Raw genomic sequence first — 57,671 nt, forward strand, 5'->3', positions numbered from 1 at the left:
CCCGCTTTCTTCGGCCTCGAACAGGCTCGCGCCCTCGCGGCCGGTTGCCACACCCGCGCGCGCGCGGCGCTCGAGCGCGCCGGCTTGCTTGATTCCCGGCTGAGCGACATCGCCGGGTGGATCATCAAACGAGACAAGTGAGGGCTTGGGGCTTGGGACCTGGGGCTTGGTAAAGCGACAACGGCTCGACACGCTGCTGGTGGACAAGGGCCTGGTCGAGACCCGGGAGAAAGCCCGCGCGCTGATCATGGCCGGGCAGGTCGACGTGGATGGCCACGGCGCGGCCAAGGCCGGCACCATGGTCGCCGTCGACGCCGATGTCCGCGTCATCGGGCCCGAGCACCCGTGGGTCAGCCGCGGCGGGATCAAGCTGGCCCACGCGCTCGACACCTTCGGCATTACCGCGACCGGCCAGGTGGCGTTTGATGTCGGCGCCTCGACCGGCGGCTTTACCGATGTCTGGCTCGACCGCGGCGCCACCCGCGTCATTGCGCTCGACGTCGGCCACAGCCAGCTCCATTGGAAGATCCGCAGCGACCCGCGCGTCGCGGTGATCGAGCATGCCAACGCCCGGCACCTCAAGCCCGGCGACCTGCCCGACGTGGGTGCGCCGATCACGCGCGTCAGCATCGATGTATCGTTCATCTCGCTGCGCCACATTTTTCCCGTGTTGCCCGCGCTGGTCGCCCCGGGCACCGAGATCGTCGCCCTGGTCAAGCCGCAGTTCGAAGCCGGCCGCAAGGACGTGGGCAAGGGTGGGTTGGTCAAGGACCCCGCCGTGCACGCGCGGGTCGTGGCCGAGGTGACCGCCGCCGCGGCTGAAGTAGGATTGACTCGCGTGGGCCTGAGCGATTCCCCAATTACTGGAGCCCACGGCAACACGGAATTCCTGATGCACCTTCGATGCGCATAGGCATAGCGGTCAAACCGGGACTCGCCGAGGCGCGCGAGACGCTGATCGGCGTCGAGCAGTGGCTGCAGACCCATGCCGTCGACGCCGTGTGGACCGAGGAGGCGGCCGAGCTGCTGCCGCCCGCCACGCGCACCGTCGTCACCCGCGCCGCCCTGCCGGCCGACCTCACCTTGCTCCTGGTGCTCGGCGGGGATGGCACGCTGCTGGCGCTGGCCAAGGCCATCGCCGAAGCCGGTCTCGACATTCCGCTGCTCGCCGTGAACTTCGGCTCGCTGGGCTTTCTGACCGAGATCACGCGGCCCGAGATCTACGCGTCGCTCGACGCCGTGCTGAACGGCCGCGCCACGCACGACGAGCGCATGATGCTGAAGGCGGTCGCCACCCGCGCGGGTAGCATCACCACGCATCTCGCCCTCAACGACATCGTGTTCACGCGCACGGCGCTCTCGCGCATGATCGAGCTCGACGTCTCGGTCGGCGATCAGTTCGTGACATCGGTCAAGGCCGACGGCTTGATCGTCGCGAGCCCCACCGGCTCGACCGCCTACAACCTGGCCGCGGGCGGCCCCATCGTCCATCCGGCGATGGACGCGCTGGTGCTCACCCCGATCGCGCCACACTCGCTGACCAACCGCCCGATTGTGATCCCGTCCGAACGCGAGGTGCGGGTGAAGTCAACCGGCACCAACGCCGGCAACGTCTACGTCACCATTGATGGGCAAACCGGCTTTGAGATGGAACAGGGGGATGAGGTGGCCATTGCGCGTGCGGCGCGCCCCTTGCGCCTGGTCCGCGCCTCGGCACGCAGCTATTTTGAAGTGCTGCGCCAGAAGCTTAAATGGAATGAGAGGTAAACAGGAGGCAAGGAGATCAGGAGAAAATCCAACTTTCTCCTTATCTCTTTATCTCCTGTTTATCTTTCGTGCTCCGCCGGTCCCGGAAGTACTGCACCTGCCACGTCTGCACGTTGCGATTGTGATCCGCCAGGTTTGATGCGAAGACGTGCGTGCCGTCGTTACGGCTGACAAAATACAGGTAGTCGACGGCCGCCGGCTTCACCGTGGCCTCGAGCGACGCGCGGCCCGCGGCGGCAATGGGACCGGGCGGTAATCCGGCATAGCGATAGGTGTTGTACGGCGAATCGAACTGCAGGTTCGCCCGCGTCAAGTTGCCGTCGTATTGACCGGCTTTCTGCAACGCGTAGATGACGGTGGGATCGGCCTGCATGCCCATCCTGATCCTCATCCGATTCCGATAGACCGCCGCCACCAGCGGCCGCTCGTCACCACTGCCGGTTTCCTTCTCGACCAGTGACGCCAGCGTGACGACTTGCCGCACCGTCAGCCCGTCGGCAGCGGCGACGGCACGCAGATCCTCATCAAACGCCTTCTTGAAACCGGCCACCATCTGCGCCACCACCTCGGTGGCAGGGGTGTGGCGCGGCAGCGCGTAGGTCTCGGGAAACAGGTAGCCCTCGAGATCGGACGCGGCCGGGTCCAGGTCGTGGATCAGCGACGCGTTCTGCGCGGCCTTGGCGAAGTCGGCGGCCGTGCCGAAGCCGCGCTGCTCGAACACTGCCGCCATCTCCGCAATCGTGAGGCCTTCGCGAAACGTCAGCAGCCGCTTGTAGACGTCGCCGCGCGCGATCTTGTCGACGACGGCGAGGGCCGTCATCGGCGCCTCAAAGCGATACTCCCCCGCCTTCAGCTCACGAGCCCGGCCGCTGAGCAGCACGGCCACTCGAAAGGTCAGGGCATCCCGCACCACGCCGGCCTCGACGAGGCGCGCGCCGATCCCGACCGGACCCGTGCCCGAGGGAATGTCGACGAACGACTCCGCGCCGGTGGCGCCGCGGTACGGCTGCTGCACGCGGGCGTAGACCCACCACGCGCCGCCGGCCGCGAGCACGGCCAGCACCACCAACAGCAGCGCAATTCGTCCAATCCATCGCATCATGTGTTCAGAAACCGTCGGTAGCGGCGCGTGGCCGCGCGTCCAGAAAGTCCTGCAGGATGATCGCCGCGGCGGCGGCATCCAGCTTTGCCTTGCGCTTGCGCCAGTCCTTCTCGTCCACCGCCAGCCGCGATTCGGCCTCGACGCTGGAGAGCCGCTCGTCCTGGAGGACGACCGGCACCGCGACCTTCGACTCGAGCGCGCGCGCGAACGTCTCCACGATTGGGGTCTGCTTGTTGGCCGACCCATCGAGCCGGCGTGGCCATCCGACCACGACCGCCTCCAGCCCATCGTCATCCTGGATCAGCGCCGTGACCTCGGCGACGACCATGCGCAGGGTTTCCGCGTCAGACGGTGGCCGCTGCAGCAGCCGCCAGGGCGAGGCCAGCGTCGCGGTGGCGTCGCTCAACGCGAGGCCAATGCGCCGCGCGCCGTAGTCGATGCCCAGGACACGCACGGGGCCAGTATAATTCGCCAACGTGCGAAGACTGGCCGCTGTTCTCGTGCTCGTGTTGATAGGTCCGCCTGAAGGCGGACGCTACATGCACGACGGCGAGACGACAATGTGGCGTCCGGCTTTCTTGTCCGCCGTAGCCTTGGCCGAGGCGGAAGCCGGACTATTCGCGCAGTCGCCGGCCGATGAGGTGCGCGCGCGCGCGGCGGCGCGGATCCGATCGCTGCAGGCGGAGGCGGACCGGCTGGCGGCGCAGTCCCGCACCGTGTTCGGCGAGTTGCGGCGGCTCGAGCTCGAGCGCGAGATCGCGCGCGAGGAGGTCGCGCGCGCCGAGGCTGACCTGACCCGGGTGTCGGCCACCCACGCACAAGCCGCGGCGCGGTTGAAGGGCCTCGAGGCCACGCGCCTCGCGCAAACCCCCGGCGTCAGCGAACGGCTGATCGAAATTTCGAAACGCGGGCGCGGCGGCTACCTCCAGCTGTTGCTCGCCTCCGACGATCCTCGCGCCTTTGGCCGGCTGAGCCGCGGTGTCGCGGCGGTGGCCGAGCTCGACCGGGTCCGCCTCGAAACCCACCGCCGGACCGTCGTGGCTGAACGCGCGGCGCTGGCCACGGTCGAGAAGGAACGCGCCGCCGTCGAGCAGTCGCGGAGCGCGGCGCAGCGCACGCGCGCCACGCTCGATGCGGCGGTGGCGGCCCGCAACCGGCTGATCGACAGTCTCGATCAGCAGCGCGACCTGGCGGCGCAGTTCGTCGGCGAACTGCAGGCGGCGCAGCGGCAGATCGAACGGACGCTCGCCACGGCCGACGCCACCTCGGCCACTGCTGCCCTGCCGATTCGCCCGTTCCAGGGCGACCTGCCGTGGCCGGTGACCGGTCCCGTGGTGTCGCGGTTCGGACGGTCGACCTCCGGCCGTTTCGGGACGGCCATCGTCCGAAATGGTATCGACGTGGCCGCTCCGGAGGGCACCGTCGCCACCGCCGTCCACGAGGGCCGGGTGGCCTACGCGGCGCCGTTTGCCGGCTTTGGCGTGCTGGTCATCGTCGATCATGGCGGCTCGGCCTTCACGCTCTACGGTCACCTGTCCGAGGCCATGGTGTCCGAGGGAACCGTGCTGAAGGCCGGGGAGATAGTCGGCCGGGTCGGGCTCGCGCCGGCCGGAGCGGCGGCGCTGTACTTCGAAGTGCGGATCGACGGACGCCCGGTCGATCCCCTACAATGGCTGAGGAGATCTACTAGATGAAGATTCGCGGCCGGGTTCTCGTGCTGGCGGTGTCGGTGCCGGTGATCGCATTCGCCGTCGTCGGCGGCTTCCTGGGCAACAGCGCCCTGGCTCGCGAAGACAGCTATCAGTACCTGCGCACCTTCGAAGATGTGGTGTCGTTGATCGCCAACAACTACGTCGAGGAAGTGAACATCGACAAGGTGATGCACGGCGCCATGCACGGACTGGCCGATGGCCTGGATGCCGACAGCGCCTACCTCGACCCGGCGCAGGTGAAGGTGCTCGACCAGGGTGATGCGGGCGCCGCGGCTCACACCGGCCTCGAGATCACCCGGCAGTACTATCTCCGGGTCATCGCCTCCCGCGATGGCTCACCCGCGGCCCGGGCCGGCCTCATGACCGGCGACTACATCCGCGCCATCGACGGCCAGTCCACGCGCGACACCTCGGTGCACGAGGGCATGCGCCTGCTGCGCGGCAAGGCCGGCACCACGGTTCGCCTCACGGTGTTGCGCGGCAACGCCGCCGAGCCGCACGACGTGGAGTTGACGCGCGAGAACTTGCCGGCGGCGCCGGTGAAGTCCCGAATCGCCGCGCCGGGCGTCGGCTATCTTCGCGTCGCGGAGTTCGGCAAGGCCACCGTGGATCAAATGAAGACCGAGGTGGCATCGCTGACCAAGGCCGGCGCCAAGAGCCTGATCGTTGACCTGCGTGGCTCGGCGTTCGGCGACACCGACGCCGGCGTCGCGGCCGCGCGCTTGTTCGTCAAGACCGGCGTGCTCAGCTACCAACAGGATCGCGGCAAGGAAAAGGCCGCGGTGTCGGCGGCCACCGGCGATGGCGCGCTCGCGGTGACCACGGCGGTGTTGACCGACAACGGCACTTCGGGTGCGGCCGAAGTCTTCGCGGCGGCGCTCTCGGGTAACCAGCGCGCCACCCTGGTCGGCGAGCGCACCTTTGGCCGCGCGGCGCGGCAGAAGCTGGTACGGCTGCCCGACGGCGGCGCGCTGATGCTGACCCACCTCGTATATCTCACGCCCGCGAGCGTGGCCATTCACGAGAAGGGCCTCACGCCCGATGTGCCGGTCGAGCAGCCCGACATCGAGTTCGGCCAGGCGGCGCCGGCCACCGACGCCACGCTCGACAAGGCGATTGCATCGCTGACCGTCAAGGCCGCGGCCTGATGAACAAGCAGGACCTGATCGCGAAGATCGTCAAGGACACCGGCGCCACCAAGGCGCAGGCGGCACGCATCGTGACCGTGTTCTTGGCATCGGTCACGAAAGCGCTCAAGAAGGGCGAGGCGGTCACTTTTGTCGGGTTCGGCACTTTCAAGACCGCCGTCCGCAAGGCCCGAAAGGGCCGCAACCCCCTCACGGGCGGTGCCATCCGCATCCCCAAACGCAAGGCCGTTCGGTTCAGCGCCGGCAAGGCGCTGAAAAAAGCCGTCAACTGACAGCCGGCACTAAAGTGCCGGCCTTCTGACACCAAAGCTCTGTTATACTTTTTTGTCGGCTTTTGGCCCCTCGACTCAGAGAGTGTAGGTCGCTCGGGGCCACCCTGAGCGGAGTCGAAGGGTGGGCCGAAATTCGCACGAGATAGGCGCGTAGCTCAGTTGGTTAGAGCGCCTCCCTGACACGGAGGAGGTCGATAGTTCGAATCTATTCGCGCCTACCATTCGACTCACCTGCGTTCCGCCTACGGCGAACCGCAGGTTCGCTCATGGCGGGCCATTGATGGGTCGAATGTCCTGAGTGAGTGGCGGGCCGGCTGAAAGCCGGGTCGGCACGAATCGAAGGGCAACTCGCGCTCATGGCAGGCCATCTGGTGCGTCGAATGTCCTGAGCGAGCGGCGAACCGGCTGAAAGCCGGATCGACGCGAGTCGAAGGGCAACATCAATCCCATGAACCAAGTCACAGTCACACTTCCGGACGGGTCGACGAAACAAGTCGAGTCCGGCGCGCCGGTCAAGGCGGTCGCCGAGGCGATCTCGCCACGCCTGGCCGAAGCCGCCCTCGCGGCGTTTGTCGGCGACCGGATGGTGGACCTGACGTATCCGCTCACCGCCGATGCGCCGGTCCGGATCGTGACCAACAAGAGCCCGGAAGCGCTCGAACTCTATCGCCACTCCACGGCCCACCTGCTGGCGGCCGCGGTGACGGCCCTCTTCCCCAAGGTCCAGTGCGGCATCGGTCCGCCCATTGACGATGGGTTCTTCTACGACTTCGTGGTCGAAAAGCCGTTCGTCCAGGAAGACCTGGAAGCCATTGAAGCGAAGATGAAGGAGCTGGCGGCGCAGGACCTGGTCTACGAACGCCAGATCTGGCCACGACAAGAAGCCATCGACTTCTTCACCAGGCGCGGCGAGCCGCTCAAGGTGCAGCTGATCGACGAGAAGACCGCCGGCCAGCCCGACGTTTCGGTCTACACCATCAAGGACAAAGAGACGTTCCTGGACTTCTGCGTCGGTCCGCACGTCCCGTCGACGGGCCGCCTCAAGGCCTTCAAGCTGACCACGACCAGCAACGCCTACTGGAAGGGCGATGCGCAGAACCAGCCGATGCAGCGCGTCTACGGCACCGCCTTCTTCACGCAGAAGGAGCTCGACGAGCACCTGACCCGCATTGAGGAAGCGAAGAAACGCGACCATCGCAAGCTGGGCAAGGAACTCGGCCTGTTCGCCTTCCATCCGTTCGCGCCCGGCGCGGGCTTCTGGACCGGCAAGGGCGCCACGCTCTACAACACGCTCGCAGACTACATGCGCGGCAAGCTCTTCCCCGCCGGCTACCAGGAAGTGAAGACGCCGATCGTCTATAACAAGGCGTTGTGGGAACTGTCGGGGCACTGGTCGCACTACCGCGAGAACATGTTCCTGGTGAAGTCGGCCGACGACGAAGAGATGGGCCTGAAGGCGATGAACTGCCCCGGGCACTACTTGCTGTACTCGACCGAGAAGCACTCCTACAAGGAGATGCCCATCCGCTTCCACGAGCAGACGCCGCTGCACCGCAACGAAGCGTCCGGCGTGCTCGGCGGGCTGACGCGCGTCCGCCAGTTCTCGCAGGACGATGGGCACTGCTTCCTGATGGAGTCGCAGATCCCGTCCGAAGTGGAAGCGCTGCTGCGTCTGATCCAGGGCATCTACCAGGACTTCGGCCTGGCGTACACGGCGAAGCTGTCGACCCGTCCCGAGAAGTTCATCGGCGAAGTCGAGCTGTGGGATCGCGCCGAGGGCGCGCTCAAGGAAGCCCTGGACAAGGCCGGCCAGCCGTACACCATCAACGCCGGCGACGGTGCGTTCTACGGCCCCAAGATCGACTTCGACATCACGGATGCGATTGGCCGGAAGTGGCAGTGCGGTACGATCCAGCTCGACTACGTCGCGCCCGAACGGTTCGACCTGAAGTACACCGGCGCCGACAACAAGGATCACCGGCCGGTGGTGATTCACCGCGCCATTTTCGGCAGCTTCGAGCGGTTCATTGCCATCCTGATCGAGCACTTCGCGGGGGCCTTCCCGCTGTGGCTGGCGCCGCTCCAGGTCGTGGTCCTGCCGATTGCCGACCGTCACAACGACTTCGCCGACGAGGTGGTCGCCCTGCTCAGGGGCGCCGGCTTCCAGGTCTGGTGTGACGACCGGGTCGAAAAGCTGAACTACAAGATCCGCGAGGCCCAGCTCCAAAAAGTGCCGTATATGCTGGTAATTGGCGACCGGGAGGCCGCCGATCGGGCCGTTTCGGTGCGCAGTAAGGCCAAAGGGGACCTGGGCGCCCGTCCCGTGGACCAGTTTCTGACCGACGCGCTTGCCGAGGTCCGGTCTAAAGCGTTATCCTAGTAATCTTTGTCGCCTGGAGGAAAAGCTTATCGCCTTCGATAGATCTCGCCCGACCCGTCGTGACGACCGTCTCCGCATCAACGAGCGGATTCGCGTCCGTGAAATTCGCGTAATCGACGACGCGGGGCAGCAGCTGGGCATCATGCCGCCGCCCCAGGCCCTGATTCTTGCCCGGCAGAAGGGGCTCGACCTGGTGGAGATCTCCCCCACGGCCGTGCCGCCCGTCTGCCGGATCATGGACTACGGCAAGTATCAGTACCAGGAGCAGAAGCGCGCCCGCGAGGCGAAGCGGCACCAGAAGGTGATCGAGGTCAAGGAAATCAAGTTCCGTCCCAAGGTGGACGAGCATGATTACCAGTTCAAGAAGCACCACATCGAGCGCTTCATTGAAGACGGCGACAAGGTCAAGGCGACGATTTTCTTCCGTGGGCGCGAAATGGCGCACCCGGAGATCGGCCACCGGATCCTGATGCGTCTCATCAAGGACCTGGAAGACGTGGCGATGGCGGAAACCATGCCGCGGCAGGAGGGCAATCAAATGCACACCATCCTGACCGGCAAGAAGGGCGCGCCGAAGCCGGCCGTCAAGAAGACTGACGCGGCCGAGACGGCCGCCAATGTAGTCGCGGCCGAGACGGCCGCCAAGGTAGTAGTGGCCGAACCGGCCGCAAAAGAGTAGCGGAATGTAGTGTCCGGCTTTAGCCGGACCGGGAATAGGAATCATGGCGAAGAAGCAGAAGTTGAAGACCCACCGCGGCGCGGCCAAGCGGTTCAAGAAGACGGGCACGGGCAAGGTCGTGCGCAGTGCGGCGTTCAAGCGCCACATCCTGACGAGCAAGACGACGAAGTCGAAGCGTCACGCGCGCGGTTCGAAGGTGGTCACGCCGGGCGACGCCCGGAAGATCAACCTGATGCTGCCGTACAAGTAAGACGCCGGGTTGATTTTCGGCGCCGGATTGAGAAAATCAACCCGGCGTCCTCGGTTTGGGCGCGTCGCGGCAGCGGTTTGGGGCATTTTCGCTGCGACGTTTCAAGCGCCCGCCAGGGCATTTCGCTTCTGGCTCAAGTCCGGTCAACCACCGGCCCCCAAAGTCGCAGCAGGACAGTCATGCCTCGCGTCAAACGCGGTACCGTACGTCGTCAGAAGCGCAAGAAGCTCTCGAAGCTCACCAAGGGCTATTTCCAGAACAAGAGCAAGCTTTACAAGTTCATGAAGGAGGCGTCCGAAAAAGCGGGCGTCTACGCGTACACCGGTCGCAAGCTCAAGAAGCGGGATTACCGCGGCTTGTGGATCATCCGCATCAATGCGGCAGCGCGCGAGAACGGTCTTTCGTACAGCAAGTTCATGCAGGGCCTGAAGGCCGCTGGTATTGAACTCGACCGCAAGAGCCTCGCCGAACTGGCCGCGCGCGAACCGGCCGCCTTTACCAAGATCGTCGAACAGGTCAAGACAGCTACAACTGCTTAAGTAGCCGGTAGCCAGTAGCCAGTAGCCAGAAAGACCCGGGCAGCCTGGATACTGGCTTCTGGATACTGGCTACTTCCATGAGCACCATCGACACCTCCATCGGTCCAGATCGGGCGCGGGAACTTTTCCGCGCCGAGCTGGCCGATGTACGGACCGGCGCGGAACTGCAGGCCCTGCGCACGCGCTGGGTCGGCCGCAACCACAGTTGGAGTGCCGCCTTCATGGAGGCGCTCAAGACCGCGACCCCTGAACAGAAGAAGACGCTTGGCAAGGGCGCCAACGAGCTCAAGAAAGCGGTCGAGGCCGCGCTCGCCGAGCGCGAAGCCGCGCTCGCCGCGACCCGCCGTCCCGCCAACGCGGTCGACATCACGCTGCCCGGCCGCCGGCCCACCCTCGGCCATCGACATCCGCTCAGCCTGATCCGCGACGAAGTCGGCGGCATCTTCACGCGCCTCGGCTACCAGGTGCTTGAAGGGCCGGAAATCGAGGACGATTACCACAACTTCGAAGCGCTCAACATGCCGGAGGAACACCCGGCGCGCGACATGCAGGACACGTTCTACCTTCAGACGCCGCTGATACCGGAAGCGACGGCTAAAGCCATCGCTCTCCGAACGTCTGCTCCCCAGCCACTGACGCTGCTGCGTACCCACACGAGCGCGATGCAGATCCGGCACATGGAGATGAACGCACCACCGGTGCGACTGGTCGCGATCGGCCCCGTGTACCGCAAAGACGCGCTCGACCTCACGCACACGCCGATGTTCCACCAGGTCGAAGGCCTCGTAGTCGGCAAGGGCGTAACGCTCGCGGACCTCAAGGGCACGCTCGCCGCCATGGCCGAAGCGCTCTTTGGCCCTGGCACCGGCGTGCGGTTCCGGCCGAGCTTCTTTCCCTACACGGAACCAAGCGCCGAAGTCGACATCCAGTGCATCAAGTGCAAAGGCTCGGGCTGCGCCATGTGCAAGCGCACCGGGTGGATCGAGATTCTCGGCAGCGGCATGGTGCACCCCGCGGTGTTCGAAGCGGTCGGCTACGACTCGAATGAAGTGACCGGCTTCGCCTTCGGCATGGGCGTCGAGCGCGTGGCGCTGCTCAAGTGGGGCGTCGAAGACATCCGCCTGTTCTACGAGAACGACCTCCGCTTCCTGGAGCAGTTCGGCCTATGAAGGTCCTGCTCTCCTGGATCCGCGAGTTCGTCGACGTGCCCGAGTCGGCCGAGGACATCGGCACGCTGATGTCGGTGCGCGGCCTCGCGCTCGAAGGCCTGGATCCACATGGTGACGATGTGGTGATGGACTTCGATGTCACCGCGAATCGTCCTGACTGCCTGTCGATGATCGGCATCGCGCGCGAGATCGCGACGGCGTACAACCGCCCTCTTCGTTCGGAGGGCGATGGCTTTAGCCGTCGCCATCCAGCGGGGGCTGAAACCCCCGCTCTCCGAACGTCCACTGACGCCATCCCTGTCACGATCGAAGCCCCGGACCTCTGCGGACGGTACGTCGGCGCAATCGCCGACGTGACCGTCGGGCCGTCCCCGCAGTGGCTGCAGGACCGGCTCTCGGCCTGCGGCATTCGCCCGATCAGCAACGTCGTCGACATCACCAACTACGTGCTGCTCGAACTGGGACAGCCGATGCACGCGTTCGACCTCGACAAGCTCGCCGGTCCCGGCATTGTCGTCCGCCGCGCGAAGCCGGGTGAGTCGATCACGACGCTCGACGGCAAGAAGCGGACCCTCACGTCCGACATGCTGGTGATTGCTGACACGGCCCGCGCGCAGGCCATCGGCGGCGTGATGGGCGGCGCCGAGTCCGAAGTCTCGGCAACCACCACCCGCATCGTGTTCGAGGCCGCGCATTTCACGCCCTCGTCGGTTCGCAAGACCAGCAAGACGCTGGGCCTCAAGACCGACGCCTCGACGCGCTTCGAGCGCGGCATGGACGTCACGGCGCCCGCGCGCGCCATGGCCCGCGCCTGCCAGTTGCTCGAACAAATCGCTGCCGGCAAGGCGGCCGGCACGATTGAGGACGTCTACCCCGCTCCGCAGCCCGCGACCTCGCTGGTCCTCGAGCGCGCCGGCGTGTCGGGCCTGCTGGGCATGGACGTGCCGGACGCGAACGTGGAAAGAATCCTACGGTCGCTTGGCTTTGACGTTCGGTCCGCCTCCGCCAAGGCTTCCACCCCCGCCGAGGCTGCGGCGGACGGGTCGGCGGGACACGCGGGCTGGAGCATTACCGCGCCGGCGTGGCGGGTGGACATCAAGCGGCCGGTGGATCTGATCGAAGAGGTCGGACGTCACCACGGCTTCGAGCACCTCCCCAGCACCTTTCCGGGCGTGCAGCAGGCGCCGGCCTCGTCCGATCCGCGCATCGTCCGGGATCGCCGTGTGCGCACTGCGCTGCTCGGCATGGGCTATTCCGAGGCCATCACCTTTGCCTTTATCGAAGCGGTCGCGGCGGAGCCGTTCCTCTCCTCGACAACGCTCGGGGCAGGCGGCCGTGAAGCGCCGGTCGCGCTGGCGAATCCCCTCTCTGAGAAGTTCGCGGTGATGCGGCCCAGCCTGCTGCCGGGCTTGATCGACGCCGTGAGCCACAATCGCCGCCACGGCCGCCGCGACGTGCAGTTATTCGAGATCGGCACCCGCTTCTCGCCCCGCGGCGAGTCGCGTGGCGCCGCCTTCGCGTGGACCGGGCTCGCCACCGCCGACCACTGGAGCGGTGCCCGCCGCGAGGTGGACTTCTTCGACGTCAAGGGCGTGATCGAGCAGCTCGCGGCCGTCAGCCTCGTGACGCCGGCCTTCGCCGAGACCGATGTGCCGTACCTGGTGAAGGGCCGCGCGGCGGGGGTCGTGGTCAACGGCCAGCACGTCGGCGTGGTCGGCCTGCTCGCCCCGTCGGTCGCCGACCGGCGCGACTTGCCCACTGGCGACGAGGTGTACGTCGCCGAGATCAACCTCGACCTGCTGACGGCCCAGGCGCCGGCCGGCACGCTGCGCGCGAATGCGCTGCCGCGCTTCCCGTGGGTCGTCCGCGACGTGTCGATTCTGGTGGACGATGCCTTGTCTGCCGGGACGGTTCGTGGCACCATTCGTTCGGCTGCTCCGGGGACGTTGATCGACATTCGCGAGTTCGATCGCTACCAGGGCAAGGGCATTCCCGACGGCAAGGTCAGCTTGTCGTTCCGCCTCACCTTCCAGTCGCCGGAGCGCACGCTCACCGACGAGGAAGTGCAGGCGGGCATGCAGCACATCATCGACGCGCTGACGCGCGACTTACAGGCAACTCAGAGGTAACGGATGGCGACCAAGACGACCCCCGGACTGGAATCGATCGACCGGCTCGAAGAAAAGATCAAACTGCTCGTCAACACCATCGTCCGCATCAAGGCCGAGCAGGTGAGATCCGGCGAGGACAACGCCAAGCTCAAGAGCGAGATCGAGGCGCTCAAGGCGCGAATCTCCACCGCCGAGAGCGCCGGGGCCGAAGTCACCACGCTGCGCGAGGAACGTGAACTCATCAAGAGCCGCGTCACCGACATGCTGCAGCAGCTCGACGGCCTGAACCTCTGACATGGCTGAGCCGAAGGTGGTTCACGTCGAGGTCTACGGGCAGAAGTACCCGATCAAGACCGAGCTCGACCCGCACTATGTCGAGCAGCTGGCGACGTTTGTCGAGTCGCGGATGGAGCTGGCCTCCAAGACCTCGCCCTCGAGCGACGCCGTCGGCCTGGCCGTGCTGGCGGCCCTCAACATCACTGACGAGTTCTTCCGGACCCGGACGTCCCTCTTGAACAGCTCCGGGAACCTCGCGGCCAAGGCCGAGGCCATCGAGAAGATGGTCGACCAGGCTCTCTCCCTGGCCGAATAGCCCTTCCCTCTTCTTCAAAATCATTCCCGCCGCTGCCCTCTTTTTCGTTTATCTGTCTTTCGCCCTATTTTCGCCTGCTTGCTTGACCCGCGGGTCCGGGAAGCCTAAGATCGAATCTCCTGCTTTGCTCGTGATGGTTTCGGAGGCTTGTCTGAGCCGATGTTTTAAACCAAGCGAGTTGCGAAGCCATGTGGTGTGCATGCCTCCGCGGAGAGGAAGCCTAAAACGTGGTTATTACAGCGACTCCACCTGCTATGCAGGTTCAGCAATCCTCCCCACACGGCAAAGCGGGATTCAATGCACCTCCGGGGCACGCCGATGGCGTGCCCGCTGTAGCTCGTAACTGGCAAGTTCGCAGATCCGCAGGCCTACGGCTCGCCTGGTGCAGTGCTCACGAGCCGAAACCAAGTCCGGCCGGAGCAAGCCGAGTTCGCCTGAGCCAAGACCCGGTTTGGTTGTGACCGTTTCAGACTTGGGCGAGCACGCCCTCTTGGGGCGCCTGCTGGCACGTCTCCCCCGCCCGTCGGCCCAGGTGCTGGTGGGGCCGGGTGATGACGCGGCCGTACTGGCGCCCGTCCGGAACGAACGTCTGGTGGTCACCACCGACGCCCTCGTCCAGGGCGTGCATTTTTCGAGCGCCTTCTCGCCGGCCGACATTGGCCACAAGGCGCTGGCCGTGAACTTGAGCGACCTGGCCGCCATGGCGGCGACGCCGCAGTGGGCCTTGCTGTCGTTGGTGTTACCCGGCGATTGGCTGGTTACTGACGTTGAAGGATTAGTGGATGGGCTGACCGCCCTGGCCGTGGAGCACGGTGTTTCGGTGGTCGGCGGGAATATCACCCGGACCACGGGTCCCCTGGTGGTGGACGTCACGGTGGGCGGCACGGTGGCCTCCCGGAAGTGGCTGACGCGCACCGGAGCGATAGCTGGCGACGAGATTTGGGTAAGCGGCACCCTCGGGGGCGCCAGGGCGGGGCTGGAAATGCTCGGCAGTGCCACGCCGGGAGTCGGGAGTCGGGAGTCGGGAGTCGATCCGGCGTGCATCGGAAGGCAGCGGAGACCTGAGCCAAGAGTCCGCCTTGGGGTCGCGGTCGGCCGGGGACGGGCCGCGCGGGCGGCGATGGATTTGAGTGACGGCCTGGCCGATGGCATTCGCCAGATCGGTGCTGCCAGCGGGTGTGGCGCGCGGATTGACGCCGGCGCCCTCCCGATCGAACCGGGCGCCGGGGCCTGGTGGCAGGCTCGAGGCGTTGACCCGGTGATCGCCGCGGTCACTGGCGGCGAGGACTACGAGCTGCTGTTCGCCATCCCGAAGAAGGGTGGCAGGCTGCGAAATGTCCGGCGGCACGTGGCGAACCCGGCGATGACCCGGATTGGTGTGTGGCTGAAGGACCCGGGCGAGTTGGTGATTGACCGGGGCGGCCGCGACGAGCCGCTGCCCCGTGGATACGAACACTTCGCCGAGCGGAGCGAGGCAAAGACGACGCTGGCCGAGCGGAGCGGGGCAAAGACAACGCTTTGAGAATAGCTGAGTCCAACTGGCGGAAGGCGATCGTGACGTTAGGTGTCGCGGCGGGATTCGTGTCTCTGTACCAAACCACCGCGCCCGATTCCCGGACCGCCGCCAGCGAGACCTCGATCGTCGAAACCACGGTGCTGCCACAGGCCGGCTCGCGGATGGAGTTCACGGCCACGGCGTACTGTAAGGGCCAGACGACCGCCTCGGGCGTGGGCGTGAGAACCGGCGTAGCGGCGGCCGACCCGGCGCTGTTGCCGGTCGGGAGCGTCGTGAGGCTCGAAACGCCGAATCCCCGGTACAGCGGCGTCTGGACGGTGATGGATACCGGTCCGGCGGTCCGCGGACGTACGGTCGATCTCTATCTGTGGAGTTGCAAGGAGGCGCTGGTCTTCGGCCGGCGTCCGGTCAGGCTGACCGTACTGCGCCTCGGGTGGAACCCGCAGAATAGCATTCCAGGTATGGTGGATACGCTGTTCCGGAAACGCGAGGCCGAGTCGAAGCGCCCGGTGGCGCCGGCCGAGGCCCCGGCTCCGGCCGCTCCGGCCCCCACGATCCCCTCCCCAGAAGGCACTCGGCAAGACTGAAGCGGCGGCCTGGCACCCTGGCACCCTGGCACCCGCGTCGGGCATCTGACCGACCTATTTACAATCTCTGACGCTCCACGCGCGCGGGAGGCTGATATTATCTCGCCCCATGCATGCCTTGTATGTGTTGCTCCCCGCGTTGTGCATTTTTGCCATCGCGTATCGCTACTACAGCGCGTTTCTGGCCACCAAGATCTGGATGCTGGACGACGCCCGCAAGACTCCAGCCCATACCAAGTTCGATGGCGCGAACTATTACCCCACTACCAAGTGGGTGATGTTTGGCCATCACTTCGCCGCCATCACCGGGGCGGGACCGCTCGTCGGCCCCATGCTGGCCGCGCAGTTCGGCTATGCCCCCGGCTTCATCTGGCTGGTGGCCGGGTGCTGTATTGCCGGCGCGGTGCACGATTCGATGATCCTGTGGGCGTCAACCCGCCGCGGCGGCAAGTCGCTGCCCGACATCATCAAGCAGGAGATCAGCCCGACCATCGGCCTGGTCTCCGCGGTCACGATCATCTTCATTCTGATCGTGGCGCTCGCCGGACTGGGCGTCGCGTTCGTGAACGCCCTCGCCGACAGCGTGTGGGGCACGTTCACGGTGGCCATGACCATCCCGCTCGGCATGTTCATGGGCTTCTGGATGTATGTGTGGCGCAAGGGCAGGATCCAGGAAGCCACCATCCTTGGCGTGATTGGCCTGCTGGTCGCGTTGTGGGCCGGCGAACCCATTAGCCGGTCCGATTCGTGGTTCGCGAGCCTGTTCCACCTGTCGCGCACCGAGATCGTGGTCGCCCTGGGCGTCTACGGCTTCGCCGCGTCGATGCTGCCGGTGTGGCTGCTGCTCTCACCCCGCGGCTACCTCAGCTCGTTCACCAAGATCGGCACCATCTTCCTGCTGGCCATCGGCGTGATCATCGTCAATCCCGAATTGAAGATGCCGGCGCTCAGCGAGTTCGCGGGTGGCGGCGGCCCCATCATCCCGGGTCCGCTGTTCCCGTTCTGCTTCATCACCATTGCGTGCGGCGCCATCTCGGGCTTCCACTCGCTGATTAGCTCCGGCACCACGCCGAAGATGATCGACAAGGAAACCGACATTCGTCCGGTCGGCTACGGGGCCATGTTGATTGAAGGCGTGGTCGGCGTCATGGCGCTGATCGCTGCCGCGTCGATGGCTCCTGGCGACTACTTCGCCATCAACACCTCGCCCGAGGTCTACTCCAACCTGATCTTCCAGGGCCAGCAACTCTCGCCGGTGCACGTGCCCGCGGTGGAAGCCGCCGTGAACGAGACCATCGTCGGCCGCACCGGCGGCGCCGTCTCGCTGGCCGTCGGCATGGCGCTGATCTTCTCGTCGCTCCCCGGCATGGGCGCGATGATCGCCTACTGGTATCACTTCGCGATCATGTTCGAGGCGCTGTTCATCCTGACCACGATCGACTCGGGCACGCGCGTCGGCCGGTTCCTGCTGCAGGAGTTGATGGGGCGGGTGTACAAGCCGATGGCGAATCCCAACAACCTGGCCGCCGGGGCGGTCGCCACGCTGCTCATGGTCTTGTCATGGGGCTATTTCATCTACACCGGGCAGATCAATACGATCTGGCCCATGTTCGCCGTCGGCAACCAATTGCTGGGGGCCGTGGCGCTGGCAGTCGCGACCAGCATTATGGTCAACACCGGACGGCAAAAGTACCTGTGGGTGACGCTGGTGCCGCTGTCGTTCTTGTCGGTGAACACCATGTATGGCGGCTTCCTGAACGTCCGCGACAACTACTATCCGCTGGCGGTCGGCGCCAACGTGGACCGGAACATCGAAGGGTGGATTCTCACCATCTGCACCGTGGTGATGATGGGGTTGGCGGTCGTGATCCTCGGCGCCGCTGCCCAGAAGTGGGCCTCGGTGCTGAACGGCGGTCCCGTGCCGGCGACGGCCGAGGTCAACGGCTAACCCAGCCAAAACCTGCTATTCTGGCGATGCCTGCTCTCCCAGCAGGCATCGCGTCCTCCCCCAGGGCGAGCCCGTATCGGCGGGCACCGGTGAACTTGCGCTCCGTTAACGAACCAATTCGGGATTGAGACCGCTATGCGAATGTCCGTCGGCCGTGTGACTGTCATGTTCTGCCTGGGAGCCGTGGCCCTGCTGGGGTCGGCGGCCAGTGCTGCGGCGCAGTACCGTCCGCCCGCCACCGGGTCGGTTGGCGAGGAGTACCGCATCGAGGCCTCGTACGGCTGGTGGGACGCGTCGCCGTCGCTGATCGTCAACTCGGAGTCGCTGGACCTGCTGGGCACCGACGTTGACCTGATCCAGGACCTCGGCATCGAACAAAAACGGCTGGGCAAGTTCAACGTGGTGCTGCGCCCGGGCAAGAAACACCGCCTGCGGTTCGAGCGCCTGCCGATTCACTACGAAGCCGACGCCGTCGTCCAGCGTTCGTTCGTGTTCAACGGCCAGACCTTCAACGTGGGCTTGCCGGTGCAGACCATCGCCAAATTCGACACCTATCGTTTCGGTTACGAGTACGACTTCATCTACCGGTCGAAGGGATTCATCGGCGCGCTGCTGGAGCTGAAGTACAACACCGTGGACATCGAATTGAACAGCCCGATCGGCTCAGAGTTCACCAGGGCCACCGCCCCCATTCCCACGGTCGGCATGATCGCGCGCGGGTATCCGACCCCGAAGCTGGCCATCACTGGCGAATTCTCGCTGTTTCGCACGCCCGAGAGCCTGGCCACCCAGCTGGACGGCCGCGGCACGTACACCGATTACGACTTCAACGCCACCTACAACTTCAACCGCTACGTCGGCGTGCAGGCGGGCTACCGGAAAGTGGACATCTTCTACGACGTCGAACTCGATAGCGGCACGTTGAAGTTCAGCGGGATCTACTTCGGCAGCGTGATCCGGTATTAAGAAAACAGGAGATAAAGAAATCAGGAGCTGTTTTTCTCCTGATCTTCTTGTCTCCTGTTGATCTCTCAGCCCGGTTTCCGGGCTAAGCACATCAGCGAGCTGCCGATCGGCATGTTGACGACGCGCAGGGCGAGCGCCTCGAGTGACACCAGCGCGGTCAGCGCGAGGTTGATCGGCGCCGCCGGCACGGTAATCTCACCTTCGCCGGCTGCCACCGCGCCGCCGGCGGCCGTCAGCCGGTGCCACATGCGCACCGGCAGCATGATGGGCAGCAGGCTGGCGTGGTCGAACGTGAGCCGGTCGATGCGGAAGCCGGCGCGCTCGACCACCATTCGCAGCCGCGACGGCGTGTAGCGGCGCACCTCCTCCGACAGCACCGAGTGGCGGCCGTGAAGGATCTCGAGCGCCGCCACGTGCAGCAGCAGCCAGCCGCCAGGTCTCAGCACCCTCCACATCTCGGCGATCGCGTCACGCTCCACCGGATCCGGCAGGCACTGGAACACATCGAACGCGGTCACCAGGTCGAACGCGCCGGAGGCGAACGGAATCTGCGCGATGCTGGCCTGGGCCACGCGGTGACCGTGCTCACGGGCGAACGCCGGCCCGATGCCGGTCAGATCGAACCCTACCGCGCGCCCGTACGGGCGCAGCATCTCGAGGTTCGAGCCCGTGCCGCAGCCGCAGTCGAGAATGCGCGGCGATGCCACGCCGGCGGTGGCGCGTGCCAGTGCCGGTTGCATGTATTGCCGGAAGCCGCGGAACCAGAAGTGCGACTGCTCCGCGCGATAAGTGAGTTCGAGTAAGCGATCCACTGGGGAAAAGGGCGGCAACTGGCATGCTACCATAGCAATCTCATGCATCTTCGGGGTGTGTCTGAGGCGGCAGCGGTCGGGCTCGCCGCCATCCTGCTGGCGTGCGTGTTCACCTACCCGTACGCGCTCGATCTCAGTAGCGGCGGACGCATTGATACCAATGACGGCCGCTGGAGCATCTGGGTCGTCACCTGGGTCGCGCATGCCCTGACCTCGAACCCCCTGGGCGTCTACCAGGCCAACATCTTTCATCCGCACCAGAACGCGCTGGCGTTTTCCGAGGGCAACCTGGTCGGGGGCGTCATGGGCATTCCGGCGTGGCTGCTGACGCACAACCCGTACGTCACGCACAACTTCATGTTCATCCTGTCGTTCGTCGTCTCGACGATCGCCACCTACTACCTGGTGCGCCACCTCACCGGCGACCGGCGGGCGGCGGCCGTGGCCGGACTCCTGTTCGCCTATTGCCCCTACGTGTTCGCCCGCCAGGCTCACAGCCAGCTGCTGCTGATTGGATTCATCCCGTGGGCGATGCTGGCGTTCCATCGCTTCATCGACCGCCGGTCGGTTCCGCGAGCCATCGAGTTGGGCGTGGTGCTGTGGCTCACGGGCCTGGCCTGCGCCTACTACGGCCTCTTCGCCGGCGGCATGGTCGCGGCCGGCAGCATCCTGCTGTCGATCACGAGAGGCCACTGGCGCGAACCACGCTATTGGATGTTGGTCACGCTGGCGGCCGCCGTGTGCGTCGGCCTGACCACGCCGTTATTCGTGCCGTATTTGGAGGTTCAACAGGAGGCCGGCTTCGCGCGCTCGCTGAACGATGCGCGCGCCTACTCGGCCAACCTGGGTGCCTGGCTGGCCTCGTCCTCGTGGCTGCACCGCTGGCTGGTGCCGTACCTGCAACCGCCCTACATGCAGAGCTTCAGCGAAGTGCTCTTTCCGGGCGTGCTCGCCGTGGTGCTTGGCGGCTGGGGCGCGTGGCTCGGCCTGCGCCAGTCGGGCGCACATTCTGATGTGGCGTCCGGCTTTAGCCGGACCATCCCTCGCGACATCATCTGGATGTACGTGGGAATCGCCGGCATCGCCTTCTGGACGGCGTTCGGCCCCAAGGCGGGCCTCTACACGCTGCTCTACCACACCGTACCGGTGTTCTCGTTTCTGCGGGCACCGTCGCGGACGGGCATCGTCGTCACCCTCTGCCTGGTCGTGCTGGCCGCTCCGGCCTTGATGAAACTGATGAGTGGGCGCAGGGCCACCCTCGCCTTCGCCGCCTTGCTCTTGCTGGCGACCGGCGACTTGTATCGGGCGCCGTTGCGCACGCGCGAAGCCCCGCCGTTGCCCCGCGTCTACAAGACGCTGGCGCTGCTGCCGCGGGGACCGGTGATCGAGTTCCCCTTCTGGGCCGACCGCCCGTCTTATCCACGCCACGCCGAGTACATGCTCACCTCGACGGCGCACTGGCAGCCGCTGATCAACGGCTACAGCGATCACATCCCCCAGGACTTCCGCGACACGGCTGTGCCGCTGAACACATTCCCCAGCCCCGAGGCGTTTGCCATTCTCGAGCCGCTCGGGGCGCGATATGCGGTGTTCCACCTCAACCTGATGCCTCGGCAAGTCCTCGCGCCGCTGATCGAACGACTGGAGGTGACCTATCGGGGCTACCTGCGCCCGATCGACAAGGACGGCGACGCCTGGCTCTTCGAAATCGTCGACTGGCCGCGCTAGGCCACCGATTCACACCGATTAGACACCGACACTCGGATGCGCTGCCAGCCGCTACAGGTTCGCCAGGCGCCGGTCGGCTTCGAGCAACGTGTCGTTTCGCTTCGAGAAGCAGAACCGAACCGTCTGCGGCGCCGACGCGGGATCGCTGTAGAAGCTGCTGCCGGGGATGGTCGCCACGCCGATATCTTTGACCAGGTGGAGGGCGAACTCAGTGTCACTCGTGAATCCAAACGGGACGACATCGGCAATCGTGTAGTACGCGCCGCCGGGCCGGTAGCTCGTGAAGCCGTGCCGCGCCAGAATCTCCAGCATCATGTCGCGCTTCGCCTGGTAATCGGCCGCCAACGCCACGTAGGACTCTGGCGGCATCGACAGCGCCACCACTCCAGCGTCCATGAACGGCGTGGGGGCCGCCACGGTCAGGAAGTCGTGGATCTTGCGGATGCCGCCGGTCAGCGCGGCCGGGGCAATCGCCCAGCCAATGCGCCAACCGGTCACGCTGTAGGTCTTCGAGAGTCCGCTCGTGACGACCGTGCGGGCGGCCATGCCCGGCAGCGACGCGATCGTGACGTGCGGCCGCGAGTCGAACACGATGCGCTCGTAGATCTCGTCCGAGATCGCCATCACGTCCCACTGCAGGCACAGGCTGGCAATGACCTCCAGCTCCGCGCGCGTGAACACCTTGCCGGTGGGGTTATTGGGCGAGTTGATTACGATGGCGCGGGTGCGGTTGGAGAAGGCGCGCTTGAGCTCGTCAGGGTCGAACGTCCAGTCGGGCGCGTGCATCCGGACAAACTTCGGCTGGGCGCCGGCCATGATCGCGTCTGGGCCGTAATTCTCATAGAACGGCTCGAAGACAATGACCTCGTCACCAGGATCGATGCAGCCCATCATCACGGCCATCATCGCCTCCGTCGAGCCGCAGCACACCGTCACCTGTTCGTCAGCAATCACCGGCACGCCGTGGCGCGCGGTGAAGTCGCCGGCGATGGCCTCGCGCAGCGCCTTGGTGCCGTACGGGGGCGCGTACTGGTTCTGCTCGCCGCGAATGGCGGCGCAGGCGGCCTCCTTCACCGCCGCCGGCGCCTCGAAATCGGGAAACCCCTGGGACAGGTTGACGGCCCCGTGCAGCACGGCGAGGCGGGTCATCTCGCCAAATACCGAATCGGCAAAGGAGGTGACGCGCTTCGCGCTACGAACTCTGGACATTAGAGGATCATAGCCGGTGGCTTACTTGCCGTAGAGAAAACGGTAGTCTTCGGCAGTACCGAGAATGCGCTTCACGTAGTTCTGCGTCTCGGGGAACGGAATGTCGTCGATGAATTCGTCCTGGGGCATCCCGGGCCGCTCGCGTTGCCACTTGGCCACGCGGCTGTCGCCGGCGTTGTAGGCCGCCAACGCGAAGTGCTCGCCGCCAAACCGGCGGATCGAGTCGGCGAAGTACTGCGTGCCCAGCCGGACGTTGACTTCGGGCTCTTGCAGCCGCTTGGTCGAAAACGGGTGCACCCCGACCTTGCGTGCCAGGCCGCGGCCGGTCGACGGCAGCACCTGCATCAGGCCAAAGGCATTGGCGTGGGACACCACCACCGGATCGAAGTTGGATTCCTGTGCGACGAGCGCGGCCAGCAAATACGGATCGAGGTTGCGTTGGGCGGCGTACTTCTGCAGCAGCGGCCAATAGTCGAGCGGGAAGATGACCCGCAGGATCTCGGCCGGCAGCGTTTCACCGCCGGCCGCCAGGTACTGCGGATACGCGCGCTTCATGGCGTTGATGCCGGCACGCACGTTGCCCAGGCGCCGGTGGGTCAATGCGATCGTCGCCTGCAACTGCGGCGAGTCGCCCCAGACGCGCTGGGCGTAGAGCAACTCGCTCATCGCCTCGGTGTTCAAGCCGGCCGCCAGCAACAGCGCAATCCGCTGAGCGGTCGGCACATTCGCCGAGGCCGGCTGCCGCTGCAGGGTCGGCTTGACCGCCGCTCCGCGTTGGCCGGCCAGGCGCTTGACGGCCAGGCGGCCGTAATACGAGTTGTGATAATCGGTCGCGGCCAGCCGCATCCGCGCCACCCCGGTCTCGGCGTCGCCGGCCTGCGCCAGCGCGCGGCCGCTCCAGTAGAGCCACGACGGCCGGTAGTCGGAACGTGGGAACTGCGCGGCGCCGCGATCGAATAACGCGGCCGCGTCCGTAAAGCGGCCCAGCCGATAGGCCCACCAGCCGGCTTTCCAGAACGCGCGCTCCGCGAAGCGCCCGGTCGGGTACTTCGCGACCACTTCGCGGAACACCACATCCGCCTCGGCGTCCTCGTTGTCCACGATGTGAGCCGACGCCAGGTTGTTCAGCACTTCGTCGGCGAACGGGCTGGCCGGGTAGCGGTTCACGAACGCGCGCGCGAGCTTGCGGTGTTCGTCCTTCAGCTTCAGGCCGCGGACGGCCGCGACCTGGTGAAAGGCCGCCTCTTCGCTGACCGGACCGGTCAGGAGGGGCGCCAGGTGACCCCCGGCCTCGCGGTAACGGCCCTCGCCGATGTCGCAGGCCGCCAGGCGCACGTCGATCCGCATGCGTTCAACGCCCGCCATGAACGGCTTGGCTGCCTCATAGGAATCGCGCGCGGCGCTCCAGCGCCGTGCCTGGAACAGCGCCTCGGCTCGGGCCAGTTCTTTCGGCGCGAGCGCCGCGTCGGCCGCCACATCCTGCTGGTCGAGTGCTTTCGCGGCCGCGGCGCCCTCGACGCTGGTCGGATAGCCGTAATAGACCTGTCGCAGGGCCTCGACCGACCGCATCGGCTGCCCGGCTTCGGCGGCGGCAAGACCCAGCCGCAGCCAGGCGACATGCGGCTTCGAAGGCTTCCGGCCAAGCAGCGTCTCGTAGACCACGACGGCGCCCTTGAAGTCCTTGCGGGCTTCGCGCGCCTCGGCCTGCCGCAGGGCCGCGTCTTCAGGCAGGTGCCCGTCAATCTTGCGGGCTGCCAGTTCGCCCAACACGCCGTCGGCCGCCTCGTAACGCTGCAGCTTTATCAAGGCGATGCCGGTGTAATACCGCGCGTAGTCGGCCAGCGGCGTCGTGGCCAGCGCCGAGGCGCTGACGAGGGGCAACGCCGCGGCCGCATTCTTGTCGTTCTCTTCGAGCAGCCGCACGCCCTTGACGAAGTTGGTGAGAGCCGGCCCCATTGACGCACCGGCGGCCGTCGCAAACCACATCGACGACAACTCCGCCGGCACCGGCGGGTGCGCAGTGGGGGCCAGCCGCTGCTGGGCGACGACCGTGACCCCGGCGATCAGCGTGACGCCGAGCACCACCGCATGAACCTTCGTGTGAACCTTCGTGAGCACCTGCGTGTGCACCCTCGTCCTAAGCCATGTTCCCGAGTAATGTCGCGTCGCCACCCGCCAGGGTCCGAATCAACTCCTGATGGAAGAAGTCAGTCTGGCTTCGCACGCCGGCCGGCACCTGTTGGTTGTAGGCCGTCCGGGCCATTTCAATCTGCGGCGCCAGGCGCGACATCAGGTTGCCCTGGCGACGGCCTTCATGGACGGCCGGCTCATGAAACAGACGAATCTCGGCCACCAATAGCCGGGCCGTGCGCCTGGCGGCGTCGACAACCCCATCGGTAATCTGGCTCATCGCGCCTGGAGGATTCGCGGCGGCGGCCGGGCCGGCGCCGTACGCCGAGGTCCCGGACCCGCTGGCCGGAGTCTGCACGCGAGGCGGAGCGGCCGCCGCGCGTTGGGTCAAGGCTTCGAGGCAGCGCCCGGCGTGGCGGGCCAGCACCTCGATCACTTCGGGCCAGCCGCTTGGCACGGCGCGTTCGTGGCCGTCGAGCGTCACCCCGTCGGCGTAGATCACGGCGACCACCCGGCCGCCGACGATCACCGGCACCGCCAGCCCCATGCGATCGGCCGGCAGGACCTCGAAACCCGGGCCCGCCGCGGCACTCTGGGTATCGCGGGTCGTCACGGCGCGGGCCGCGCCGATGGCCATGCCGATGACGCCCGATTCCGCCAGCGCCAGGTCGATGGACTTCGGCTGCATGTCGCGCGGACCAAAGCCCGACATCTTCCAGCCGTGGATGCGTTCGCCGCGCAGCACCACCACGGCGGCGCGGGCGGCCTCTCGAGCCGAGGCCAGCGCCAGCGCGTCGAGCACTTCGCTCAGCGAAGACGCGCCATCGAGACCGCGAATGCTTTCAAGCAGGCGCGTGACGCCGGCCATTTCGCTTTCGCGCTCGCGGGCCCGCGCGGCCGCGACCGCCTCTTTGACGGCAGCGGCGGCACGTGCCTCGCAGTCGGCCAGCGCCATCTTCATGCGGTCTTCGGCCATGGCCAGCCCGTCGGAGAGCTTCAGCTCCACCTCGGCTTCGACCTGTCGGCGGATCTCCCGGGCGGCCACATCGCGGTCGTCGGCGCGCGCGGTCCTAATGGCCTCGTCCATGGTGGCGCGCACCCGCGCTTCGGCGTCGGCCACCCGCGCTTGCGCGGCCTGCTCGGCTTCAGCGAATGCCGACTCGCGCGCGGCACGTGTGGCGGCATCGCGCTCTTCGGCGGCGAACTCGGCGACGTCTTTGACGAGCGAACTGAGGGCCTGATCAACGGATGATCGGACACGTTCTTCGAACGACATTTTGTTTCCCGACCCGGGGTGGGTCTTCTTGGGGACGCAGGCAGCGGCTGGGATTCGCTCGAAACGTCCGTGTGTGGGCATTATGCGGACGCGGCCGGGGCGAAGTCAAGGTGAGCGATTGCCGGAAACCGTTGAGCCACCTGAAGAAACGGGAGATCATGGTCACGTGAAACCCTGGGAGCTCCTCGCCGAGGCCCGCACGCCCGACGGGACGCTGCTCACGCTGACGCGCCGTGATACGGAACTGGTGATCATGGCGGGTGGCAAGATCCTGATGTCGAGCCGCATGCACGGCTCAGAAGAGGCCATGGCCGAGATGGCCTTCAAGCGGCTTGGCCTCCCTGGCGGAGGACAGCGGTCGCTGGACGGCGCGTGTGTGCTGGTGGGCGGCCTCGGACTGGGCTATACCCTGCGCGCCACGCTCGATCTGCTCCCGGCCGACGCCACGGTGGTCGTCGCCGAGTTGATTCCGGCGATTGTCGACTGGCATCGGGGTCCCCTGGCGGCGCTGGCCGACCGGCCCACTGACGATCCGCGCGTGCAGATTGACGTCAAGGATGTCATCGCCACCTTGCGCTCGAGCCCGGGCCGGTTCGATGCGATCCTGCTCGACATCGACAACGGCCCTGAGGCGTTCACCGAGTCCAGCAACGCCGGCTTGTACAACGACCGCGGTATTGCCGCGATCCGCGCGGCCTTGAAGCCGGGGGGCGTGCTCGCGGTCTGGTCGGCGTGGGAGGATCGGCGTTTCGAGCAGCGGCTGAAGTACGCCGGCTTCAAGGTGACAGTGGAACGGGTCCGCGCGCGCTTGAAGCGCGGCGGCCCACGCCACACGATCTTTTTGGGCATGGCCCATCCATGAGCCGCCCATCGCGCTGGGCACTGGTGCTGTTGTTGAACTTGTTCCTCGCGGCGGCCATTCAGGCCCTCGCACCGGACCAGCCGCGCCTGTCAGACCGCCAGGAGTACGAGTATGTCGGCGAGCACGGCCTTGCCGCGAACTGCCCGATGTCCGTGTACTGCTACCGGGTGCTGGTACCAGGGATGCTCACGCGGATCCCGGTCGATCCCGACGTGCGGTGGCGCGTGTACCAGTTGGTGGGCAACACGGTCGCCGGCATCCTCGTGGCCGCGATCGCAAGTCGGGTCAGTTCCGCTTGGGCGGCACCCGCCATCGCCAGCATCCTCACGCAGACGTCGTTTGGGTTCGCCTTCACCGCCTACGATCCATACACCGCCGATCCGTTGGTTTTCGTGATTAGTGCGACCCTCGCATTATGCTGGCTCGCCAACCGGCCGGCCTTCGCGTTCGCGGCCGGACTGGTCGGCGTCTTTGCCAAGGAAACGGTGGCACTCACCAGTGCGGCCACGGCGCTCGCCGCGCTCGGTGCGCGCGACCGCCCGGGCTGGCCCGCGTGGGTCGTCCAAGGCGGCATCGTCGGCGCCGTGCTGTTCGCCTTTCACTGGACCATGGATACGTACTACGGGTGGGACATGTCGGGCAATGCCGCTTCGCAATTCTCGAAGGGATCGTGGCTGGCGCTTTGGTGGTCCAGCAATCCTGGGCTGCTCCGCAAGGGGTTCTTCTTGTTTGCGCCGTTTGGGTTCGCCTGGTTCTACGCCGCCGCCGGCGTGCGGGATGCCCCGCTCACCTTGCGCCAATTGACGCTCGGCGCGCTCCTGCCATTCCTCGCCCTGAACTACGTTCAGAATCCCGAGCGGGCCTTAGCGAACACGTTCTTCGTGATAATCCCGCTCGCGACCGTCACGCTGTTGCGCGTGCCGGTGGGGCTGGCACTGACCGCAGCTCTGACCAATGGCCTGCTGACCGCGAAGGTCGGAAGTTCCTCGATTTGGCTGCCGTCGGCGGCGTACTTGGCGGCGCCGGCGGCCGCGGCCGCGGTTGGCGTGTTCTGGTTCCTGTGGGCCGAACGTCGAACCGCTCCATAACTGTCACGGAACGATTCGATTGCGGCCGCCGGCCTTCGCCCGGTACAGCGCGTCATCGGCCGCCTTGATCAATTCGGCCTCCAGCATGCCAAACGTCACCAGCATCGTGGCAATGCCAACGCTGACCGTGAGCTGGGGGCTCGTCGGCGAGGCGCGATGGGGAATCTTCAGGGCGTTCACCTTCTCCACGGCCTGTTCGGCAATATTCCTGGCGCCCGCCGCGTCGGTGCCGCCGAGAATGATCGCAAACTCCTCGCCGCCGAACCGGGTCAACAGGTCGGTCGGCCGGCGCACGGTGCCGCGCAGCGCCGCGGCCACCTGCTTCAAGCACTCGTCGCCGGCATGGTGGCCGTAGCTATCGTTGAACAGCTTGAAATGATCGATGTCGAGCAGGACCAGCGACCTGCAACTCCCCGTCCTGATGACGCACGAGGCCCACGCCCTCGGTGGAACCGCCGCCGCTGGCAAACCAGACGCTGCCGTCGGGATCTTCCCAGAACGAGTGATGAATCGATCGCACCAGGCCATCGCCATCCCCGTAGCGCCGGACGAGGCCGCCGCCGAGGCGATGCACGGCATACTCGCCGAGCCAGATGTGGCCGGCGCTGTCTTCAAACCAGTTCAGGTTGTAGGTGATCGGTCCGATGTCGAGCTTGTAAACGATGGTCTCGGTGCCACGCCGCTCGATCGCTTCGGTGGTGGTGATGCTCCACGTCGAGCCGGACTTGGCGGTAATGGTCAGGACCGCCGGCGGCGCGTCCTTGTGGCTGAAGACAAAGGCGCGGTTACGCAGGTAGAACCAGCTCTTCGACGTGCGATCTTCATCCTCGGTCTGGAACAGGAGCTCGCCCTGCGCGTCGGGCTGGATGCGCTGGATGTAGTGCCCCGGCACCTGCTGCGAGGTGTACGACGTGAACCCGCCGTCGCGATACACCGTGAGCACGCCGTCTTCCATGGTCGTGGCGTAGAGCGTGCCGTCGGTGTCGCCGTACAACCCCGTAAAGCGGTTGTTGATGATGCCCCTGGTGTTGCCGGTTCCGAAGGTGGTGAACCGGACACCGTCGAAGCGGACCAGGCCATCGAACGTGGTGAACCAGAGGTAGCCGTCCGGCGTCTGTGCGATCTGGCGCACGCCGTTCTGCGGCAGGCCGTTGTCGGTCGTCCAAGTATCGTAGCGATACTGGGCGGAGGCCTCGGCGCCGAAGCCGAAACACACCGCCAGCAGCAGGGCACTACGCGAGGGGAACCGCATCAAAGGCGCCCCTATTTTCCGTTGGATGGCAGACGATGTCGAGGACTAGCCTTCGGCGTCGGCGCTCGGGCCGTAAATGTTCGGCACCTTCGAACCCATCGCGCGCAGGTACGCGGCCAACTGCCCGCGATGGTGGATGCTGTGGTTGTTGGCGAACCCGATGTACTTCACGTTCGGCATTTCCATCATGCCGAAGAAGCTCACCGATGCGGTCAGCTGCTCGGCCGACAACGCGCGCAGCTGCGCCACTTTCCCCGGGAACGTCTTCTTGTAGAACTCAACCACGTCGCCGACGGTCTTGAACTGCGCTTCGGCCTGCTTGGCGGCCTCGGCATTGAACTCGAACTTGCCCTTCAACACGCAGTCGATGAACCAGATGTCGGCGGTCGCCAGGTGGGCGGCAATCTGCCACGCCGTGCGCGACTTGGCGTCGGGCTTGTAATCGCGGGTGTCGTCCTTCACGGCCGCCAGTACCTGGCACGTGGCGGGAAACTCGCCTTCCCACAGGCCGGCCAGTGTCTCGGCGGCGGTCTTCGCTTGTTCTGCGGTCATGTTCGCACTCCTCCCGGAAAAGAAACCGGTCAAGGCTAGCGCGATTCCGGCGCAGCCGCAATGCGAGATCGCGCCGGTGCCCACGCCATCCCTACGGATGGCGTGGGCCGAAGCGTTGAGGCGGGGCTATTTCTGGCGGCGGACGTAGGTCACGTGGGTGACCCCCGTGATCTTGCCGTCCTTGTCCATGCGGACGTACTCGTTGCTGATCGTGTTGTTGTCTTCCGACAACGTGTTGATCACCACCTGGTTCAGCACGCCGTCCCGCTTGTTGTAAATGCGGATGCTCTTGGGGTTGATGATCTCAACGGCGGTCTCAGCGCCCTTCTGGCCAGTGACCGGACGGTACACGCCGTCGAACATCGTCACGTAGCTCCAATCGGACGCCGGATTGCTGGGGTTGCTGACGGTGAGCTTGTTGCCGCCATTGTCGTGGGCCTCGTAGGTCATGACGTTGTTGGGATTGGTCGTGTTATCCCACACGCCGATCCGCGCCGTGCGCGGATCGGTGTTGTCAACTTTCTTGGCCGCGCCGGCGGCCGGGGCCTGTGCGAGCGCCGGGACCGCCGCGGCGAGGGCGGCGGTAAAGACAGCCGTGCAGACGAGCAAACATCGGTATCGCATCGATTCAATCCTTTGCGGAGGTTCTGAGGTTGTGAAAAAGCACGCTCAGCATACCGAATGCCGTCAGGACCGGCAAATGCCCGCGGGCCGCCAGCTCAAGGTGCCTCTTCCTCCGGCGGAACATTTTTTTCACTGCCGGTCTCGTCAACCGTGGGCGCGTCCGGGTTCTGCGCGTCTTCGATGGCGGCCGGGATGATGGGCGAACGGCCGGGCCCGGCTGGGATCTCGGGTCCGCGCACCTGCGCTTCCGGGAGGTTGTCCTTGCGGAAGGGCGCGTCGTTCTTGAGCCCGATCTCGAGTTTGTCTTTCCAGGTCATGTGTGTGCTCCTGCGACAACTGTTGCAGGATGCACGCCAGCGCTTCCGGCTGGATCTGGGCAGTGGCGCGCCACACATTGGCCGTTCGTTGCGCCATAGTTTGCAGGGCCGCGCGTCAAACGCCCATATTTAGTTGGCAACAAGCTTGCTATAGCCAGGGACAGCACCGCTCGACGCCCACTCTGGGCAACGACATGATCCCATCCCACCGGACGGGAGGCTTCGGCCTCCCGGCACGTCTTCTCCGCCCGGCGACAGTGACACTCGCCCGTTATGGCACGTCCAGGGTCTCTCGCAACTTCCGGGCGATGGCACTGGCGGTGAACGGCTTGGGCAAGAACGCGATGCCCGGCAACACCCCATGCTGGACGATGGCTTCGTCGGTGTAACCCGACATGTAAATCACCTTCAGGCCGGGCCGGCGTTCCAACAGCAGCTGGGCCAAGGCGGGGCCGCTCATGCCCGGCATGACCACGTCGGTCAGGATCAACTGGATCGACGGGTGCTCGTCAAACTGGTGAATGGCTTCGACCGCGCTGGCCGCGACCAGCACCGTGTAGCCGCGTCTCTCGAGCAGCCGCCGCGTCAGGTCGCGCAGGATGTCGCCATCCTCGACTACCAGGACGACCTCCGTGCCGTCGACCGACGCCGCGGTTGGCGGCGGCAACTCGACCGCCTTCTCGTCGGTGGCGACGGCGAGGGTCTTCAGCTCGACGATCTCTTGCCGGGCGTCGCCGGCCTGGTGCGATGAGGTGGCTTCCGAGTTGTGCGGAGCTGGCTGCGGATCGCTCATAGGGAAGGCTGCAGGAACGGCGGCGCGACGCGCCCCAGCTGCCAGTCTGAGCCGCCTTGGAGAACGGCGCTGTTCCGGATTGCACACTTCGAGAGCTGCGGCGACGCGAAGATGGCCTTGTTCGATTTCGTCGAGGTGTTCTATAACCAGCAGCGGCGACACTCGACGCTCGGCCAGATCAGTCCGGCGGCGTTCGAACGATCTACCCTGGAGGCTCAGGCGGCGTAGTTAACCCGTCCACGAGATCGGATCAACTCCACCTGGCGATGCGCGGGGCGGCGGCAAGGGCCATTTAGGAACTCGCGGGACATTCCGACTTGGCCACGACGCAGCGCTACATGCACTTGAGTCCGGCCGCGCTCGATGCGGCGATTCGGCTCTTGGAGACGGGCGGCGAATTCCGTGGAGGAATCGTGGAGACGGCGGGAAAATAGGGCCGTTTTGAAGGGTACCCTTCGATGCGCAATCGTCCAGCCTTCGGCTGGCCGACCGCTTACTCAGGGCATTCTCCCAGCAAAATGGCTTGCCATGAGCGAACCTTGCGGTTCGCGTGAAGCGAAGCGCAAGGTGAGTCGAATGGTGGAGGCGGCGGGAGTTGCACTGTCTAGCGCCGAAGGCGCTGACTGAACTAAACGACCGGCGCCGAACACTTCGCGAACGAAGTGAGAGAAGTGGAGGCGGCGGGAGTTGAACCCGCGTCCGAGAACACGTCGTCGCAGACCCCTACGTGCGTGTCTCCGTTCTCGTGTCGCGACCGGTTAGAAACGGAGCCAAAAGCCCCGGCCGCCATCCCCGATGTGTCTCGCTACCACGCCTCAAGGCGGAACGTGGCAGCCAGCCTACTAAATGACGATCAATCCCGAGCCGTAGGCGCTCTCAAGTTGATCGCTCACCGGTATTAAGCGGCGAGAGCGTAGTCTGCGTTCGCAGTTACGTTGTTTTTCCACGGGATTTACGAGGTGCATGGGCCTCGGCACGCGTTCCGCGATCTCGCACCCCCGTCGAAGCCAGATCGCCCCCAGGGAGAAGTAAAACCGCTAACTACCCTTCCATTCTACGCCTTTCGCCGCAGGAGCGAAAGCTCGACGGGAATCAGGTGGGAGCCCGGGCTTATTTCAGCACGAACTCCGTCCGGCAGTTCTCGTTCAGCAGCAAGCCGTCTTCCATCACGCGGATCTCGGCGTGGCCGCCGGGCAGCGGGGGTTTCAGGCTGAGCGCGACCCGCCACAGGCCCCTGGCCAGCGGCTTGCCCACGACTACGGGCCAACTGCGCTCGATCGTGCCGCCGGCCGAGCCCAATCCGAAGGTGATCGCGCGGTCGTTGATCTTCTCGGCCGAGATGAGGGTCGAGATGACGATCGGCTCGCCGCGCGTGAACTGCCGAAGCGCCGAACGCTCGCCGGCCTGCTCGAACACGAAGCCTGAACAGGTGGGCGTCTTGGCCCTCCCTTCGGGCACCACCACCGTCGCGAATGCCAGCCCTTCAGCCGCGTCCTCCCCGGCGACCTGGCCGGCTACGCGGACCTGATAGATCTTCGCGTCCACCGCGAGGCGCGCTTCGCCGATGGCACGGCCGCCTTGCGCCTTGACGGTGCCGCTCGCCCGCGCCGCCAACTTGCCCGCGGGATCGAGCGCCACCACCGTGTAGGTGACGTCGGTGCCATCCTTCAATCCCGCGCCCATTTCAAACGGCACGATGATGCCGCGGCGATTGCCTTCGCCGGCGACGGCTGACGGCGCCAGGGCAATCGGCAGGCCCGGCACCGGCATGGCCGACTCGATCAGGCTGAGCGGGGCCGCCCCCGACCCGGCCGACGGCAGGTAGACCCGCCGGTGCAGCAACGACACGCCGGGGACGCGCGTCCGCACCGACAACTTGCGGGCCCGGTCGCGGCCCGTCGACGGCGACGGCGCATAGCCGATCAGATAATAGGCGCGGTTCTCGGCGGCCACGCGTGCAAGCGCGGCGTTGGTGTCGTTCGAGAGCAAGGACCGCCCGCCCGTGGCCGTCGCCAGGTCGCGAACCACTCCCTGGTCAAACGGCTCCGGGTCGCGCTCGACGTCGCCGGCGGACGTTTGCAGTCCTCGCGGATCCACCGTGTAGATCGCCACATTCGCCGCACGCGCGCTGTTGATCAGGCGCGAAAACACCTCGTCGTCTCGTCCCGTGATGCGGCCCATCTCCACGGCGTCAAAGTAGCCCGGTGGCAGGTTGCCGCCGCGGCTGAACCACAGCACCGCCTTGCGGCGGGCCGGAATGCGGCGCAGGTGCTCGACGACGTTCAGCAGCACCCGGAAGCTTTCTCGCCCGTTCTCGCCGACGCCAAAAGTCTCAATAGCCGACTCGAGCTCGGCGAGGCTCTCGGCGGCCGAGGCCGTGCCGGCCGCAGCCGCGCCAGGCTGCTCGAGGCCGAGGGTGCGTTCGCGGCGGCCGGTCGTTCGCGCGATCGCATCAAACGCCGCCGTGCGATCGCTCGTCAGGAAGAAACCGGAATCGGTCCCGGAGCGGATGATCGCGACGTAGTCGTTGGGGAGCAGCGTTTCCTTGAAGAATCGGTCGGCCACGCGCCGCGCTTGATGCACGTCATTGACCTGCAGGCCGAGTTCGTCGAGCACCACCACGAACAACCCGCCGGGCTCGATCTCGTTCGACGCCATCCCTGGCGGCAGCGGGTTCACCGCCGAGGTGCTGGCGAGGTTGATGAACTGGAACGTCTGCACCGGCTGGGGCACGCCGTCTTCGAGCAGCTCGAAGTCATCGACCGTCAGGTTGTGGACGGGCGCGCCGTTGCTCGTGGTGGCGACGACGTCGATGGTGACGAGGTCGATGCTGGAGCGGAAGGTGGCCTGCGGCGGGGCCTGTTGTGCGGCGACGCGGCTCAGTAGAGGGGCCACGCCGGCTCCGATCAGCAGGACAGCAACCAGCACGGTTCGGCTCATAAGCCTAACTTTACTCCCAGGCGGGCTGACTCCGATCCTGGGGACTTAGAATCGCCACGCCGTCCCGATTTGTATCAGGCGCGGATGACTCGGCAGGATTCCGCGCGAGCGGTCGACCATGAACAAGCGACCGTCGAGGTTCTTGACAGCCACGAACACCGACGCGCCGCGCCGAGGCGCGCGCCAGGACACGGCCAAATTCCAGTAGGTGTGTGCGGGTATCAGCCCACGCTGCCCGTCGGGGCTGCCGGCGACCGTGTTCAGGTCGTCGGCGAACTGAGCCCCCACATATTGCGACTCGAGTTGCACGTCGACACCGAGGGCATGCCGATAGCCGGTCGTGATCGACGCGGTCGTCGTCGGCGCATAAGGCAACCGGTTGCCCCCGACATTGATGCCCGAGAATCCCGGTACGTTGCTCGTGCGAATACCGACGAACCGCGCGGTGGGAAGCCAGGTGTACGACACACGCCCGTAGAGATCGTGACGCGTGCCATGCAGCTGACGCCAGTCGGCGTCGAGGCCGCCCTCGACACCCTGATGAAGGGTCTGCCCGCCGTTGGTCAGCGCGCTGCCGATGCCGCCGGCGAGGCTGGCCGGAACGACCTGGTTTGAGTAGTCGAGGCGAAATGCCGTGCCGTGTACGCCCACAACGCCCGCCCGTAACCGGCCGCCGGCTTCGTAGTTCCAGCTCCGCTCGGGCTCCAGATCCACAGTCCCTCCGGTGTTGTTGATGATGTCTTCGGCGCGGGCCGGCGCAAACCCGCGGTGAATGCCGGCGAAGACGGTCCGGTCGACCGTCGGTCCCCAGGAGACGCCGAGGCCGGGCACGACCTCGCTCGCCGAGGTCCGGCCCGACCGGTCCAGCAGCCGGTTGGTTCGTGAGTAGCTGATCCGCTCAACGCGAGCCCCAGGGGTGATGGTCCAGTAGCCCGCCATCCATCGATGCTGCACGAATCCCGACAGCGCCTCGGTCCCGCGCACATTGTTCTCAACCAGGACACCGCGACGGGCCGCCGGGGTGTCGCCGTTCTCCTGCCGCCGATCCTGGTGCTCGCCGTGGATGCGGACGCCGAAGTCGATCTCGTGACGGACGCCGGCAACGAAATCGTGGCGCGCCCGCAGTTCGACTCCGCCCTGTCGATAACGCCGCAAGCGGCCCTCGTTGCCGCAGGTGGTGCCAAGGTTGGCCATGCCTCCGCACTGCGGATCACCGGCGTCATTCGGTCGCTGTCCGGAATTGCTCGATTGGCGCCACCAGTCCCGTGCGAAAGACGACGCATAGGCTGTGCCGCTCAACGCCACGCGCGACCACAACAGCCCACGATAGACGACGCTTGCGCCGGCGCGGTCGCCGTCGAACCGATCGTTGGTAAACGGGTTGGCACGCGGATCTCGCCGGTACTCCTCCTCGCGCAGGCCGCTGTAGGTCACCTGCGACCGCTCGCGATAGTAGTTCGCCTTGACAGCCAGCTGCGAGACGGTCCCGATGGCCCGGCTCGCCTTCGCCATCACGTCGGTCAGTTCGCTCTGGATGTTGTCGCGGGCGCCGTCGCTCTGTTTCCGCAGCGCGTGGCCGAAGACGCCCGTGTGGCCCCACGTCCCGCCGAGCGATCCGCTCGCATTCAGGTAGTCGCGATTGCCGGCAGCGACCTGAACCGCGCCCTGCGGGTGCGTCGGCGGTTCGGCCGTGATGTAGTTCACCACTCCACCGAGCGTCACAGGCCCGTGGGCGATCTGACTCGATCCCTTGAGCACCTCGACGCGTTCGAAGCGTTCAATGGGGGGATGGTAGTAGCTGGAGTTGTCCCCGTAGGGCGCGTACGACACCGGCACCCCATCCTCGAGCAGCAGCACTTTGGACGATCGCGTGGGGTTGAGCCCGCGAATACCGATGTTGGGGCGAAGACCCAGGCCTTCCTCGTCGCGTACGACCACTCCGGGCACCTTCCGCAGCGCCTCGCTGGTCGAGAACACATGCGCCGCGTCGAGGACTTCTCGCGTCAGCAGGTCGAAGCCACCGGGAAGCCGCCGCCGCATTTCCTCTGACCCGGCCAACCTGGCACCGATGACGGTGAGCTCTTCGGCCAGCCCGCCTGGTCGCAATCGCAGTTCGAGGGCGGCCAGGGGCCGCGCGTTCACCGTAATGGTGGTCTCGGTCACTGCAAAGCCGTCGTGTTGCGCCGAGATGGTGTAGTCGCCAGGCTCGGCCAGCCGCAGCACAAATTGGCCTGCCGCATCACAGACCACCGCGTCCACGACCAGGCCAGAAGACCGGCGCGCGGTGACGGCGGCTTTTGGAAGGACGGCCCCAGTAATGTCAACGACCTGGCCGGAGATGGTCGGCGGGGATTGCGCCGGCGGCGTAGCGGCACCGACGACAGCGAAGCCGCCAATGGCAAGAACCAACACCAAGACAGTCAGGGACGAACAACGCATGAGATACCTCCGGCAATTGAGGACGCTCTCAACGACCAATAATGAGATCAAGTCTCAAGTTTATATACGACTAAATAGGTCGTCAAGGCTGAATCTCGGTTGGGAAGACTCTTTTATTGAGCGACGACTTGCTTCGCGAGCGCGGCCGCCAGGGCTTCGCTATCGTTCAGACAGGGGAGGAAACGGATCTGCAGTTCCGGCCGGGCGCCTGCCGCCAGCTGGCCTTCGAGCTGGCTCTCCGCGTTATCGGCCAGAAAGCCAAACGGGTAGTACACCACGTTTGTGAAGCCAGCTTGGCTAACACGCTCGAGTGTCATGTCAATCGGAGGTTCGGTCCATCGGCCGCCGCGGGTGTGGTTCAGCCAGCCGTTCAAGATCAGCCCGAAGTGTGCCGACAGGCGGGTGCGGATGGCGCCGTATAACCGCTCGGTGGCGCAGCGACCGGTGTCGATCGGGCGCGCGGGTTCGAGCAGGGTCCCATGCGCCGCCAGCACGAGCGCGGTCGCTGGCCCGGTATCCCCTTCTCCCAGTTGCGACAGGACATGCGCTGCCGAGATATCGGCGAGATGATCCAGGTCGAGTGCCGGCAGCACTTCCGTGCGCCCGCGGCGCGCCGATCGACCCGTTGGCGCGGCGGCCGCCTGTCGCGACAGCTCGTGGGTGAACGCGGAATCGGCGGCATACATCGGCGCGATCCAGACCGGATCGTCATCAGCAATGGTGCGGAGCACGTCCTGCAAGAGTGGCCGCCGGAACTCGTACGCAATATGAACCCGCCAGTCGCCTGGTGCCGACTGAGCCAGTGCGTCACGGACCGCTGCGGCCTGCGCCTCGGTGATCGGCTCGAGAGGCGACATGTAATCGTTCTCTTTCCACATGCGCTGGCGGCCGTGGGCGCGCGCCAGGGCGATGAACGGAATCGCGACCTGGGGAATGTCGGCCACCGTTCGCGTCAGCCCCTGCAGAATCCGCCACGAGTAGACCAGTTGGTCGGTGAAACCAGGCAGTGGCGGTTCGCCGTAGGTAGTGAGGACGAGGTGTTGAAGGGTCATGCCTCACCCAGCAGGCGCGTCGCGACCGATCTGGCGGTACGCCGGGCCGCCGCAATCGCGTGGTTGAAAGACACCCCGTCACAAGCGGTGCCGCACACGTCGAGGCCGGGATGGCTCTCCAGGCGCTCACGGATCGCGGCGACCCGATCGTCGTGACCGACGGTGTACTGCGCGATGGCCGCCGGCCACCGGAACACCTGGTGCCGAATCGGCCGATCGGCGATGCCCAGGCCCATGACCAGCTCAGTACGGGCGAGCGTGGTCAACGTCGCGTCATCGAGGGCGGCCACATCGGGCCGGCGCGCACCGCCGAGGAACACCCGCAACAACACCGCGCCGTCGGGCGCACGTCCCGGAAAGATCGAGGATTCCCAGAGCACGCCGATGGTCGCCAACTGCTCGCTCCGGGCGACGAGGTAGCCATACCCGTCCAGGCCGCGACCAAGCGACGCCGCCGCATAGCCAAGAGCGACGACCGCCAGGCCCGCGTACGGAATCGCCGCGAGCTCGCTGGCCAGCTCGCCATCCAGCTCGCGGAGGATCGCGGACGTCTGCGATGCGGGCGTCGCGAACACGACCTGGTCGGCCGGCAATGACAAGCCGCAGGCCAACTGCACCTGCCACGCCTGGGCGTGCCGGGAGATATTCGTGATGGCGCGGCCGGTCATGACCCGCGGTGCCAGCCGGTCGGCAAGGGTGCGGGGCAGCGTACCAAGTCCGCGGGCAAAACTCAGCAGTCGCGGCCGCCTCGGTGCCGTCTTCCGTCGGGCCAGCAACGCCCGGAACAGGCCGCCATGATTACGTTCCCACTCGACCAGGATTGGAAAATGCGATCGCACCGACAGCTGCCGGCTGTCACCGGCGGAAATCCCGGCCACTGCCGTGTCGACCAGCACCTCGGCCACCTCCCGCCCCAGGCGGCGTTCGGCAAACTCGAACACCGTCTCATCGGCGTGCGGTGGCGCCGCCTTTGCCCATGGCTCCCGCAGCAAGCGCAGCTTGGCGGGCCAACTGATGATCGGCGAGCTCAGCAGAGCCGGCGGCGCGGTGGGGACCTGCACGAGGGCGCCACCGCGAAGGACGAACCGGCGGCGCGACCGAGCGTTGGCCTCCACCAGGTCCGGGGACAACCCCAGCTCTTCGATCAAGGCCATGGTCTCTGGCTCGCTGTCGAGGAATCCGTTGGGGCCCCGCTCCACCAACCAGCCCGCGTCCTCCACGGTCCGGGCGTGGCCACCGGCCTCGTGGCCGGCGTCAATTACGAGGACGTCGACCTTACGACCCAGCCGTGCCGCTTCGGCCTCCACCGTGTAGGCGCACGTCAGGCCGGCAATGCCGCCGCCGGCCACGATCACGCGTGGGGTGGTCATACGGTCCTGCTGAAGACGGGCTTGGGGCCAGCGGTACGGGCGCGCAGGTACCGGTCGAACACCATGCACACGTTCCGTACGAACAGCCGGCCGAGTGGTGTCACGTCAATCGCCCTCGCGTCGACGGTGACCAGGCCGTCGGTGGCTGGCGAGTGCGCGGCCGTCAGCTCTGCCAGCTCCTCCACGAAATAGGCCTTGAAGTCGATGGCAAAGTCGGCTTCGACCTGCTTGATGTCGACGCGGAAGTTGCACATCAAGCCGGAGATGACGTGGCGCCGCACGAGGTCATCGAGCGACATCTCGTAGCCGCGATCCACGGCGAAACGGCCGTCACCAATCGCCGCGTAGTACTCCGTCAGCTTCTTGCTGTTCTGGACGAAGGCGCCATGCACCTCACCGATGCCTGAGACGCCAAGGGCGACCATGTCGGGGGTCTTCTGGACCGTGTAGCCCATGAAATTGCGATGCAGTTCGCCGCGCTCGGCAGCCTGCCCCAGGTCATCGGCCGGCAGGGCGAAGTGATCCATGCCGATTTGCCGGTACCCCGCACGCACGAAGGCGTCGATGGTGAGAGCCAGCAGTTCCAGCTTCAAACTCGCGGACGGCAGCGCCTCGGTCGCCAGGGCCTTCATGTGGGCCCGCATCCACGGCACGAACGCAAACGAGTACGCGGCCACGCGATCGGGCCTGAGCGTCAGCGTCTGCTCGAGGGTCTGGGCAAAGGACTCGACGGTTTGAAACGGAAGGCCGTAGATCAGATCGACATTGACCGAGGTGAAGCCAGCCGCCCGCGCCTCGGCGATTAGCGCCGCGGTCAGCTCGTAGCTCTGCTCGCGATTGATCGCCTGCTGCACCTGCGGCGAAAAATCCTGGATCCCCATCGACAACCGGTTGAAGCCCAGGCCGCGCAGGCGGCGCAACTGCGCGCTGCTGGTGACGCGGGGATCAATCTCGATGCCCAGTTCCGCCTCGGGAGTGAACGTGAAATGCTGGTGGATCCGATCAAACAGGCGCGCCAGTTGATCGCTCTCGTAGTAGGTCGGTGTGCCACCGCCCCAGTGCATCTGCGCGATCTGCCGACGCTGCGGCAGCGCCGTGGCCAGCAGCGCGATCTCCTGGTCGAGGACGTTTAGATACTGCGCCGCGACCTCGCGATGCGGGGTGATGATGACGTTGCAGCCGCAGAAGGCACAGCGCGCTTCGCAGAACGGCAGGTGCACATACGCCGAGAGCGGCTGCTGGGCATCCGCGTCGACCAGGGCCAGGCGCTGTCGATATTGCCGGTCACCGACGCCGTCGTGAAACTCGACCGCCGTCGGGTACGAGGTATAGCGCGGACCTGGTCGATCGTACTTCTCGAGCAGTGCAAGCGTGGACGCGGTATCGGTCAGGTTGGCCATGACATCGCCCCCTTGTGGGCGTGAACGGCATCAATCAGGGCGTCGACCGAGGGAATGGGCGTCTCGGGCAGGATCCCGTGCCCCAGGTTCATGATGTGTCCAGGCCGGCCGGCCATGCGGTCCAGCAACTCGACCGCCCGCTCGCGCACCACCGCCGGCGTCGCAAATAGCACGTGCGGATCGAGATTGCCCTGAAGCGCCAGGTCGGGGCCGACCCGCCGTGCCACTTCGTCCAAGGGTGTGCGCCAGCACACGCCGAGTACGTCCGAGCCCGCCGCAGCCGCCGCTTCCAGCAAGTGAGGCGCGCCGTTGACGAAATAGATGACTGGCACGCCCAGGTCGCGCACGCCTCTGACCATGAACTGGATGTGCGGGAGCGCGAAGCGCCGGTACTCCGCGGCCCCGAGAATACCGGCCCACGAATCGAAGATCTGTACCGCCTGGGCGCCGGCGTGGACCTGCAACCGCAAGTAGTCGACCATCGCCACGGCAAGCTTCTCGAGCAGCGCCTCGAGGGTAGCGGGCTCGTTGAACATCAGCCGCTTGACGGCGCCAAAGCCCTCTTTGCCTTCGCCCTGTACCAGGTAGGCAGCGAGGGTGAACGGGGCGCCGCAAAAGCCGATCAGCGGCGTGCGGCCGTCCAGTTCCCGGCGCAGCAATTTCACGGCACTGGCCACGAACGGGAGCGCCTCGGCGGCCGGCCTCGCCTGCAACGCGTCGACCTGGGCCCGCGACCGAATGGGATCGGCAATCTTCGGCCCGGGATTGAAGGTCATCGCGATACCGAAGGCATCAAGCGGCAGCATGATGTCCGAGAACAGGATCGCCGCATCGAGCGGGAACCGCCGGAGCGGTTGCAAGGTCACTTCCGCCGCCAGTTCCGGGGTGCGACATAGCTCGAGAAAACCCACCCGGCTGCGCAGTTCCCGATACTCCGGCAGGTAGCGGCCGGCCTGCCGCATGATCCAGATCGGGGTTCGATCCACGGGCTGCCGGCGGCAGGCGCGAAGGAAGCGGTCGTTCATCGCGTCATATCCTGCAAGGTCGCGCGGGCGGCCTCGACGGTCTGGGCGATGACCACTTGATCATGCGCGGTTGACAGAAATGCGGATTCAAAGGGCGAAGGCGGCAGCAGGATGCCCCGGGCCAACATGCCGGTGAAGAACGCGACGTAGGCCTCGCGATCGACGGCGGCCGCGTCGGCCCAGCATCGCACCGGTCCGGCGGAAAAGAACATCGTCCACATCGCGCCGACCCGCTGCACCCGTGCGGCCACACCAGTGCGGGCAATCGTCTGCTGCAGGGACACTTCGAGCGATTCCCCGGTTCGCTCCAACCCTTCGTAGAGGTCTGGTGTGGCATCGATGACATCGAAGGCGGCCAATCCGGCAGCGACGGCCAGCGGGTGGGCGGCGTAGGTGCCGGCCTGATACACCGGTCCCGATGGCGCCACCAGTTCCATCAGCTCGCGGCGGCCACCGAAGGCGGCCAGCGGCAGGCCGCCACCCGCGATCTTGCCGAGCGTCACCAGATCCGGCGGCACCCCATATCGCCCAGCGGCGCCACCGCGGCCGACGCGAAACCCGGTCATCACCTCGTCGAAGATCAGGACGGCACCATGGCGCGTGCAGCGCTCGCGCAGCGCCTGCAGGAACCCGGCGGCCGGTGGCACGCAGCCCATGTTCCCCATCACCGGTTCGACGATGAGCGCGGCGATGGCATTGGGCGATCCGTCAAAGCAGCGATCGACGCTCGCCAGATCGTTGAACTCGGCCACCAGGGTGTCGGCGGCGGTGGCCGCGGTCACCCCGGGTGAGTCGGGCACGCCCAAGGTGGCCGCGCCCGAGCCGGCACTGACCAGGAACATGTCGGCGTGACCGTGATAGCCGCCCGCGAATTTGATAATGCGCGACCGTCCGGTGGCCGCCCGCGCCACCCTGACCGCGCTCATCGTCGCCTCGGTGCCGGTGACGACCAGCCGCACCATCTCGCACCCGGGCACGCGGTCGGTGATCCGCTCGGCCAATTCAACTTCCTGCGTGGAGGACAGGCCAAACACCACCCCACGGGACACGGCGTCGACGATCGCCCTCGCGATCGCCGGGTGATCGTGCCCGAGCAGGGCCGGCCCCCAGGCCCCAATCCAGTCAAGGAGACGGCGTCCGTCAACGGTCGTGAGGTGTGCGCCGTGGGCGCTCGAAATGGCCAGGGGGGGCATGCCCATGGCCTTGAAGGCGCGCACCGGCGAATGGACGCCGCCAGGGGACACACGGCGCGCCCGCTCTGCCCACATCGCCGGCGTCTGCAAGCCACTGCTCACGACGTGGCCTCTCGCGATAGCGCCCGCGCGAGCGGCTTCGCAAAGTAAGTGATCAAGATGTCGGCGCCCGCGCGACGCAGGCTGATGGCGGTTTCGAGCATGGCGCGGTCAAGGTCGATCCACCCACGCTCGGCGGCAGCGTGCAGCATCGAGTACTCGCCCGACACCTGGTAGGCCACCACCGGGACCTCGACCACTTCGCGCACCGCGCGGATCACGTCGAGATATGGCAGACCGGGCTTGACCATGACCATGTCGGCGCCTTCATCGACATCGGCGATCGCCTCACGCAGGGCCTCGCGGAGATTGGGCGGGTCCATCTGGTAGCCCCGCCGGTCACCATGCTGGGGCGTCGAACCGGCGGCCTCGCGAAACGGGCCGTAGAACGCCGAGGCATACTTGACGGCGTAGGACACGATGGCGCGATCGGTGAAGCCGGCCGTGTCCAAGGCCAGGCGAATTGCCGCGACCCGGCCGTCCATCATGTCGGAAGGCGCGATCACATCCGCTCCGGCGCGGGCATAGGCGAGGGCGGCCTGCGCCAGCAGCGGCAACGACGCATCGTTGTCCACCTCGCCCGCATGGACGACGCCACAGTGGCCATGATCGGTGTATTCGCAGAGACAGACGTCGGCCCACACGCTGACGTCGGGTGCCTCGCGCTTGATGTTGCGGATCGCCGCCGGGACGGGTCCGTTGTCATCCCATGCGCCGCTGCCTTGCGCATCCTTCCTGGATGGCACGCCGAACAACAGCACCGCGCGAACGCCGGCGGCTGCCAACGCAGAAGCCTCGTCAGCCGCGCGGTCGGGTGACAGCCGCGACTGGCCCGGCATGGCCGGAATGGGTTCGCTGACACCCGTTCCCTCGCAAACAAACAGCGGCGCCACGAGCTGTCCGGCGCACAGGCGCGTTTCGGTGACCAACGTGCGCATGGCCGCGGAACGGCGCAAACGCCGGCCACGATGGAACGGCCGCATCACGCCGGCGCTCCTGCAGACGAGGACGCGAACGCGGCGAGAATCTCCCCCGCCCCTTGCGCCATGAGGCGGGCCGCGGCCAGTTGGCCAAGCGCCACCGGATCGGCACCGGTGACGCACACCCGCAACGCCGCTCCGGTTGCCGCATTGAAGACGGCGGCAGACAGGCTCAACCCGCCGGCCACCGGCGTGGCAATGGCGCCGACCGGGACGGAGCAGCCCCCGCCGAGCACGTGCAGCATGGTGCGCTCCGCCTCGACCGCACGTCTCGTCGGCGCATCATCGAGCACCGCAATCCGGCGATGCACGGCCGTATCGCCAATACGGCATTGAATCGCCAGGGCGCCCTGCGCGGGCGCGGGCACCATGCGATCGATCGCGAAGACCTCGGTGATCGCGTGGTCGAGGCCCAGCCGTACCAGGCCGGCGCGCGCGAGAACAATCGCGTCAAGGTCCCGCCCGACCCGGGCCACGCGGGTGGGGACGTTGCCGCGCAGCGTGACCATCTCGAGGTCCTGGCGCATCAGCCGCACTTGCGCGGTCCGCCGCGTGCTGCAGGTTCCGACCCGGGCGCCTGCCGGCAAGGTCGCGAGGGTGAGCCCATCGCGGCCGCACAGCACATCCTCGACCGGGCCGCGCTCCGGCACGGCGGCCACGATCAGGCCGGCGGTGGAATCCACCGGCAAGTCCTTGAAGCTATGGACCGCCACGTCAATTTCGCCGGCGGCCAGCGCCTGCTCGATCGCGGCAGTGAAGAACCCGGTGCCTTCCACGTGCGACAGTGGGACATCGGTCAGGCGATCACCGGCGGAGGTGATCTCAACCAGTACCACCTGGAGATCACGATCGCCCGCCGACAGCCGGGCGGCCACGTGGCGGCTCTGCCACAACGCCAGGGCGCTCCCCCGCGTGCCGATCCGCAACCTCACGCGTCCGCCTCGCACGCCCTCACGGGCCGGCGGCCGGCCTGCGGCCGCAGGGCCTCGCGTGCCGCCCACTTCCGCAACCACTCGACCTCGCGGGCAATCACGGCCTCGACCCGCGGGGCCTCGGCCGCTCGCTGTTCGCGGCCTACGCGGGTCACCTGCTCGATGACCCCCAGGTCGATGCGCATGATGCCGGCGAACTCGGTCGGTTCCACGCTGGGCGGCATCGCCAGGTCGACGACGAACAAGGGCCGGTCGGCGTTGGCACACCGGCGGCGCATGTGGTCGCGGGTGATCACCCATTGGTTCACGGTGACGGCCGACACGATGGCATCAGCCAGAAGGATTTGGTCCTGAAGCGCGTCAAGACCCACGGCGTCGGCGCCCACTGAGACCGCCAGCGCCTCCGCGCGCGCCAGGGTCCGATTGACCACCACCATCTCGCGGACGCCGACGGCCTTCAGGTGCCGGGCGGCTTTGCGCGCCGTGTCACCGGCGCCGACCACCAGAACGCGGCAGGTGTCGAGCGAGACGTGCGCAGCCAGCCAGTGGATGGCGGTCGATGCGACCGACATCGAGCCGCGCGCGATGCCGGTCTCGGCCCGGGCCGCGCGTCCGGCCCGAATCGCCGCACGGAACACGCCGCCGACCAATCGACCGGCGCCGCCGGCGGTGTCAAGGGCGGCGCGCGCCTGCCCCAGCACCTCGGCCTCACCGATGACCACCGACTCGAGACCCGCGCAGACGCGGAAAAGATGGTGCGCCGCACGCTCGCCCGTCAGCCACGATGCCCGTCCACTGAGGTCTCCGGCATTGGCACCAAGGGCCGCGGCCAGGCTCCCGGACACGATCACATCATCCTGTGGCGTTCGCGAGCGCCAGTACAGTTCGAGGCGGTTGCAGGTGACCAGGAGGACGGCCTCGATGCCGCGGCTGGCGAGTGCGGCTCGGACATCGGCCATCGCGGCGGGTCCGCCCGCGAGCGTGGTCAGGCCGTCGATGCCATGCGTCCGGTGGCTGATCGACACCGCGCGCAGAGGCGCGAGGCCATCGATCGGCAGGACCGGCGCGGACGATGTCTCTGGAAACACGGGCAAGCCCAGATTAGCGAGCCCATCAGTGATCGACAATTCGCAAGAATGCGGAGACCAGCTCCGTACAACTACGGAGCCGGCAGATCCACGATGCCCTCGCGGATGGCGACCTGTGTCAGCAGGGCCACTGACTTCACGCCGAGCTTGCGCATCAGGTTGGCGCGGTGGGTCTCGACGGTGCGGCCGCCGATGTCGAGTGCGGCGGCAATCTCCTTGGTGGCCAGGCCGCGCGCCACCAGGATCAGCACTTCCCGCTCACGGTCGGTCAGGGAGCGGAGGTCCGGCGAGGCCGGTCCGCGACCCTTGAGGATCTCGGCCATCTGTTGCTGGATCGCCGGGCTGAAGTAGGTGCGGCCGGCCATCACCGCATCAATTGCCGCCGCCAGGTCCTGGACGGCCGAGTCCTTCAGCAAATAGCCGTTGGCGCCTTCTTCGAGCGCGCGCGCCACATATTCGCGGCCCGCGTGCATGGTGAGGACGATGACTTGGAGCTGGGGCCGCTCGGCTTTGGCCACTCGTAGCACTTCGATGCCGTCGCGGCCGTCCATCTTGAGGTCGAGGACCAGCACGTCGGCCACCACCCGCCGCAACGCGTCGATCGCCTCGTGGCCGTCGGCCGCCTCGCCCACCACCACGCAGCCGGGTTGCGATTCGATGATGCGGCGAATGCCGGCGCGCACCAGGGTGTGATCGTCGGCGAGAATCACCCGCACGGGAGGCGCGTTCATGGCGCGGCCTCGACCGGAATTGACGCCGTCAGCCGCACACCCGGCACACCATGACCCGAGATGGCCAGGGTGCCGCCCGCCGCCGTGACCCGCTCCTGCATGCCGAGCCAGCCCAGGTTGGGGCGCACGTCCGGCGACAGCCCACGGCCATCGTCTTCAACCGTGAGTACGACGAGGTGTGGGCCAAGTCCGAGATACGCACGGACCCTCGTGGCGCACGCATGGCGCACGGTGTTCGTGAGGGCTTCCTGCATGACGCGATAGATGACGACTTCGACGTTCGGTGGCAGCAGCGCGTGGCCGTCAATTTCGAGATCCACCTGCAGCCGCGAGCGCTCCGAGACGTCGGCCGCCAGGGCCCGCAGCGCGACGGCGAGTCCCAGGTCATCGAGCGCCGACGGCCGCAGCAGGTTACTGAGATCCCGGACCTGGGCCAGCGCGCGGCCAACGCGCGCCCCGGCATCGGTGTGGCCGTCGAGATCGAGCTCGATCTTCACGGCCGTGAGCGCCTGTCCGGCCTCGTCGTGCAGCTCGCGCGCGATACGGCGCCGCTCGTCTTCCTGCGCCCGCAGCAGCAGCCGGGTCAACTGTTCGAGGTCAGCGGTTCTGGAGCTCAGCCGCGCGCGCTCTTCGCCAAGAACCAGGAACAGCATCCCGAACCCGATCGCGAACAGGAACAGCATGTCGACGAACGCGCCGTACAGCACGGCCGCGCCGAAGCCGCGCAGCAGCGGGTAATCGAGGTGGTGGATGCCCCAGAGCACGAACGCCCAGGTCAGCACCTTGATGGCGCCGCTCGACGGCCGGCGTTGGTCGCGCCAGAACACCACCCCCGTCCAGATGGTGACAGAGGACAACAGGATCGTGGAGGTGACGCCCGCCACCATCATGCTCTGCATGCCGAAGATCGTCAGCCAGGCCCACCCCACCATCAGGGGCACGGCCAGCAGGTGCCACGGGCGCCAGGTAAACCCGCGCGACAGTTGCCACGCCGCCGCCAGCAGCAGCAGCGCGCTCAACCCGGTCATGACCTGGTGGAGAAACAGCCAGACCATGTCGCGGCGAACCAGGAAGGTGGACATCGCCGCCAGCCGCAGCACGTACAGAAACCAGGCCGCCGACCAGGTGAGGAAGTAGTCGCGCCGCTGGCGCCGCCACAGCACGTAGCAGGTGATGGCCAGCGTCGTCGTCAGCACGGACTGAAAGCCCAGTGCGCTGCACTCGACGAAAAGGCGATCGAGAGTCACGCTTCGAAACTTACCACGCGCGCGGCGGCGCCGTGTCGCGCAGCCGCGCCAGCGTGCGAGCGGCCTCACGAAAATCGGCACGCGCGGCCTGCTGGCAGGGGACGCCGGCGGCCGCCAGTGCGGCGGCGGTCGTCGGGCCGATCGCCACGATCGCGCTAAGCGTGGCCAAGGCATCAATGCCCACGCCGGCGATCAGAGCGGACGCGGTCGAGGGACTGCTGATGACGGCGGCGTCGGGAGCAGCGGCCACCCAGTCCAGGCGAATCTGCGCGGCCGGCCGCGGGATCATCCGGTACGCCTCGACCTCGGTGACGACGGCTCCAGCCTGACGTAACCCATCGATCAACATGCGACGCCCGCCCGGCACCGTGGGCACCAGCACACGACGGTGAGTCCACTCGATCGTCGACAATGCGGTCCAGAGCGCCTCGGCGCCTTCCGACGCGCCGACCAAAGGCGCCGGATCCGCGCCGGCGGACACCAGGGCCTCGGCGGTGCGGGCGCCAACGGCGGCCGTCCTCACGGCGCGCGGCCATGCCGTCGTGCGTGCACCGGTCAGGGCTGACACGGTGCGGGCGCTCGAACAAATGAGCCAATCAAACGTGTCGAGGTTCGCGGCCGCAGCCTCAAGGGCGGCCGGTTCGCTGGACGGCGCCTCCTCCATGACCACGCATCGCAGGGGGTAAAACCCCTCGTCGCGGAGGGCTGAACTGAGCGGTCCCTGATCATCCTCGTCGCGCGTGACCGCGACCCGCCAAGACAGGGACGCCATCACGGCACATCGACCTCGGGCACCGACAACATCCGGATCAGCATATAACTTCGCGCACGCGAGCCTTTGCCCGACGCTTGGGGGTGTGCTGAAGTGAACTGACGGGCGCCGCAGCCCTGCCATAGTCAAGGGGATGCAGGGCCCCGGACGTCGAGCTGCCATCTGTGCGTGGCTCTGCGTGTGCGCCGCAACAGTGATTGCACAGGATGTCACCGAGTCGTCTCTCAAGGCGGCGTTCGTCCACAATTTCATCAAATTCACTTCGTGGCCGCCGGCCATCCTGCCGAGGTCGGCGCCCCTGGTGGCATGCGTGGTCGGAGACGAGGCGTTCGCCGGCGTCCTCGGCAAGTACGTCCGCGGCCAACCAGTGGACGGCCACGACATCGTGGTCCAAACCATCGCGTTCGGCGCGCCGCTGCGGTCGTGCCACCTGGTGTACGTGTCAGGCCTGACCGGCAGCCGGGCCGCCGAGGTCGCGGCCTCGCTCAACGGCAGTCCCGTGCTGACCCTGAGCGACATCGACCAGTTCGCACACGGCGGCGGCATGGTGCAGTTCTACAGCGACCAGGGCGGGCTGCGCTTCCGCGTCAACCTCGTCAACACGAAGCGCTCAGGCCTGCAGCTCGGCTCTCAGCTCCTGTCCCTGGCGACGATTATCAAATGACCCAACACCCATTCCTCGCGGCGATCTGCTCTGGCGCCGGCCGGGTCCTGCTCGTCGGCGGCCTGCTCGCCGTCCCGGCGGTCGCCCCGGCGCAGCAGCTTCATGAACTCAGTCTCGAGGAGCTCATGCGCATTGACGCCGGGCGGGTGTTTGGCGCATCGGAGCGGACCCAGCCGGTCACCGAAGCTCCCGCCTCGGTCACGTTCGTCACCAGGGAGGAGATCGCGCGCATGGGCTACCGGACGCTCGCCGAGGTGTTGCGGGGCGTGCGCGGGATGTTTGTGACCGACGACCGCAACTACAGCTACCTGGGCGCGCGGGGTTTTGCCACACCCGGCGACTACAACAGCCGCATCCTGCTCCTGGTGAACGGACACCGGGTCAACGACAACGTGTTCGGGCAGGCGGAGATCGGCGCGGAGTTCGGCATGGACCCGGCAATGTTCGAGCGGGTCGAGATCATCCGCGGGCCGGCCTCGTCGCTCTATGGCGACAGTGCGTTCTTCGCGGTGGTGAACGTCATTACCAGGTCAGGCGCGTCTCTCGACGCGGCCGAGATCGCCGTCGAGGGGGGCAGCCTTGGCACGGCGCGGGCCCGCACCAGCGTGGGACGCCGCTTCGCCAACGGCGTGGACTTCGCCCTGTCGGCCACGGCCGAACGCAGTGCCGGCGTCGAGCAGCTGTACTTCCCCGCCTTCGATGCGCCCGACACCAACAACGGGGTGGCCGACGGCCTCGACGGCGAAGAGCTCGAGCAGTTCTACGGCCAACTCAGCTTCCGGGACGTGACGCTCACCAGTGTGTACGGCCGGCGCCAGCGGCAGATCCCCACGGCCTCGCTCGGCACCGTCTTCAACGAGCAGACTGTGCCGGAGCAGACGACGGATGCTCATACGCTGCTCGACGCGCAATACGCGCGGTCGTTCGGAGCCACACGCCTTAGCGCGCGAGCCTCCTACGATCGGCTCGCCGCCGGCGGCCGCTATCCTTTCGCCAGTGCCGAGAACCCGGCGGTCCCGATCGTCGGCACCACTGACATTCTCGGATCGCGCTGGAGCGCCGGTACCGGACTGACGCGATCCATGCCAGGGCGGCAGGTCCTCACCGTTGGCGCGGAGTTCATCAACAACCTCCATCAGGATCAGCGGTTCCAATACAGCAATGAGGCGGAGCCGTTGTTCGTGGACCGCCAATCCTCGAGGCAGTATGCCGTCTACGCACAGGACGAAATCAGGCCGGCCAATTGGCTGATCCTCAACGCGGGCGTTCGCTACGACGGCTACGAGCAGTTTCGCCGGTTGTCGCCACGCACGGCGGTGATCGTGATGCCGTCACCGAACGAATCCTTCAAGTACCTGTTCGGGTCGGCCTTTCGCGCACCCAATGCGTATGAGCAGAACCCCTTCTACTTCGGCGTGTCGAACCTGCTGCCCGAGTCGATCAACACCCATGAAGTGGTCTGGGAGCGCTACACCAACGACACGCTGCGAACGGCGGTCTCGACATACTGGTACACCGCCGAGCGCCTGATCACGCTGAGGACGGATCCCTCCACCCCCCTGGGCGTGGCCTACGTCAACGAAGGGCAGGTGCGCGCCAGGGGGCTCGAGCTCGAAGCGCAGATGCGGATCAGGGGCGGGGTGCGGGCGGTGACCAGTTATGCGCTGCAACGCGTCACCGATCAGCAGACCGGGACGGCTCTCACCAACTCGCCGCGGCACATGCTCAAGGCGCGGGTCATCATGGATGGTCCGACCAACCGGCCCATCATCGCGGCCGAAGTGGTGCACCTGAGCAGCCGGACGACGCTCGCAGGTCAGACCCTCGGGTCCGCGACGGTCGCCAACGTGACGGTCACCCAGCCGATCGGCCGCGACTTCGAGCTGGTCGGCATGTTCCGCAACCTGTTCAACGAGCAATTTGAGGATCCGGTATCCGGCGCGCACCGCCAGGACTCCATCCTGCAGAACGGCCGGACGTTCCGCATCGGCCTCGGCTGGAAGTTCTGGTCGCAATAGCGAACTCCCTTATACTCGCCTGCGGGAGAAGAACATGCGTGCACGGATCGTGATTGCTTTGGTCGCTACGGTAGCTGCGGGAGCCCTGGTCGTTGGCCAGTCCCCCAAGCGGCTGAACCCCATGATTGAACTGATGGCCGCGAAGAAGCCGGTCTTCGGCCTCTATGCCCCGGCCAATCGCCGCATGGGCGGCGGCCCCCCGGGCGCCGCGCCGGGCAGCGTCGTGACGCCGCCGGTAGTGATGCCCCAGAAGACGGCGGCCGAGCTGGCCGCCGAGGCCCTGGCGAACACGAACACCGACTACATCTTCGACGGGACGATGGAAGGCAACATGGCGCGGGCGCTGCCGGTGTTCACCGACTTCGTCAAGGGCATGGCCGGCACCGGCGCGTTCCTGAAGTCGCCCGCCGGCGCGTTCACGCACCCGCTCGTGGTCAAGATGCACGAGATCGCGCCCGACCCGAAGGCCGCCGCGGTCAGCATCGGCCAGCAGCTCAATCTCGGCGTCAGCGGCATCATGTTCGTGTCGGTCGAAAGCGCCGCCGAAGCCAAGGCCGGCATCGACGCCATGCGCTTCAAGGCCAACGGCGGCACGCGCTCCGAGGATGTCGGCCAGGCGCCGGCGCTGTGGGGTCTGAGCGAGAAGGAGTACAAGGCCAAGGCCGACCTGTGGCCGCTCAACCCGAACGGCGAGCTCGTCAACTGGACCATCATCGAGAGCCATGAGGGCCTCAAGAACGTGCGCGAGATCGCGGCCGTCAAAGGCATCGGCGTGCTCTGGCCCGGCGCCGGCACGCTGCGCGGCATGTTCAGCACGGTGCAGCCAGACAAGACCCGCAAGCTCGACGAAGCGGCGTGGGAAGCGTCGATTCAGAAGGTGCTGGCGGCGTGCAAGGAGTTTGGCGTCGCGTGCGGCTACCCCGCCAACGCCGGCGACATCGAGATGCGCATGAAGCAGGGCTTCAGCGTGTTCGTCATGGGCTGGGGCGACGCCGGCTTCAAGGCGATTGAGGTCGGCAAGAAGGCGGCCGGCCGGTAGTTATTTCGCGGCGAGCAGCGGCTTGACGGTGCGGTCGACGTCCTTGAAGTCGACGATGCCGTCATGCCGCAGCACGATTTTACCCTTGCGGTCGATGATGAACGTCGCCGGCAGGGCCTCGACTTCGCCGAAGGCCGTTGACACCTCGGGCGTGCCAATCAGGATCGGGAAGTTCATCGCCGTCTGTTTCCCGTCAACCACGAACTTGTTCTTCTGCAGCCAGGGCGTAATCACGCTGGCACCTTCTTCGTCCATCGACACGCCAAGCACCACCAGCCCGGCCTGCCCGTGCACCTGCTGCAGCTTCATCAGGATCGGCATCTCGGCCTTGCAGGGGCCGCACCAGGTCGCCCAGAAGTTGACGATCACCACCTTGCCGGCCTGTTGGGCCATGGTGACGGTCGCGCCCTTGAGGTCCTTCAGCGAAAACGCCGGCGCGGTGCTGCCCACGGCCTGCTCGCCACGGACCGACACCACCGCCAACAACAGCACCGCCAACACGGTCGCCTTCATCCTCATCGAGACTCCTGGCTCTTCGGGGTCAACACCACGTAGGTCGGCAAGCCGACCGCGCCAAATCGCTGCATCACTTCTCTGGCCGGCGACTCGTCCGGCACTTCGGCCTGGAACTTGATCTTCACGAAGCCGTCGAGCGCCGCCTTGACCGACGGATCGACCAGCGTCGTCTTGTCCATGGTCAGGCAGTTCTTGCACCACGTCGCCCACATGTCGATCAGCACGGGCTTGCCTTCGCGCTGGGCCACGGCCAGGCCCTCGGCGAGATCGGCGTGCCAGCCGTCCTTGAGCATGGCGTCCACGCTCGACGAGACCTGCGCCGGATCGACCGCGCGATCGCGGAAGATGCCATACGCGGTGTAGCCGTAGTACGCCGCGGTCAACAGGATGATGACGCCAAACCCCTGCTTCACGCGCACCATCCACGCGCCCGGCTTGGGCAACGCGCTGATGCCGGCGCCGGCAAACGGCCACGGCGCGGCCATGCCAAGTCCCAGCACGAACGGCAGCGCCAGGGCGGCGACAGTTCCGGTCGCGTAGAGATTGGTCGAGAACAGCACCACCTGGATGACCACCGGCGCGACGCACGCGCCCGCCAGCAGCGCGGCCACGCCGCCCATGGTGAAGGCCAGCGTCACCGAGCCGCGGCTCGAGCCGGTACCCACGTTGGCCGAGTACTTGGAGAAGTCGATCTCGAACACGTCGAACATCGCCAGCGCCAGCCCCACGAACAGCACGGCAATGCCCAGGTTGAACCACGGCGAGGCGTTGATCGTGCCGAAGGTCTGCGCCGACAGGATCACAATCAGCCCCAAGACGCCGTAGACGAGGGCCATGGCAGTGCCGTAGACGCTGCCGAGCAGCAGGCCGCGCGAGCGCGAACCGCCCTGCGAGCCGGCGCCGATAATGGCCAGGTTGACCGGGATCATCGGCAGCACGCACGGCGTGAGGTTCAGGGCAAGACCGCCGATAAACACGATCAACAGGATCGCGAGCGGTCCGCGCCCTTCGAACAACCCCTTCTGCGCGATGCCGGCCTCCGCGTCCTGCACGAACTTGGTAAAGGCGGCGGCCGCGAGATACCCGCCGTCGGTGCCGCCAACGTTGAAGTTGTCGAGCATCGCCATGGCATCGGTGGGTGTCGCCGGCACCGTGGCCGCGGGCGTCAAGGGCCTCGGCGCGACAATCGGGACCGCGGCGGCATTCGTGAAGTCGAGCGACGCGATTGCGGCGGGCGGCGCGACGGCCGCGGCCGTGCCCGACACCGACAGGTTCAGATCAAGCGACGCGGTGATCGGCAGGAAGCACTGCTTCTCGTCGCACGCCTGGTAGCGCACGCGCAGTGGCACGCGGTGCGTCCCCGGGGCGGCGTCGGCCGCGATCGCGAATTGCACGCCGATGGCGAACTCGCGTTCGAACACGAGCAGCGGAATGGGCTCGCCTTCCTGGATAAAGTCCTTGGCTGCTGGGAACGCGGCCGTGGCGGACGCCACGGCGGGCACGGCTTCCATCGAGACCGTGATCGGGATCAGGTTGGGATCGCGCGGCTTGTCGGAGTTCATGTGGAACCCCTCGGGCAGCCGAACCGTGATCGCGACCCGCGCGGAACTGCCGGGCTGGACGTCGAGGGCGGCGGGCAACACCACCACCTCGGCCACACCGGGACGCTGGCCGGGCGCCTGCGCCGACAGGCCCCCGCCCCAGAGGGCGGCGACAAGCGCAGCTGTCCCGAGTCCAATCGCAGTTCGCATCCACATATTGTGTCAGATGCCGGAAGCCGGCCTCCGGTTCCCGCCCGCTAGCAGGAAACGCAGCGGTTGTTGTTCTTGGCGCCCAAACCCTCGAGCAACTTGATGGTCTCGGGATAGGGCTGGGTGCGCTGGACGGGCCCGTTCGCCAAATCCACCGTCGTCTGGCCGCGGCGGTTGACCACCTTCACATCCGCGCCCTTCGACACCAGGTACAGGATCATCTCGTTGTCGCCCCGAGAAGCGGCGTTGTGGACGGCGGTGCTGCCGTCTTCATCTTCGGCATTCACGTCCACGCCGACTTCTTCCACCAGGTACTTCACGGCCGCCAGCATGCCGGTCGGCGCGAAGCGGTGGGCGTTGCCAGCAAAGCCCTCGCTGTAGCCGGCGCCGGCCGCGGCCACCAGGGGCGGCGTGCCGGGGCCACCCACCGGCAGGTTGGGACGCGGGGGCGCGGCATTGGCATCGCCGCTGCGGGTGCCGCCCTGGAAGTCGCGGCCGCCGGCGGGCTTCATGGTCGGGATGTTCGGATCGGCGCCGCGCGCAATCAACAGCTTCATGGCCGCGATGTCGCTGGCGTAGGCCGCACGCCAGAACGGGCTCGCGCCGGAATCGTCCGTCCGCAGGAGATCGAAGTTGTACTGCGTAAACCAGGTGTTGCGATTGGTGCGCGCGTTGGGATCGGCGCCCTTGTCGAGCAGCTTGGTCATCAGCTCGAGATAGCCCATCTTCTGCTGCAGGTAGGCGCGCGGCTGCGGGTAGAACGATCGCGGCTGCCACTGGACGTTGACCACGGCGTAGAGCGGCGTCACGCCGCCTTCGCTGGCCAGGTTCGGGTCGGCGCCGTGGTCGAGCAGGTAGCTCACCGTGTCGAAGTGGCCGTTGATCGCCGCCACCAGGATGGGCGTGGTCTTGTCGCCGGCGCCGCGCTGGTTGATGTTCGCGCCGCCCTCGACGAGCGCCCCAACCGTGCTCAGCGCGCCCTGCCGCGCGGCGAAGTGCAGCGCCGCCAGCCCGCCGTGCTTGCCGATCAGCTCGTTGTAGTTGAAGCCGCGGGTGACGCCGGGAATGACCGGACCGGGCCCCTGCACCGGCGCCGGCCGCGGCACGCCGTTCTGGTCGACGTCGGCGACCGTCGTCAGCGCCGCAAAATCTTCAACCCGCGAGGTGATGGCCACATCGGCGCCGCGCGACAGCAGCAGCTTGACCACGTCCACACGGTCGGCGGCCGCGGCGAACATCAGCGCGGTCTGGCCGTTGGCGGTTTCCGTGACGTCCAGCCCGGCGCCGTTCTCGATCAGCATCCGCACCGACTCGGTGCTGCCGGCATGTGACGCCTGCATCAGCGCGGTGGCGCCGGTCGCTGTCGTGGCGCCGACTGCGGAGCCAGCAGCAATCAGCGGGGCGATCACCGAGGCATGGCCGATCTGCGCGGCCAGGTGGAGCGGGGTGAACCCGCCCAACCGGGTCTTGGCGCCGACGTTGGCACCGGCATAGAGCAGCATCGACGCCAGCTCCGCATCGCCGTTGAGCGCGGCCCAGTGCAGCGCGGTCATGCCATCGCCCTGCGCGGCGTTGACGTCCACGCCTTCCTTAAGGAGCTTCTTAACCGTGGCGGCGTCCTTCGCCATGGCCGCATCAGCGATCGGCGCATTGGAGGCGGCCTGCAGGGTGGCGACGAGGCCGAGGATGGTGACGAAGGTGGCGAGTTTCTTCATATGCGATCCATTGCGGTAACGCGCGGCCGGGACTGAAGTCCCGGCCCTCCGAACGTCGTCTAAAGGGCCGTCGGCGCGGGGGCGGCGTTCAAATCCATCACGCCCGAGCTGTCGCCGAACGAATCCATCTCCAGGCCGATGCCGCGCATGGCCGCCAGCATGGCGTTGGCCATGGGCGTGCCGTCGGCGGCCTTGATGTGCAGGTTGCCCTTCAGCGCGCCGCCGGCGTGGCCGGCGAAGAACAGCGGGCAGCGCTTGTGGTTGTGCACGTTCGAGTTGCCCATCGGCGAGCCATAGATGATGAGCGAGTTCTCCAGCAGGTTGCTGTCGCCGTCGGGCGTCTCCTTCAGTTTCTTCAGGAAATACGGCACCAGGCTGACGTGGTACTTGTTGATCTTGGCCAGTTCCAGGATGCGATCGTCGCGATCCTGGTGGTGCGAGGCGATGTGGAAGCCGGTGTTGACGCCGGTTTCCGGGTAGACGCGGTTCGAGACGTCGCGGCTCAACTTGAACGCGGTGATGCGGGTCACGTCCGAGGCGAACGCCACGACCTGCATGTCGAACATCAGCTTGACGTGCTCGTCATAGGAGTCCGGCACGCCGATCGGCGCGCCCGGCATGGTGCGCTCGTCACCGCTCGCGTTCTGGGCCTCGACCTTCTGGATGCGCCGTTCGATCTCGCGCACATCGTCCAGGTAGTCGCTGAGCCGCGCCTGGTCGGCGGGACCAAGGGTGCTCTTCAGCTGGTTGGTCGACTGGGTGACCCAGTCGAGGATGCTGCGGTCGCGGCGCCGGCGCGCGGTGCGCGCCTCGGGCGTGGCGCCAATGCCGAACAGCTGATCGAACACCGCCCGCGGATCGCGAACCATCGGCAGCGGCTCGCTCGGCGACGCCCAGCTGATCGAGTCGGTGTAGGCGCACGAGTAGCCGTAGAAGCAGCCCCCGGCCTGGTCGACGTTCTCGACGCACAACTGCATCGACGGCAACGGCGTTTCCTGGCCGAACTTCTGCGCAAACATCTGATCGAGCGAAGTGCCGGCCCGCAGGTCCGAGCCCTGGGTCTGTCGCGGGTGCGCCTGCGTCAGGAACACGGCCGCCGAGCGGAAGTGATCGCCGCCGATCTCGGGCGGATTGAACGCCTCGGCGTTGCGCACGTCGGTGTTGCTGACAATGGTGAGGTAATCACGCCACGGTTCGAGCGGCGCCATGCTGGTCGGGCTCAGGTCGAACGCCGACCCGGTGGCCGCCGGCGCCCACAAGTTCTTCTGGATGCCGAAGGCCGTGCTCCCCGCCGAGCCATGCACCATTTCCATGGCAAC

The 57,671-nt window shown here is 66.7% G+C and carries 54 protein-coding genes, 1 tRNA gene and 2 other RNA genes (2 of these 57 running past the window's edge); 27 read left to right on the forward strand and 30 right to left on the reverse strand.

The features are described 5' to 3' along the window. The 3 genes in view from Q8T13_22910 to Q8T13_22920 are tightly spaced (at most 25 nt apart) and all read left to right on the forward strand, a layout consistent with a single transcriptional unit that may run on beyond the window. Window positions 1–141, forward strand: the end of a protein-coding gene (locus tag Q8T13_22910; GenBank protein ID MDP3720625.1) for a polyprenyl synthetase family protein. It extends 804 nt beyond the left edge of the window; the window shows 141 of its 945 coding nt (coding positions 805–945); the start codon falls outside the window, past its left edge; it ends in the stop codon at window positions 139–141. 25 nt (window positions 142–166) lie between these two features. Beyond that, entirely contained in the window at window positions 167–913 is a 747-nt protein-coding gene (locus Q8T13_22915; protein ID MDP3720626.1) for a TlyA family RNA methyltransferase, read from the forward strand. Next, window positions 904–1,767, forward strand: a complete 864-nt coding sequence (locus tag Q8T13_22920) for an NAD(+)/NADH kinase (GenBank protein MDP3720627.1) — start codon at window positions 904–906, stop codon at window positions 1,765–1,767. Before Q8T13_22915 ends, Q8T13_22920 begins: the two co-directional genes overlap by 10 nt. Window positions 1,768–1,807: 40 nt before the next feature. On the opposite strand, the gene mltG is transcribed toward Q8T13_22920, so the two are convergent. Together mltG and ruvX are read right to left on the reverse strand one after the other, a co-directional pair. Beyond that, window positions 1,808–2,869: an endolytic transglycosylase MltG gene (gene mltG, locus Q8T13_22925; GenBank protein MDP3720628.1), complete on the reverse strand. Its 1,062-nt coding sequence runs from the start codon at window positions 2,867–2,869 to the stop codon at window positions 1,808–1,810. 4 nt (window positions 2,870–2,873) lie between these two features. After that, window positions 2,874–3,323, reverse strand: coding sequence for a Holliday junction resolvase RuvX (gene ruvX, locus Q8T13_22930; protein MDP3720629.1), 450 nt, complete (start codon window positions 3,321–3,323; stop codon window positions 2,874–2,876). Between the two features lie 22 nt (window positions 3,324–3,345). On the opposite strand from ruvX, the gene Q8T13_22935 reads away from it, so the two are divergent. The 17 genes from Q8T13_22935 (at window position 3,346) to Q8T13_23015 (ending at window position 18,738) form a co-directional block, all read left to right on the forward strand. Next, complete coding sequence (locus tag Q8T13_22935; protein MDP3720630.1) at window positions 3,346–4,563, forward strand: peptidoglycan DD-metalloendopeptidase family protein; 1,218 nt, start codon at window positions 3,346–3,348, stop codon at window positions 4,561–4,563. Further along, window positions 4,560–5,729 carry a S41 family peptidase gene (locus Q8T13_22940; GenBank protein MDP3720631.1) on the forward strand — a complete coding sequence of 390 codons (1,170 nt, stop codon included), beginning with the start codon at window positions 4,560–4,562 and terminating at the stop codon, window positions 5,727–5,729. The genes Q8T13_22935 and Q8T13_22940 overlap by 4 nt, the downstream gene beginning before the upstream one ends. Further along, window positions 5,729–6,001 (forward strand): HU family DNA-binding protein, encoded by a 273-nt coding sequence (locus Q8T13_22945; GenBank protein MDP3720632.1) that lies wholly within the window; start codon window positions 5,729–5,731, stop codon window positions 5,999–6,001. Before Q8T13_22940 ends, Q8T13_22945 begins: the two co-directional genes overlap by 1 nt. 144 nt (window positions 6,002–6,145) lie before the next feature. After that, window positions 6,146–6,222: transfer RNA gene (locus Q8T13_22950), tRNA-Val, on the forward strand. Between the two features lie 227 nt (window positions 6,223–6,449). Continuing rightward, window positions 6,450–8,381: a threonine--tRNA ligase gene (gene thrS, locus Q8T13_22955; GenBank protein ID MDP3720633.1), complete on the forward strand. Its 1,932-nt coding sequence runs from the start codon at window positions 6,450–6,452 to the stop codon at window positions 8,379–8,381. 28 nt (window positions 8,382–8,409) lie between these two features. Then, window positions 8,410–9,060: a translation initiation factor IF-3 gene (infC, locus tag Q8T13_22960; GenBank protein MDP3720634.1), complete on the forward strand. Its 651-nt coding sequence runs from the start codon at window positions 8,410–8,412 to the stop codon at window positions 9,058–9,060. A 43-nt stretch (window positions 9,061–9,103) separates the two neighbouring features. After that, window positions 9,104–9,310 (forward strand): 50S ribosomal protein L35, encoded by a 207-nt coding sequence (gene rpmI, locus Q8T13_22965; protein MDP3720635.1) that lies wholly within the window; start codon window positions 9,104–9,106, stop codon window positions 9,308–9,310. Window positions 9,311–9,489: 179 nt separating this feature from the next. Next, the gene (gene rplT / locus Q8T13_22970; GenBank protein MDP3720636.1) at window positions 9,490–9,849 is read left to right on the forward strand and encodes a 50S ribosomal protein L20; all 360 of its coding nucleotides are present in this window, start codon (window positions 9,490–9,492) and stop codon (window positions 9,847–9,849) included. 77 nt (window positions 9,850–9,926) lie between these two features. Continuing rightward, complete coding sequence (gene pheS / locus Q8T13_22975) at window positions 9,927–11,018, forward strand: phenylalanine--tRNA ligase subunit alpha (protein ID MDP3720637.1); 1,092 nt, start codon at window positions 9,927–9,929, stop codon at window positions 11,016–11,018. Continuing rightward, the gene (gene pheT, locus Q8T13_22980; GenBank protein ID MDP3720638.1) at window positions 11,015–13,147 is read left to right on the forward strand and encodes a phenylalanine--tRNA ligase subunit beta; all 2,133 of its coding nucleotides are present in this window, start codon (window positions 11,015–11,017) and stop codon (window positions 13,145–13,147) included. Before pheS ends, pheT begins: the two co-directional genes overlap by 4 nt. A 3-nt stretch (window positions 13,148–13,150) precedes the next feature. Beyond that, entirely contained in the window at window positions 13,151–13,423 is a 273-nt protein-coding gene (zapB, locus tag Q8T13_22985) for a cell division protein ZapB (protein ID MDP3720639.1), read from the forward strand. A gap of 1 nt (window position 13,424) precedes the next feature. Further along, window positions 13,425–13,721, forward strand: a complete 297-nt coding sequence (locus tag Q8T13_22990) for a cell division protein ZapA (GenBank protein MDP3720640.1) — start codon at window positions 13,425–13,427, stop codon at window positions 13,719–13,721. 113 nt (window positions 13,722–13,834) lie between these two features. Next, window positions 13,835–14,019: non-coding RNA, 6S RNA (gene ssrS, locus Q8T13_22995), on the forward strand. 159 nt (window positions 14,020–14,178) lie between these two features. After that, window positions 14,179–15,243 (forward strand): thiamine-phosphate kinase, encoded by a 1,065-nt coding sequence (gene thiL, locus Q8T13_23000; protein ID MDP3720641.1) that lies wholly within the window; start codon window positions 14,179–14,181, stop codon window positions 15,241–15,243. A gap of 32 nt (window positions 15,244–15,275) precedes the next feature. Then, entirely contained in the window at window positions 15,276–15,824 is a 549-nt protein-coding gene (locus Q8T13_23005; GenBank protein ID MDP3720642.1) for a 3D domain-containing protein, read from the forward strand. Window positions 15,825–15,933: 109 nt separating this feature from the next. Next, on the forward strand, window positions 15,934–17,772 hold the full coding sequence (locus tag Q8T13_23010) for a carbon starvation protein A (GenBank protein ID MDP3720643.1): 1,839 nt from the start codon (window positions 15,934–15,936) through the stop codon (window positions 17,770–17,772). A gap of 135 nt (window positions 17,773–17,907) precedes the next feature. Then, complete coding sequence (locus tag Q8T13_23015) at window positions 17,908–18,738, forward strand: hypothetical protein (protein MDP3720644.1); 831 nt, start codon at window positions 17,908–17,910, stop codon at window positions 18,736–18,738. 65 nt (window positions 18,739–18,803) lie between these two features. Here Q8T13_23015 and Q8T13_23020 read toward each other — a convergent pair whose 3' ends face one another. Continuing rightward, window positions 18,804–19,550: a class I SAM-dependent methyltransferase gene (locus Q8T13_23020; protein MDP3720645.1), complete on the reverse strand. Its 747-nt coding sequence runs from the start codon at window positions 19,548–19,550 to the stop codon at window positions 18,804–18,806. Between the two features lie 42 nt (window positions 19,551–19,592). Between Q8T13_23020 and Q8T13_23025 the strand changes: the two genes are divergently transcribed. Next, on the forward strand, window positions 19,593–21,278 hold the full coding sequence (locus Q8T13_23025; GenBank protein ID MDP3720646.1) for a hypothetical protein: 1,686 nt from the start codon (window positions 19,593–19,595) through the stop codon (window positions 21,276–21,278). A 51-nt stretch (window positions 21,279–21,329) separates the two neighbouring features. Here Q8T13_23025 and Q8T13_23030 read toward each other — a convergent pair whose 3' ends face one another. Genes Q8T13_23030 through Q8T13_23040 form a run of 3 tightly spaced genes read right to left on the reverse strand, consistent with a single transcriptional unit; the run spans window position 21,330 to window position 25,893 of the window. Continuing rightward, on the reverse strand, window positions 21,330–22,487 hold the full coding sequence (locus Q8T13_23030; protein ID MDP3720647.1) for an aminotransferase class I/II-fold pyridoxal phosphate-dependent enzyme: 1,158 nt from the start codon (window positions 22,485–22,487) through the stop codon (window positions 21,330–21,332). Between the two features lie 21 nt (window positions 22,488–22,508). After that, window positions 22,509–24,605, reverse strand: coding sequence for a transglycosylase SLT domain-containing protein (locus Q8T13_23035; protein ID MDP3720648.1), 2,097 nt, complete (start codon window positions 24,603–24,605; stop codon window positions 22,509–22,511). A 19-nt stretch (window positions 24,606–24,624) separates the two neighbouring features. Next, window positions 24,625–25,893: a hypothetical protein gene (locus Q8T13_23040; protein MDP3720649.1), complete on the reverse strand. Its 1,269-nt coding sequence runs from the start codon at window positions 25,891–25,893 to the stop codon at window positions 24,625–24,627. A gap of 166 nt (window positions 25,894–26,059) precedes the next feature. On the opposite strand from Q8T13_23040, the gene Q8T13_23045 reads away from it, so the two are divergent. After that, a complete protein-coding gene (locus Q8T13_23045) occupies window positions 26,060–26,755 on the forward strand; it encodes an MnmC family methyltransferase (protein ID MDP3720650.1) in 696 nt (231 codons plus the stop codon). Beyond that, entirely contained in the window at window positions 26,752–27,843 is a 1,092-nt protein-coding gene (locus Q8T13_23050) for a hypothetical protein (GenBank protein ID MDP3720651.1), read from the forward strand. The genes Q8T13_23045 and Q8T13_23050 overlap by 4 nt, the downstream gene beginning before the upstream one ends. A 3-nt stretch (window positions 27,844–27,846) precedes the next feature. Here Q8T13_23050 and Q8T13_23055 read toward each other — a convergent pair whose 3' ends face one another. From Q8T13_23055 to Q8T13_23080, 6 genes are all read right to left on the reverse strand, one after another. Continuing rightward, window positions 27,847–28,311, reverse strand: coding sequence for a diguanylate cyclase (locus tag Q8T13_23055; GenBank protein ID MDP3720652.1), 465 nt, complete (start codon window positions 28,309–28,311; stop codon window positions 27,847–27,849). After that, window positions 28,199–29,095 (reverse strand): two-component regulator propeller domain-containing protein, encoded by an 897-nt coding sequence (locus tag Q8T13_23060; protein ID MDP3720653.1) that lies wholly within the window; start codon window positions 29,093–29,095, stop codon window positions 28,199–28,201. The genes Q8T13_23055 and Q8T13_23060 overlap by 113 nt, the downstream gene beginning before the upstream one ends. Window positions 29,096–29,140: 45 nt before the next feature. Then, window positions 29,141–29,647, reverse strand: a complete 507-nt coding sequence (locus Q8T13_23065; protein MDP3720654.1) for a DinB family protein — start codon at window positions 29,645–29,647, stop codon at window positions 29,141–29,143. Between the two features lie 126 nt (window positions 29,648–29,773). Beyond that, the gene (locus Q8T13_23070; protein ID MDP3720655.1) at window positions 29,774–30,271 is read right to left on the reverse strand and encodes a hypothetical protein; all 498 of its coding nucleotides are present in this window, start codon (window positions 30,269–30,271) and stop codon (window positions 29,774–29,776) included. 95 nt (window positions 30,272–30,366) lie between these two features. Next, on the reverse strand, window positions 30,367–30,588 hold the full coding sequence (locus Q8T13_23075; protein MDP3720656.1) for a hypothetical protein: 222 nt from the start codon (window positions 30,586–30,588) through the stop codon (window positions 30,367–30,369). Between the two features lie 271 nt (window positions 30,589–30,859). Then, on the reverse strand, window positions 30,860–31,381 hold the full coding sequence (locus Q8T13_23080) for a response regulator (protein ID MDP3720657.1): 522 nt from the start codon (window positions 31,379–31,381) through the stop codon (window positions 30,860–30,862). On the opposite strand from Q8T13_23080, the gene Q8T13_23085 reads away from it, so the two are divergent. Next, the gene (locus Q8T13_23085; GenBank protein MDP3720658.1) at window positions 31,355–31,609 is read left to right on the forward strand and encodes an IS3 family transposase; all 255 of its coding nucleotides are present in this window, start codon (window positions 31,355–31,357) and stop codon (window positions 31,607–31,609) included. The two genes, Q8T13_23080 and Q8T13_23085, sit on opposite strands and share 27 nt — an antisense overlap. Window positions 31,610–32,050: 441 nt before the next feature. Here the strand turns inward: Q8T13_23085 and ssrA are convergent. From ssrA to Q8T13_23155, 14 genes are all read right to left on the reverse strand, one after another. Then, window positions 32,051–32,401: a transfer-messenger RNA gene (ssrA, locus tag Q8T13_23090) on the reverse strand. Between the two features lie 90 nt (window positions 32,402–32,491). Further along, window positions 32,492–34,321, reverse strand: coding sequence for a VWA domain-containing protein (locus tag Q8T13_23095; protein ID MDP3720659.1), 1,830 nt, complete (start codon window positions 34,319–34,321; stop codon window positions 32,492–32,494). A gap of 45 nt (window positions 34,322–34,366) precedes the next feature. Then, entirely contained in the window at window positions 34,367–36,733 is a 2,367-nt protein-coding gene (locus Q8T13_23100; GenBank protein MDP3720660.1) for a TonB-dependent receptor, read from the reverse strand. Between the two features lie 140 nt (window positions 36,734–36,873). Next, window positions 36,874–37,812 (reverse strand): ferrochelatase, encoded by a 939-nt coding sequence (locus Q8T13_23105; GenBank protein MDP3720661.1) that lies wholly within the window; start codon window positions 37,810–37,812, stop codon window positions 36,874–36,876. Further along, window positions 37,809–39,182, reverse strand: coding sequence for a protoporphyrinogen oxidase (gene hemG / locus Q8T13_23110; protein MDP3720662.1), 1,374 nt, complete (start codon window positions 39,180–39,182; stop codon window positions 37,809–37,811). Before hemG ends, Q8T13_23105 begins: the two co-directional genes overlap by 4 nt. Next, a complete protein-coding gene (gene hemN, locus Q8T13_23115) occupies window positions 39,179–40,582 on the reverse strand; it encodes an oxygen-independent coproporphyrinogen III oxidase (GenBank protein MDP3720663.1) in 1,404 nt (467 codons plus the stop codon). Before hemN ends, hemG begins: the two co-directional genes overlap by 4 nt. Next, on the reverse strand, window positions 40,570–41,607 hold the full coding sequence (gene hemE / locus Q8T13_23120; protein ID MDP3720664.1) for a uroporphyrinogen decarboxylase: 1,038 nt from the start codon (window positions 41,605–41,607) through the stop codon (window positions 40,570–40,572). Before hemE ends, hemN begins: the two co-directional genes overlap by 13 nt. Beyond that, window positions 41,604–42,902, reverse strand: coding sequence for a glutamate-1-semialdehyde 2,1-aminomutase (hemL, locus tag Q8T13_23125; protein MDP3720665.1), 1,299 nt, complete (start codon window positions 42,900–42,902; stop codon window positions 41,604–41,606). The genes hemE and hemL overlap by 4 nt, the downstream gene beginning before the upstream one ends. Continuing rightward, complete coding sequence (gene hemB / locus Q8T13_23130; GenBank protein MDP3720666.1) at window positions 42,899–43,882, reverse strand: porphobilinogen synthase; 984 nt, start codon at window positions 43,880–43,882, stop codon at window positions 42,899–42,901. The genes hemL and hemB overlap by 4 nt, the downstream gene beginning before the upstream one ends. Then, window positions 43,882–44,811, reverse strand: coding sequence for a hydroxymethylbilane synthase (hemC, locus tag Q8T13_23135; GenBank protein MDP3720667.1), 930 nt, complete (start codon window positions 44,809–44,811; stop codon window positions 43,882–43,884). Before hemC ends, hemB begins: the two co-directional genes overlap by 1 nt. Then, the gene (hemA, locus tag Q8T13_23140) at window positions 44,808–45,899 is read right to left on the reverse strand and encodes a glutamyl-tRNA reductase (GenBank protein MDP3720668.1); all 1,092 of its coding nucleotides are present in this window, start codon (window positions 45,897–45,899) and stop codon (window positions 44,808–44,810) included. The genes hemC and hemA overlap by 4 nt, the downstream gene beginning before the upstream one ends. A 71-nt stretch (window positions 45,900–45,970) precedes the next feature. Continuing rightward, window positions 45,971–46,630: a response regulator transcription factor gene (locus tag Q8T13_23145; GenBank protein ID MDP3720669.1), complete on the reverse strand. Its 660-nt coding sequence runs from the start codon at window positions 46,628–46,630 to the stop codon at window positions 45,971–45,973. Then, window positions 46,627–47,877, reverse strand: a complete 1,251-nt coding sequence (locus Q8T13_23150; protein MDP3720670.1) for a sensor histidine kinase — start codon at window positions 47,875–47,877, stop codon at window positions 46,627–46,629. The genes Q8T13_23145 and Q8T13_23150 overlap by 4 nt, the downstream gene beginning before the upstream one ends. Before the next feature lie 10 nt (window positions 47,878–47,887). Beyond that, window positions 47,888–48,649, reverse strand: coding sequence for a uroporphyrinogen-III synthase (locus Q8T13_23155; GenBank protein ID MDP3720671.1), 762 nt, complete (start codon window positions 48,647–48,649; stop codon window positions 47,888–47,890). A 178-nt stretch (window positions 48,650–48,827) separates the two neighbouring features. On the opposite strand from Q8T13_23155, the gene Q8T13_23160 reads away from it, so the two are divergent. The 3 genes from Q8T13_23160 to Q8T13_23170 are packed head-to-tail and all read left to right on the forward strand — an operon-like array spanning window position 48,828 to window position 52,370. Next, a complete protein-coding gene (locus tag Q8T13_23160; GenBank protein ID MDP3720672.1) occupies window positions 48,828–49,313 on the forward strand; it encodes a YfiR family protein in 486 nt (161 codons plus the stop codon). Next, window positions 49,310–51,331 carry a TonB-dependent receptor gene (locus Q8T13_23165; protein MDP3720673.1) on the forward strand — a complete coding sequence of 674 codons (2,022 nt, stop codon included), beginning with the start codon at window positions 49,310–49,312 and terminating at the stop codon, window positions 51,329–51,331. Before Q8T13_23160 ends, Q8T13_23165 begins: the two co-directional genes overlap by 4 nt. A gap of 34 nt (window positions 51,332–51,365) precedes the next feature. After that, window positions 51,366–52,370: an aldolase/citrate lyase family protein gene (locus tag Q8T13_23170; protein MDP3720674.1), complete on the forward strand. Its 1,005-nt coding sequence runs from the start codon at window positions 51,366–51,368 to the stop codon at window positions 52,368–52,370. On the opposite strand, the gene Q8T13_23175 is transcribed toward Q8T13_23170, so the two are convergent. The 4 genes in view from Q8T13_23175 to Q8T13_23190 are tightly spaced (at most 59 nt apart) and all read right to left on the reverse strand, a layout consistent with a single transcriptional unit that may run on beyond the window. After that, the gene (locus tag Q8T13_23175; protein ID MDP3720675.1) at window positions 52,371–52,889 is read right to left on the reverse strand and encodes a TlpA disulfide reductase family protein; all 519 of its coding nucleotides are present in this window, start codon (window positions 52,887–52,889) and stop codon (window positions 52,371–52,373) included. Further along, window positions 52,886–54,637, reverse strand: coding sequence for a thioredoxin family protein (locus Q8T13_23180; GenBank protein ID MDP3720676.1), 1,752 nt, complete (start codon window positions 54,635–54,637; stop codon window positions 52,886–52,888). Before Q8T13_23180 ends, Q8T13_23175 begins: the two co-directional genes overlap by 4 nt. A 47-nt stretch (window positions 54,638–54,684) precedes the next feature. After that, window positions 54,685–56,352: an ankyrin repeat domain-containing protein gene (locus Q8T13_23185; GenBank protein MDP3720677.1), complete on the reverse strand. Its 1,668-nt coding sequence runs from the start codon at window positions 56,350–56,352 to the stop codon at window positions 54,685–54,687. A 59-nt stretch (window positions 56,353–56,411) separates the two neighbouring features. Next, window positions 56,412–57,671, reverse strand: partial view of a DUF1552 domain-containing protein gene (locus tag Q8T13_23190; GenBank protein MDP3720678.1) — the 3' portion only. The gene runs 132 nt beyond the window's last position; 1,260 of the gene's 1,392 nt are visible here — the last part of the coding sequence; its start codon lies beyond the right edge, outside the window — the gene reads right to left on this strand; it ends in the stop codon at window positions 56,412–56,414.

Source organism: Acidobacteriota bacterium (genome assembly GCA_030697165.1).
GTDB lineage: Bacteria > Acidobacteriota > Vicinamibacteria > Vicinamibacterales > UBA2999 > 12-FULL-67-14b.

Bases quoted from the DNA above. Each gene is read 5' to 3' on its own strand.
- hemB (MDP3720666.1), bottom strand. From the start codon at position 43,882: ATGCGGCCGTTCCATCGTGGCCGGCGTTTGCGCCGTTCCGCGGCCATG.
- Q8T13_23175 (MDP3720675.1), bottom strand. From the start codon at position 52,889: ATGAGGATGAAGGCGACCGTGTTGGCGGTGCTGTTGTTGGCGGTGGTG.
- Q8T13_23060 (MDP3720653.1), bottom strand. From the start codon at position 29,095: ATGCGGTTCCCCTCGCGTAGTGCCCTGCTGCTGGCGGTGTGTTTCGGC.
- Q8T13_23015 (MDP3720644.1), top strand. From the start codon at position 17,908: ATGCGAATGTCCGTCGGCCGTGTGACTGTCATGTTCTGCCTGGGAGCC.
- Q8T13_22940 (MDP3720631.1), top strand. From the start codon at position 4,560: ATGAAGATTCGCGGCCGGGTTCTCGTGCTGGCGGTGTCGGTGCCGGTG.
- thrS (MDP3720633.1), top strand. From the start codon at position 6,450: ATGAACCAAGTCACAGTCACACTTCCGGACGGGTCGACGAAACAAGTC.
- Q8T13_23145 (MDP3720669.1), bottom strand. From the start codon at position 46,630: ATGAACGCGCCTCCCGTGCGGGTGATTCTCGCCGACGATCACACCCTG.
- rplT (MDP3720636.1), top strand. From the start codon at position 9,490: ATGCCTCGCGTCAAACGCGGTACCGTACGTCGTCAGAAGCGCAAGAAG.
- Q8T13_23040 (MDP3720649.1), bottom strand. From the start codon at position 25,893: ATGTCGTTCGAAGAACGTGTCCGATCATCCGTTGATCAGGCCCTCAGT.
- mltG (MDP3720628.1), bottom strand. From the start codon at position 2,869: ATGATGCGATGGATTGGACGAATTGCGCTGCTGTTGGTGGTGCTGGCC.
- Q8T13_23180 (MDP3720676.1), bottom strand. From the start codon at position 54,637: ATGCGAACTGCGATTGGACTCGGGACAGCTGCGCTTGTCGCCGCCCTC.
- pheT (MDP3720638.1), top strand. From the start codon at position 11,015: ATGAAGGTCCTGCTCTCCTGGATCCGCGAGTTCGTCGACGTGCCCGAG.
- Q8T13_23070 (MDP3720655.1), bottom strand. From the start codon at position 30,271: ATGCGATACCGATGTTTGCTCGTCTGCACGGCTGTCTTTACCGCCGCC.
- Q8T13_23030 (MDP3720647.1), bottom strand. From the start codon at position 22,487: ATGTCCAGAGTTCGTAGCGCGAAGCGCGTCACCTCCTTTGCCGATTCG.
- Q8T13_23155 (MDP3720671.1), bottom strand. From the start codon at position 48,649: ATGGCGTCCCTGTCTTGGCGGGTCGCGGTCACGCGCGACGAGGATGAT.
- Q8T13_22920 (MDP3720627.1), top strand. From the start codon at position 904: ATGCGCATAGGCATAGCGGTCAAACCGGGACTCGCCGAGGCGCGCGAG.
- Q8T13_22945 (MDP3720632.1), top strand. From the start codon at position 5,729: ATGAACAAGCAGGACCTGATCGCGAAGATCGTCAAGGACACCGGCGCC.
- zapB (MDP3720639.1), top strand. From the start codon at position 13,151: ATGGCGACCAAGACGACCCCCGGACTGGAATCGATCGACCGGCTCGAA.
- Q8T13_23065 (MDP3720654.1), bottom strand. From the start codon at position 29,647: ATGACCGCAGAACAAGCGAAGACCGCCGCCGAGACACTGGCCGGCCTG.
- Q8T13_23105 (MDP3720661.1), bottom strand. From the start codon at position 37,812: ATGACCCTTCAACACCTCGTCCTCACTACCTACGGCGAACCGCCACTG.
- pheS (MDP3720637.1), top strand. From the start codon at position 9,927: ATGAGCACCATCGACACCTCCATCGGTCCAGATCGGGCGCGGGAACTT.
- Q8T13_23075 (MDP3720656.1), bottom strand. From the start codon at position 30,588: ATGACCTGGAAAGACAAACTCGAGATCGGGCTCAAGAACGACGCGCCC.
- hemG (MDP3720662.1), bottom strand. From the start codon at position 39,182: ATGACCACCCCACGCGTGATCGTGGCCGGCGGCGGCATTGCCGGCCTG.
- Q8T13_23050 (MDP3720651.1), top strand. From the start codon at position 26,752: ATGAGCCGCCCATCGCGCTGGGCACTGGTGCTGTTGTTGAACTTGTTC.
- Q8T13_23095 (MDP3720659.1), bottom strand. From the start codon at position 34,321: ATGAGCCGAACCGTGCTGGTTGCTGTCCTGCTGATCGGAGCCGGCGTG.
- Q8T13_23165 (MDP3720673.1), top strand. From the start codon at position 49,310: ATGACCCAACACCCATTCCTCGCGGCGATCTGCTCTGGCGCCGGCCGG.
- hemN (MDP3720663.1), bottom strand. From the start codon at position 40,582: ATGGCCAACCTGACCGATACCGCGTCCACGCTTGCACTGCTCGAGAAG.
- hemE (MDP3720664.1), bottom strand. From the start codon at position 41,607: ATGAACGACCGCTTCCTTCGCGCCTGCCGCCGGCAGCCCGTGGATCGA.
- Q8T13_23170 (MDP3720674.1), top strand. From the start codon at position 51,366: ATGCGTGCACGGATCGTGATTGCTTTGGTCGCTACGGTAGCTGCGGGA.
- rpmI (MDP3720635.1), top strand. From the start codon at position 9,104: ATGGCGAAGAAGCAGAAGTTGAAGACCCACCGCGGCGCGGCCAAGCGG.
- Q8T13_23010 (MDP3720643.1), top strand. From the start codon at position 15,934: ATGCATGCCTTGTATGTGTTGCTCCCCGCGTTGTGCATTTTTGCCATC.
- Q8T13_23025 (MDP3720646.1), top strand. From the start codon at position 19,593: ATGCATCTTCGGGGTGTGTCTGAGGCGGCAGCGGTCGGGCTCGCCGCC.
- Q8T13_23185 (MDP3720677.1), bottom strand. From the start codon at position 56,352: ATGAAGAAACTCGCCACCTTCGTCACCATCCTCGGCCTCGTCGCCACC.
- Q8T13_22990 (MDP3720640.1), top strand. From the start codon at position 13,425: ATGGCTGAGCCGAAGGTGGTTCACGTCGAGGTCTACGGGCAGAAGTAC.
- Q8T13_23080 (MDP3720657.1), bottom strand. From the start codon at position 31,381: ATGAGCGATCCGCAGCCAGCTCCGCACAACTCGGAAGCCACCTCATCG.